Below are 54,279 nucleotides of genomic sequence, written 5' to 3' on the forward strand. Positions count from 1 at the left end.
CCCAGGGCGTCGAAGGTGACGGCCCAGGGGTAGAGGAAGACGATCTCGATGTCGAAGACGATGAAGAGCATCGCCGTCAGGTAGTACTTGATGGGGAAGCGCCCGCCGCCGGCCGGCGTGGGGGTCGGCTCGATACCGCACTCGTAGGCCTCGAGCTTGGCCCGGTTGTACCGCTTTGGACCGATAAGCGTGGCCATGACCACGGAGAAGATCGCAAAGCCTGCCCCGAGGGCTCCCAGTACGAGGATGGGCGCATACGCGTTCACCGCTCCTCGCTCCTCTCAGTCGGCGCTGACTGCTGGCGGATACATAGGGCCCACCTCCCGCTCCCTGCGAAGCCACCCCCGGTTGCACGAAGATCGCCCACATGTGAAGCAGGTCACAAGCCCAACTGCCCCGCATCCTATGCCTGCCGGTCTGTGATCTGCGACACGGGGTGCGCCAACAGCTTTGTGATCTCCACCACCTGACGAAGGATCATGAAGTCGGATGAGCGGTGATCTTCACACGCGAAGCGCCTGAGTGATCACCAGACGTGACATCTTGTCGCGTTACCCCAGGTGACAGCGCTGGCTCACTATCAAGAGGGTGCATGCCCAGGCAAATTGGCGCTGGACAGAACTGGCTGATAGTGGCCGCCATTCACACATCAGGGGGAGAGGTGTGGACGTAAGTGGACGCGGGCACGCGCTCATGAGGAGCATCCGACCGCGAAGGCGGCCCCTTTGTGACCTGCGTCACGCCGACCGTTATCGATCGGAAACCGGGCTTGGCCATCGGTATCAACGAGTGGTAGGCCGAGGGCAATTCGGGCGTATTACGGAAAGCCCATGATCACAGGCTTGATCGGCCCTGTCCGTATTGCCCGTTACGGCGTCAATAAAGGCCGCCGCGCCCGGGATTCAAACGTCCTCACGACAACTGTGGCGCACCACACGTTTCTTGAAGGAACCATGGAGGCCCTGATAGCGGTTGTACTCATGTCCCACACCGCTCACATACCCAGCCACCGGAAGCCCCGTCGCAGCGCGTCGAAAATCGCCCTGCGCGCCGGAGTTGCCGGTGGCGTACTCAGCACCCTGGCAGTGGCCGGTGCGTCCGGCCCGGCGTTCGCCGCCGAGCCGGTGACCGAGACCATCGAGATGCCGACCATCACGGCGGACCTCTCCGCTCAGGTCGCCCAGTCCGCGGACGCCACCCAGCAGGCCGCGAACTCCTATGCGCTGCAGGCCGAGCAGGACCAGGCCGTCGCAAAGGCCGCGAAGCAGGCCAAGTCGGACCAGGCACTCGCCGAGAAGAAGGCGGAGGCCAAGAAGAAGGCCGAGGCCGAGGCGAAGCGCAAGGCCGAGGAAGCGCGTGCGTCGCGCTCCGCCGAGCGCACGACCCTCTCCACCGCCTCCTCCGCGAAGTCCGACGTCGTGGCCCCCGCCAGCGGCAGCGTCGCGTCCGTCATCGCCTTCCTGAAGGCACAGGTCGGCGACGCGTACGTCATGGGCGGCACCGGCCCCAACTCCTGGGACTGCTCCGGCCTGACCCAGGCCGCGTTCGCGCAGGCCGGCATCAGCCTGCCGCGCGTGTCGCAGGACCAGTCGACGGCCGGCACCCCGGTCTCCCTCGACAGCCTGCAGGTCGGCGACCTCCTCTACTGGGGCGCCGCGGGCTCGGCGTACCACGTGGGTGTGTACATCGGTAACGGCCAGTACCTGGACGCCGCGAACCCCTCCAAGGGCGTCGTCATCCAGGACCTGTCCGGCTACCCGGCGAGCGGTGCGGTCCGCGTTCTCTGAGATTTCATGGCAAAGGGCCATCACCCCCTCTCGGGAGTGATGGCCCTTTGCCGTATAACCAGCAAATCACGTGGAGCTCGCGAATCAGCCCTTCGGTGACAATTCACCCATAGGGCCCCAACTGCCGCCCGGGATCTCCGTGTTGATGATCTCCGGTACGGAGGCGATCAGACCGGACATCGTCTCCAGCCCGGCCTTGAAGTGGTCGGAGCCCACGTGCGCGGCCCCCGCGTCCCCGTCCCGGAAGCCCTCCAGAAGGACGTACTGGTTCGGGTCCTCGACGCTGCGGGACCAGTCGAAGAAGAGGTTGCCCTCCTCGGCGCGCGTGGCACGGGTGAAATCGGCGGTGTGCTCCAGCCAGGAGTCGGCGTACTCGGGCCGGGCGGTGAACTTCACGGCGATGAAAATCATGCAGCCAGGGTGCTCCGTGCCGCCCCGCACGGCCAGTTCGGCGCGCGCGATTTTGGGAGCGCCGGAAAAGCCGTGCCTACGCGGCGCGGGCCGAGCGCCGCAGGAGCGCCGTGAGCGCCGGCTGCCTGCCGCGGAACGCGACGGCCGGCAGAGCCCACCGACGGCGCGCGTCCGGGCCGCTCACGCCTTCGGCGCCACCTTGCTCAGGCCGTTGATGATGCGGTCCATCGCGTCGCCGCCCGTCGGGTCGGTCAGGTTGGCGAGCATCTTCAGCGTGAACTTCATGAGCACCGGGTGCGACAGACCGCGCTGCGTCGCGATCTTCATGACCTTCGGGTTGCCGATGAGCTTCACGAAGGCGCGGCCGAGCGTGTAGTAGCCGCCGTAGGTGTCCTTGAGGACCTTCGGGTAGCGGTGGAGGGCGAGTTCGCGCTGGGCGTCGGTCGCGCGGGCGTGCGCCTGCACGATGACGTCGGCCGCGATCTGGCCGGACTCCATGGCGTACGCGATGCCCTCGCCGTTGAACGGGTTCACCATGCCGCCCGCGTCGCCGACCAGGAGCAGGCCCTTGGTGTAGTGCGGCTGGCGGTTGAAGGCCATGGGCAGGGCGGCGCCGCGGATCGGCATCGTCATGTTGTCCGGGGTGTAGCCCCAGTCCTCCGGCATCGAGGCGCACCAGGCCTTCAGGACCTCGCGCCAGTCGAGCTCCTTGAAGGCGGCGGAGGAGTCGAGGATGCCGAGGCCGACGTTCGACGTGCCGTCGCCCATGCCGAAGATCCAGCCGTAGCCGGGCAGCAGCCGGTCCTGGGCGCCACGGCGGTCCCACAGCTCCAGCCAGGACTCCAGGTAGTCGTCGTCGTGGCGGGGCGAGGTGAAGTACGTGCGGACCGCGACGCCCATCGGGCGGTCCTCGCGCCGGTGCAGGCCCATCGCGAGGGACAGCCGGGTCGAGTTGCCGTCCGCCGCGACGACGAGGGGCGCGTGGAAGGTGACTTCGCGCTTCTCCTCGCCGAGCTTGGCGTTGACGCCGGTGATGCGGCCCGTGCGGTCGTCGATGATCGGGGCGCCGACGTTGCAGCGCTCGTACAGGCGCGCGCCCGCCTTCTGCGCCTGCCGGGCGAGCTGCTCGTCGAAGTCGTCGCGCTTGCGGACGAGTCCGTAGTCCGGGTAGGAGGCGAGATCCGGCCAGTCCAGCTGGAGCCGGACGCCGCCGCCGATGATCCGCAGGCCCTTGTTCCGCAGCCAGCCCGCCTCTTCGGAGATGTCGATGCCCATCGACACGAGCTGCTTGGTGGCCCGCGGGGTGAGGCCGTCGCCGCACACCTTTTCCCTGGGGAACGCGGTCTTCTCGAGAAGGAGGACGTCGAGTCCTGCCTTGGCCAGGTAGTACGCGGTCGTCGAACCGGCTGGCCCGGCCCCGACGACGATCACATCTGCGCTGTGCTCGGAGAGGGGCTCGGTCACGGCGGGTTCTCCCGAAGACTCGAAATCTGCGTGCCGCGCGGCACCGGATATGGGCAGTCTATGCAGCGGTACTGATCACCCAGCCGAAGGGCCGCCCTGTGAACCGAGCTCTGCCTGATGTACAGCTGCGGGTCCCCACCGACGAGGACGCCTTCGCCTGGCACCGCGTCTTCGACGACCCGGAGGTCATGGAGTTCCACGGCGGGGCCGCTGCCGAGCTGTCCGTGTACGAGGAGCTGACCGCCCGGCAGCGCCGGCACGACGCGGAGCGCGGCTTCTGCCTGTGGACGATGACCGACCCGGACGGCGACGTCATCGGCTTCACGGGCGCGCAGCCCTGGCCGCACGCCTGGGGTCCGGCGGGCGAGATCGAGATCGGCTGGCGGCTCGGGCGCGCGCACTGGGGCCGCGGCTACGCGACGGCCGCCGCGCAGGCGACGCTGGAACGCGTACGGGCCGCGGGTGTACGGAGCGTGGTGGCGATGGTCGACTCGCGCAACGGGCGCTCGGTGGCGGTGACGCGGCGCCTCGGCATGGAACCCGCCGAATCGTTCACCGTCCCGGGTGACGCGCGCACAGGCCTCTGCTTCAGGCTCGCCTTGTAAGCCCTGTCGCTTCCGGTCGGGGGTCCGGCGGAGCTACCCTTCCGGTACCGCTGGGGGTGAAGTCTGTGCGCATTACACCCAAGACGCCCGAAGTGCGCGTACCGAAGTTCGTCGGCCTCATGGCCGTCGACGCGCGCGAGGCCGCGGCGGCGCGCGGCGTGCAGCTGGCCGCGCCCGACCGCCCCGACTTCCATCTCACCGTGGTCGACTACGTCGTACGCCAGTACCCGCTGCCCGACACCGAGGTGCCCCGCGGCGCCGTCGTCACCGTCTGGTTCGACCTGGCGGACGGCGAGGGCCACGGCGGCTCCGGGGTGAACGAGCCCCGTATGCCAGGACCGCGCGGCGGCGGGCTGCAGCGTGAACTGGACGAACCGGGCGAGACGTACTCGGTGGTCGGCATGTAGCGCCCGGCACGCAGCGCCCGGCCGCGTCAGTTCGTCAGGCGCCAGGACTCCAGACCGGTCCGGTACGTCTTCTTCAGGTCGGCCCACACGTCCTGCTGCCCCACGAGGAAGATCGTGTACTCGGTGCCGTCCTCGGCGATGTACGACTGGTCGATGCCGTGCATCGTCCGGCCGCCCTCGTCGCGGTACGTGTACTCCCAGATCGCGCCCTGCCGCCCCTGGAAGGTGTTCCGGCGCAGGTCGATCCGCTGGTAGTCCTGCTTCTTCTTGTCCTCCTTGGCGTGCTTCTCCATGTTGAGGATGTTGTCGTACGAGGTGTAACCCGCGTTCGGGATGACGCCGATGAGGTAGTGCTCGGCGCCGGTGCTGCCCGCGTAGGTGATCTGGCTGCCGTTCTCGACGCCCTCGCGCGACCACACGTCGGGGATCACGAAGGAGAAGCCCATGGGGTCGGCGACCTTGCGGTAGCCGGACGGAACGCCGGCGTCCGGGCTCGCGTCCGGCGCGGGGTCCGTGGCCCGGTCCGGCGTCGCGCTCGGGGTGGGGCTCGGCGCCGGGGTCGGCTGCTGCGACGTGGCGGGCTGCTCGGTGCTGACGGCGGGCCTGTCGTCGCGGCCCGCCTCGTCGTCCTTGCCGCCGTGGTCCTGGAGCAGCAGCACGCCGGCCGCCACACCGCCCCCGATGACGAACGCGCCCGCGATGGTGGCGACCCAGATCCCGGCGCGGCGCGGGGACTTGGCGGGCGCGGCGGCCGGCCGCACACCGAGCTGGAAGGTGTGCGGGTCGTGGACGGGGGCGGGGGCGGCGGGGCCGGGAGTGGGCCCGGGAGGAGGCGTGGGTGTGGGCGTGGGAGGGGCGGTGGCCGTCGGCAGGGCGGCCGCGACGGCGGGGCTCGGCGGGTCGGTGGGGGCGGGCGGCTCGTTGGGGGCGGGCGGCTCGGCGGGCGCTTCCGGCATGGCAGGCACCGGCGCCGGGACACCCGGCGCGGACCCGAACGCCCCCGGCGGCACCTGCGGTTCCGGCACGATCCCCGTCCGCGCCCCCGCCATCTGCATCAGATACGGCGCGAGGAACGCCGCCGCGAACACCCACAGCAGCCCGAACAGGAGCGCCTCCGCCATGCCGAGGCCCACGCCTGCGCTGCCCGTGCCGCTGCCGCCGAGGTCGGACGCGGCCCCGGTGGCCTGCACCCCGAGGCCGCCGAGCGCGCCGAGCAGCAGGAAGAGACAGAGGAAGATCCCGGCGGAAAGGAGCTGTTCACGACGGTCGGCCGACCTGCGCGCGGCCATCACGCCCACGGTCAGCGCGCAGACGGTGCCGAGGGCCAGCGCCCCCACGACCGTCCAGGAGTTGGTGACGTCGCCGAGCTCGGAGAGGCCGAACGACTGGTGCTGGTAGCCGCCCCCGTACGACGAACTGCCGCCCGCCTCGAAGGAGATGGGCGCGCCCCAGCCGAGGCCGAGCGCCATGGCGCCGAGGTTCGGCAGCACGAGCAGGGCGAGGAGCAGCGGCGACAGGTCGGCCTGGCCCAGGTCGGACACGTCGGAGACGTCACCCAGGTCGTCGATCTGGGCGATGCCGATGAAGGCGGCGAGCGAGCAGATCACGAGGACGACGGCGAGCGCGCGCAGCGCCGTTCCGGTGGCCCGCACCAGCGCCAGCGCCCCCGGCCGGGCGGCGAGCCATTGGGCCAGGTCGTCCCGGTGCAGCATTCCGGCGGCGACGGTGAGCGAGATGAGGAGCGCCCCGAGCGCGGCGAGCACCGGCGACGACGAGATCCGCACGCCCTGGATCGAGGGCTGCGCGAACAGGCCGAGTACGAGGACGCCGACGGTCACCAACAGGGCGACGCGCAGGGCGGCTTCGAGCCCGGGCGTGCCGGGGACGGGCGTGGGGTGAGCGTCGGGGACGGCCGCTCGGGCCCGAAGGCGCGAGCGCAGGACGCGTACGCCGATCCAGAGCGCCAGGATCCACAGGGCGGTGACGGTGAGAGGGACGAGGGAGAGCGCGGCGCCGCCGCTGAGCTCCGCCCCCATGTCACCGCCCCCGGAGCCGAACGGCGAGTCCCCGCCGCCGAAGGGCGAGGAGCCTGAGGAGGCCGACACCTCGAAGCCGCCGCCGAGCGACTGGAGCAGCAACGCGAGCGAGATCCGCATGCGGTCGCCGAACCCGACGACGACGTCACTGCCCTGCCCGTACGAGGGGATGGCGAGGGCGACAGCGGCGATCACCAGGAGTCCGACGGGCCACAGCGCGGCCTGCGCCGAGCCGGCCCAGTCGCCGCGGAAGGCCCGCCCGAAGTAGGCGCCGACGGGCGAGGGCCCGCCGGGGGCGAACGCGGGCGGCGGCGGGGCGGCGGGCGGCGCGAGCGGCGGAACAGGCGGCTGACCGGGCTGACCAAAGGGTGCGGCGGGAGGTGCCGACGGGCCCTGAACATCGGGCTCGCGCTCCGGCGTTCGTTCCCGCCCGCACGTCATGCAGAAGCGGGCCTCGTCGGGAGCCTGGGCTCCGCAGTGCGGGCAGAACGACGCCATGGGAAGTGCTCCGTCATCCGGGAAAGTCGTACCGTCACCAAGGGTGACCGGCAGTCACCACGTACTCAACGGACACATCTTTCCCGGTGACCGGTTCCCCGTGACGGGTAATCGGCACAACGGGCAGGCAGCGAAAGGGACTTGACGGCCCGCCGCTCGAAGGACCGGCTATTTGACGCCCCGGTGCAGCGCCACGACGCCACCGGTCAGGTTGCGCCACGCCACGTCCGACCAGCCGGCCTTCTGGAGGCGGGCCGCGAGCGCCGGCTGGTCGGGCCAGCTGCGGATCGACTCGGCGAGGTAGACGTACGCGTCCGGGTTCGAGGACACGGCGCGGGCCACCGGAGGCAGGGCGCGCATCAGGTACTCGGTGTACACGGTGCGGAACGGCGCCCACGTCGGCTGCGAGAACTCGCAGATCACGACGCGCCCGCCGGGCTTCGTCACCCGGTACAGCTCGCGCAGCGCCGTGTCCGTGTCCTGCACGTTCCTGAGGCCGAAGGAGATGGTCACGGCGTCGAACGTGTCGTCCTTGAACGGCAGCTTCGTCGCGTCGCCCGCGGTGAACGGCATCCACGGGTGCCGCTTCTTGCCGACCTGCAGCATCCCGATCGAGAAGTCGCAGGGCACGACGTACGCGCCGGCCTGCGCGAACGGCTGCGAGGACGTCGCCGTACCGGCCGCGAGGTCGAGGACCTTCTGCGCGGGCCGCGCGTCGACGGCCTTCGCGACCTCCTTGCGCCACAGCCGGGCCTGGCCGAGCGAGAGCACGTCGTTGGTGAGGTCGTACCGGTCCGCCACGTCGTCGAACATCGAAGCGACTTCGTGCGGCTGCTTGTCCAGGGATGCGCGGGTCACGCGTCCATTGTGGCAGTACGCCCCCGGGCAGGCGTCAGCGGCGCCGGTACACCAGGCGCCCTTCGACGACCGTGGCCACACAGGTGGCCGGGCCGAGCCGGACGAGCGAGGCGCGGTCCGGCACGTCGAACACGGCGAACCTGGCCGGTCCGCCCACGGTCAGCGGCGGCAGCAGGACGAGCGGCGCCGGCGAGAAGGACACCGGCCCCGGCTGGTTCGGCGGGCGCTGCCCGAGCGCGAGCCCGGCCCTGCGCACCGCGTCCACCACCGCGCGCGAGCGCAGCTCCCCGCCCACGGCGACCGTGCCGTGGGCGAACAACTGCTGGATGCCGCGCCGCGCACTGGCCCCGACCCGGGACGGATCGGCACGGAAGATCTCCCGCGCGCGCTCCCCGACGACCGGCCGCGTGCCGAACTCGTCGGCCTCGCGCGGGTCCGGGTGGTACGTGCCTTCGAGGATCTCGGGCCCGTAGGGGTTGAGCAGGCCGGGCGTGAGGATGCCGGGCCACCGCCGCACCCGCGCCTGCGGGCGGACGGCGGCGAGGTCCTCGTACGGGCCGAGGGCGGCGACGGACGCGCCGTCGACCAGGACCGCGGCCTCGGGCGAGGCCTCGGCCACGTGAATCGTCAGCAAAAGGACCTCAGTTGGTGGAGACGAGCTTCAGCTCGGGGTGCGCCGTGCCGCCCTCGATCGCGGTGGACGAGATGTGCGACTGGACGCGGTCGTCGACCGGGTCGTTCGCCGGGTCGTCGTGCACGACGAGGTGCTCGTACGTCGTGGCGCGCTGCGCGGGGACGCGGCCCGCCTTGCGGATGAGGTCGATGATCTCCAGGCGGTTCGAGCGGTGCTTGGCACCGGCCGAGGAGACGACGTTCTCCTCCAGCATGATCGAACCGAGGTCGTCGGCGCCGTAGTGCAGCGAGAGCTGGCCGACCTCCTTGCCGGTGGTCAGCCAGGAGCCCTGGATGTGGGCCACGTTGTCGAGGAAGATCCGCGCGATGGCGATCATGCGCAGATACTCGAAGAGCGTGGCCTGCGTACGGCCCTTCAGGTGGTTGTTCTCCGGCTGGTACGTGTACGGGATGAACGCGCGGAAGCCGCCCGTGCGGTCCTGTACGTCGCGGATCATGCTCAGGTGCTCGATGCGCTCGGCGTTGGTCTCGCCGGTGCCCATCAGCATCGTGGACGTCGACTCGACGCCGAGGCGGTGGGCCGCCTCCATGATCTCCAGCCAGCGCTCGCCGGACTCCTTCAGCGGGGCGATCGCCTTGCGGGGGCGGGCCGGGAGGAGCTCGGCGCCGGCGCCCGCGAAGGAGTCGAGGCCGGCCGCGTGGATCCGCTCGATGGCCTCCTCGACGGAGACCTTGGAGATGCGGGCCATGTGCTCGACCTCGGACGCGCCGAGGGAGTGGATGACCAGCTGCGGGTACGCCTGCTTGATGGCGGAGAAGTGCTTCTCGTAGTACTCGACGCCGTAGTCCGGGTGGTGGCCGCCCTGGAACATGATCTGGGTGCCGCCGAGTTCGACGGTCTCGGCGCAGCGGCGCAGGATGTCTTCGAGGTCGCGCGTCCAGCCCTTTGCGGTGTCCTTGGGCGCGGCGTAGAAGGCGCAGAACTTGCACGCCGTCACGCAGACGTTCGTGTAGTTGATGTTCCGCTCGATGATGTACGTCGCGATGTGCTCGGTGCCGGCGTAGCGGCAGCGCCTGATGGCGTCGGCGGCCGCGCCGAGCGCGTGCAGGGGAGCGTCGCGGTAGAGGTCGAGCGCCTCTTCGGGGGTGATGCGTCCACCCGCGGCGGCACGGTCGAGGACGGTCTGAAGGTCGGCCTTCTCGGTCACCGGGCGTCCCTTTCGTTTCGTTCGTAAGGGTTGTGGACGGACGATCTCAGCGTACGCCAGGGGCCTCCCGCCACCGACGTCAGGCGGCGTAGGCGCCCATCAGGACGCCGGCCAGCGCGCCCGCGAGCAGGAACGGCCCGAACGGGATCGCCGTCCTGCGGCCGGCCCGCCGGGCGATCACGAGACCCGCGCCGTACAGCGCGGCGAACAGGAACCCGGCGAACGTGCCGATGAACAGGAGCCCCCACCCGTACCAGCCGAGCACCGCCCCCAGGCCGACCGCCAGTTTCACGTCGCCGAACCCCATCCCCTGGGGGTGGATGAGGAAGAGCACGAGGTAGCCGCCGCCGAGCGCGACCGCGCCGAGCAGCGCCGTCGGCCAGTCGCCGCCCGGTTCGGGCAGCAGCGCGGCCAGGCCGAGCAGGACGGGGGCGGCCGCGGCGAGAGGCAGAGTGAGGACGTCGGGCAGGCGCTTCACGCGGGCGTCGACCACCGCGAGGAGCACCGCGGGCGGGACGAGGAGGAGCCAGGCGCCCAGTTCGGGGCGGACGCCGGTGGCGGCGGCGAGGACGGCGCAGACGGCGGCGGTGAGCAGGACGGGCATCAGGGTGCCCGGGCCGAGCGCCCTGCCGCACTCCCCGCACCGCCCGCGCCCCAGCCATCCGCGCACACCGCCCGGCAGCGGATGCCCGTCCGGGCAACTCGCCCGCCAGGTTTCGTCCGGCTCCACGGACAGCCGGTACGCGGCCCGCGGCACGAACAGCCCGGCCACGGCACCCCAGAACGCCCCGGCCACGACCAGCAACAGATCCACCATCCCCGCCCCTTCCCCGCACCTGTCGGCGTCGTCTACCGGCCGAGCACCGCCAGCGCGAACGCGAGCCGCCGGTCGAGCCAACCGGCCTGCGGCACATACGACTTGACGCCGTCGACGTACCCCTGCGTCAGTACGGTCTCCTCGCCGGCCCGCCACGTCACCGGCTTCGCCGTGCGCGTACCGGACTGGTCGCCGCCCTCGGCGCCCAGGCTGAGCACGGAGTCGACGACGCTGCCGACGAGCGCGCCCGCGCCGCGCACCGCGCCGTCCTTGCCGCGCGTCGCGATGTCCTTCGCGCTGCCCTTGGCCCAGTGGTAGCGGGCGACGGCGTCGGGCCGGTCCGGCTGCCGCAGCCAAAGCCCGTGCTGGACGGTGCGCTTCACGGCGGGGGTGCGGTGGACGTGGCCGAGTTCGGCGCCCGCCGCGTCGGTGACCAGATGCGCGTCGCCCGCCGCCGTCACCGTGCAGACGAGCCGCTGCGCGCCCCCGGCCTCGTACAGCTCGTGGGGTCCGCCGTCATCGCCGTCCCCCACGACGTACGCCGCCGGGGCGAAGTAGCGCACGCCCGCGACGGCCGTGGGGACGCGTACGGCGAGGCGGCCCTTCACCGGCTTGCGCGGGAACGAGGCGGCCCTCTCGACGTCGGTCACCACGAACCAGCTGACGTCCTCCCACGCCACCGGCTCGACCAGCGGCCCGGCCGCACCCCTGTTTCTGCCGAATCCCATGTCCCCGCTCCCCCTCGATGTGTCCCCCGCACCGTGACACACTCCCCGGATGCCACGCCCCTCCAAGCCGCCCAAGCCTCCCAAGCCGCGCAAGGCCCGTGGTGGCAACGCCCTGTTCGGCTGTCTGATCTTTCTCGTGATCGGCGGCGGCATCGTCCTCATGGCGGTCGGCGCCTTCCTGTGGGGCGAGACCGTGTGGCGTTGGGCGGACGACGCGTGGCCCGGCGGTGTGCACGCGTTCGCGGTCGTGCTGGGGGCCGTGTTCCCGGCCCTGGTGTGGGCGTTCGCGTTCTCCGGGTTCCGCGTCAACGGCGGGGCGGGCAAGGGGCGTTCGCCACTGCACCTCGCCGCGGCCGTCCTTGAGGGGATCGCGCTGGTGCTCCTGCTGAGCCTCGTCGTCGACACCTGGCCGCCGTCGGGCCGCGGCTCGTCTAGCCCGAGCTGGGTTTTCGACCACCACCCCTGGGTCTGCGGTACGGGCCTGGCCGCGACGGTCGCCGCGACGGCGGCCCTGGTCGTGGGGTACATCCGCGTCAGCCGGCGCGCCGCATCGTAGCGACGGGGTCGCCCGCGCGCGGGTTGTCCGTCTCGTAGGTGAGACGGTCGCCCGACTTCGACTTGATCAGGCGGACTTCGTGGCGGCCGGTGGTGCACTGCCCGCCGTTCGACTTCTTGGCGATGCCCGTGGCGACGATCCGGTCCTTCTCGACCCGCTCGAGGACGAGGACGTCCTCGCAGACTGCGCCGATCGGGTCGGTCTGGTGGAACGTGCCGAACTCCTCGCCGATCCGGCCCTGTTCGACGGTGACGCGGAACGTGCCCATCGGCAGCGTGCCGCCGAGGCCGGTGCCGGGTCCTTCCCAAGTGCCCACGAAGGAGGCGGGGACGGTGCCCTTCGGGGCCGAGGCGGAGGCCGTCGCCGCGGGTGGACGGCCGCCCGCGGTGTCGCTCCCGCCCTTCGAGGAGCCGGGCAGCAGGTCGAAGAGGAACACCGAGCCGAGGGTGACGGCGGCGAGCGCGCCCGCGACACCGAGCGCGACCGTGCAGCTGATCCTCCGCCCGCGACCGCCGGCGCCCGGCACGGACGTCGCGGCCACACTGACGGAGAGCTTTCCGGCACCCGGCACCTCGGTGCGCGGCGCGGGGACGGCGTCGGCGGGGGCAGAGTCGGCGGGCGCGTGCACGGGCGGGACGACCGGTCCGTACGCGGGATCGGGCGGTCCGAACACCCCGGCGGGCGCCCCCGCCACGTCCGACGGCCGGTCGACCGACGGCTCGCTGAATCCGACCGGCCCCGAACGCTCCGCGGCACCCGCCGGCGCCGCGCCCTCCAGGTCCAGAAGCGCCACCGCGCTACGCCCCACCTGCTCCACCAGCGCGCCCGGCAGCCACCCCGCCGCCACGAGCCGGGCCGCCCCCTGCGGGGCGAGAGCGCGCGCCACTTCTTCGGGCGTGGGCCGCGCGGCCGGGTCCTTCGCCAGGCACGCGGCGGCGACGTCGCGCAGTCCCCCGCGCGCCAGGCCGAGTTCGGGCTCCTCGTGCACCACCTTGTAGAGGAGCGCGGCTGACGAGTCGCCGGGGAACGGGGAGGTGCCGGTCACCGCGTAGACGAGGACCGCGCCGAGGGAGAAGACATCGGCGGCGCCCGTGACGCCCTTGCCGAGGATCTGCTCGGGCGCCATGTATCCGGGCGACCCGATCGAGACGCCGGTGGAGGTGAGGGAGGCGGTGCCGTCGGTGGCGCGGGCGATACCGAAGTCGATCAGGCGCGGGCCGTCCACGGTGAGCAGCACGTTCGACGGCTTCACGTCGCGGTGGACGAGCCCGAGGCCGTGCACCGCCGCCAGCGCCTCGGCGAGGCCCGCACCCAGGACCCGTACGGAGTGGTCGGGCAGGGCGCGCTCCTTCACGGCCTGCGCGAGGGAGGGGCCGGCCACGTAACCGGTCGCCACCCACGGCACGGACGCCTCCGGGTCGGCGTCGAGGACCGGCGCGGTCCAGGCGCCCCCGACCCGCCGCGCGGCGTCCACCTCGCGCCGGAAGCGCGCCCGGAACTCCTCGTCGAGCGCGAAGTGCGGATGGACGACCTTCACTGCGACGGTGCGGCCTCCGGCGCTGCGCCCCAGATAGACGCGGCCCATTCCGCCGGAACCGAGCCTTCCGAGCAGCCGGTAGGGCCCGATCGTGGTCGGTTCGCCGGCTTCCAGCGACTGCATGGCCTGGCCTCCCCCTGTGCCCACGCTCCGGTCGGGCCAGGGTAGTCCTCCCCTGTCACGCCTTCCCGTAGTCGCCGCCTCGCGGAACGCATCACTCCGATATCCGCGCGCCCCGTGTATTCAAAACGTTCACCGGTGAAATTCCTGACGTTCACCGTCGATCGTCACCGAACAGCCCGTTGTTTCCGGATAGCCGGAATTGCCCCGCCCGCGAGAGGGGCGGCACGCAGAAGGCGTACGCGAATTCCCGCGGGGGAATTCCCGTACGCCTTCCGGGGACGGCGGAGCTACCGCGTCACGGCTGCAGCAGATCGACCCGGACATCGGCCGCGAAGCCGGTCGTCGGGCCCACCCGGCGGGCGAACTCCGTGACGCCCTCCAACTGCCGCGCGCCGAAGCGGAAGTCGAGCGTCGTGAAATAGCGCTCGAGGACCTGCTCGTCGAAGACCTCCCAGCGGGAGGCCTGCTCGGCGACCTTGGTGACCTCTTCCAGGGACACGTCCCGGGAGGCGAGGAACGCCTCGTGCACCTTGCGCGTGATGAGCGGCTCGCGCTCCGCATAGTCCTTGCGGGCGGCCCACACCGCGAAGACGAACGGCAGTCCCGTCCACTCCTTCCACAGGGCGCCCAGGTCGTGGACCTGGAGCCCGAGGCGCGGCGCGTCGTGGAGGTTGGCGCGCAGGGCCGCGTCCCCGATGAGCACGGCCGCGTCCGCGTCCTGCATCATCAGGCCCAGGTCCGGCGGGCACGTGTAGTAGTCGGGCTGCACGCCGAAACGGTCGGCGAGCAGCAGCTGCGCGAGGCGCACGGACGTGCGCGAGGTGGAGCCGAGCGCGACCCGCCGCCCGTCGAGCTGGTCGAGAGGTACCTGCGAGACGATCACGCAGGACATCACCGGGCCGTCGCAGCCGACCGCGAGGTCGGGGAAGGCGACGAGCTGGTCGGCGGCCTTCAGGAACTCGACGAGGGTGATGGGCGCGATGTCGAGGTCGCCCTGGACGAGGCTCTCGCTGAGCTTCTCCGGGGTGTCCTTCGTGAGCTCGAGGTCGAGGAGCGTTCCCGTCCTGGCAAGTCCCCAGTACAGGGGCATGCAGTTGAGGAACTGGATGTGGCCGACTCGTGGCCGGTTGCGCTGCGGGGTCTCGGGAGAATTGTCCACATCGCGAGGCTAGACCCCATGCGGTACGGTGCAGGATTCAGGGTCCCCGAGTCGGCCCTGTCAACCCTTTGACGCCCCGTGTCAAACCTCCGGGTGACGTGATCTTTCCCTCTATTGCATTCCGGTGCCTGCGTGCTAGGCTCGCCCGCAAGTTGCAGTTTGGTTTCCCTTGCAGTACAGAGCCTGCGGAGCATGTGACCGCGGGCTCTCGTCGTATTCAGACTTTTGCAGTTGTTCGCAAGTGCATTTGCAGGTTCTGGAGCAGGGCGACCCTTTGGCCCAAGGAGGGCTTATGGCTACCGGAACCGTGAAGTGGTTCAACGCTGAAAAGGGCTTTGGCTTCATTGCCCAGGAAGGCGGCGGCCCGGACGTCTTCGTCCACTACTCCGCGATCAACGCAAACGGCTTCCGCTCCCTCGAGGAGAACCAGGCCGTGAGCTTCGACGTCACGCAGGGTCCGAAGGGCCCGCAGGCGGAGAACGTCACCCCCATGTAAGTGGGGCGTCCCCAGGTTTGCCCTTGGGACGTCGTGACTCCGGAACGGATGCAGTACCCAAGGAGCCCCGCTCCGCCAAGTGCCCCGGCACGAGGCGGAGACGGGGCTCCTGCCTTTTTGCTCACGCGTACTGCATGACCAGGACGCACGTCGTACCCGGCTCCAGGGCGCGGCAGGTGTGCGGGACGTCGCCGGGGTACGACATGTAGTCGCCCGGGCCGAGTTCGACCGGGTCGTCCTGGGGTCCCGCGAGGACCCGGCCGGTGCCCACCACGATGTGCTCGACGGCGCCCGGCATATGGGGCTCCGAGTCGCGGGGCGCGCCGGGTTCGACCTGAAGGAAGTAGAGGTCGCGCCGGGAGCCCGGCGGGTTCGGTGAGAGCAGCGTCGCCGCGTAGTCGGCCTGCTCCGACGGGACCGCGATCCCCTCGCCCGCCCTGATGATCTGGACGACGGGGCGGGGCGCGTCGAGCAGCAGACTCGGCGGCACATCGAGCGCGACGCTCAGCGCCCAGAGGGTCTCCAGACTCGGGTTCCCGCTCGCCGACTCCAGTTGCGAGAGCGTGGACTTGGCGATCCCCGCGCGCTTGGCCAGCTCGGACAGGGAGATCCCGGCCCGGCCGCGCTCCCGGCGCAGGGCCGCGGCGATCCGGTCGAGGGGGAGGCGGGGGGTCTGGCCGGCCATGCTGCTCCTACTCACCGTTCGTTCGCTGTGGCGGACCAACTCGTTCGCCTTGACGAACAGACGGCCCTGTGCCCATTCTACGAGTATGCGTTCGCCACACCGAACAGATGGCCCCCTTGAACGAACGGCCGAGGACCGGCCCGTGCTCTCGGACCCCGCCGCCGCTCCCGCCCACACCGACCGGGGGCTCCTGCGCGACATCGCGCTCGTCTGCCTCGCCGACGCCGTCGTGGGGGTCTCCTTCGGCGCGATCGCGGTCACCGGCGGGCTGCCCGTCTGGGTTCCCGTACTGATGTCGCTGATCGTCTTCGCCGGGTCGGCGCAGTTCAGCACCGTCGCCGTACTCGCGGCGGGTGGCGGTCCCGTGGCAGCCGCGGCGACCGGGCTGCTGCTCAACACCCGCACGGCGGCGTTCAGTCTGGCCGTCGCCGACGCGCTCGGCCGGTCCTGGCCCGCGCGTCTCGTCGGCGCACACCTCGTCACCGACGAGACGGCGGCGTTCGTCCTCGCCCAGCGGGATCCCCGGCGGCCCAGGGCGGCGTTCTGGATATCGGGCCTCGGGCTCTTCGCGGCCTGGAACCTCAGCGTGCTCGCCGGGGCGCTCGCGGGCTCCACGCTCGGGGACACGGCCAGGTTCGGTCTGGACGCGGCGTTCCCGGCGGTGCTCCTAGCCCTCGTGCTGCCCGCGCTGCGCGGCGGGGCCGGGGTGCGGCGGGCCGCGGCGGCCGGTGCGGTGATCGCGGTCGCCGCGACGCCGGTGCTGCCCGCGGGGATACCGGTCCTGCTGGCGCTGACGGGCCTGCTCGTGGCCCGCACGCCCCGCCGGAGAACCCCGTCCCGTACGACCGGCCGGGGATCCCCCTCCCGTACGACCGGCCCGGAAGCCCCTACCCGTACGACCTCCCCGGGAGCCTCCTCGTGAACGCCACGCTCGTCGCCGTCCTCGTCCTGGCCGCCGGGACCTATGCCTTCCGGCTCGCCGGGCCCCTGCTGCACGGGCGGGTCGAACTGCCCGCGCGGGTGCAGGAGTCGCTGACCGTCGGGGCGACCGTGCTGCTGGTGGCGCTGCTCGCGACGGGGGCGCTGACCGAGGGACACGGGTTCGCCGGGTGGGCCCGGCCCGCCGGGGTGCTGGCCGGCGGGCTGCTCGCGTGGCGGAAGGCGCCCTTCGCCGTCGTCGTGGTGGTGGCCGCCGCGACGACGGGCCTCCTGCGGCTCGCGGGCGTGTCGTAACGACCCCTGCATGTACGGGAATCCGCTCCCGATCGGGCGAGTAACGCCTCTGAATCGCTCCCGGACGGGCCGATTCGACAACGTACGGACGGATAGCGGACCCGACCGGTCGCGCGGGCCGGCCTCGTGGGAACCGCCGCTACTCTGATCGGCCCGCGTCACCGACCGGACCCGGCGCAGAGGACAGGCGTACCGATTTCTGCGCCCGCGCCGATGCCGGGGACCGCCCGCCCGGCACATGCCGGCCGCATCCGGCCGGAACGCAAGCCGACGCAGCACGACGGAGGCACCAGAACATGCCGGAGCTCCTGCACACCCGGGCCGCGGCACTCGTCGGCAGGGGTGGCGCCGCGGCCGCGCTCGAAGGGCTGCTGCGCGCGGAGCGCCTGGTGACGATCGCCGGGCCGGGCGGCGTCGGCAAGAGCGCGCTCGCCGCCGAAGTCGTACGGCGCATGCGCCGCGAACCCTGGTCCGCGAAGGGCACCGCCGACCTGGCCACGCTCGACATCCCCGGGCTCGTGCCGCACGCGCTCGCCCGCGCCCTGCGCCTCGACGGCGATCCCGCGGTGCTTCCGCTCCCGGCGCTGGCCGCCGCGATCGGGCGGCGCCCGGTGCTTCTCGTCGTCGACACCTGCGAGCGGCAGGCCTCGGAGTGCGCCGCCACGCTGCTGCACCTCGTACAGGCGTGCCCGGAGCTGCGCGTCCTCGCCACCAGCAGGGTCCCGCTGGACACTCCGGTCACGTTCCCGCTGCCCCTGCTCGCCCCCGACGTCGCGGCCCGCCTGCTCAGGACGGCCGCGCGGGCGCTCGGCGCGCCGCGGGACCCGGACCCCGAGCCGGCCCGCCGCATCTGCGCGGCGCTCGGCGGTCTGCCGCTCGCCCTGCGCATCGCTGCGGGCCAGCTGACGGGCCACGACGCCGACGATCTGCTGTCGCTGATCGGCCGCCCCGAGCGCCTGCTCGACCTGCCCGCCCCGATGCCCGGACTGCCGCACCGGCTGCGCACGCTGCGCGCCTCGCTGCGCTGGAGCCAGCGGCTCTGCCCGCCCGGCGAGCGGCTGCTGTGGGCGCGGGCCTCCGTCTTCACGGGACCCTTCACCCTGTCCGACACGGTGACGGTGTGCGCGGACGACCGGCTGCCGCCCGACGAACTCGCCCGCGCCTTCGAGGGGCTCGCGGCCCACTGCCTGATCACACCCGAACTGTCGGGCCCCGGCGCCTTCCGCATGACGGCGGCCACGCGCGCGTACGGCAAGCATCTGCTGGAACGGCTCGGCGAGGACGCCGAGTTCCGGCGGCGCTGCCTGGCGCACTGCCTGCACAACGCCCCCGCCTTGCCGTCCTAGCCCTTCTTCCTGGGCAGGGCCCAGGCCGCCAGCGCCGCCGTCACGCACAGGAGCCCGCCCGCGACGACCAGGCTCGTACGCATGCCCCCGAGGGAGAAGCCGTCGCTCGCGCCGCCCGCGATGAGGGAGCCGAAGAGGGCGACGGCGAGGGCGCCGCCGGTCTGGCGGAACGCGTTCAGGAGGCCGGAGGCGGTGCCCGCGCGGGCCGCCGGGACGCTGTCCATGAGCAGGGCGGTGAGCGCGGGGACCGCGAACGCGCCGCCCATGCCCGTCGGGACGAGCAGCAGAAGGATCAGCCAGACCGGGGTGTCCGCGGCCAGCGGCAGAAGGCAGAACATGCCGAGGGCGAGGACGGCCTGTCCGGTCACGATGACGGGACGGCGGCCGAAGCGTTCGGCCATCGGCGGGGAGATCAGGTTGGTCGACGTGATGATCGCCGCCAGCGGTACGAACATGAGGCCGGCCTCGGTGCCGGACATGCCGCGCAGCTGCTGGTAGTAGAGGCCGAGCAGGAAGATCGCGCCGTAGAAGGCCACGTTGACCGCGAAGCCGATGGCGAGGGACACACTCACGTCGCGCCGCCGCAGCAGGGGCAGCGGGACCATGGGCGCGCGGTGGCGCTTCTCGGCGGCGAGGAAGGCGAGCGCCCCGGCGACGGCCACGGCGAGTGCCGCGAGGACCGACGGAGCGGTCCAGCCGGCGTGGCCGCCCTCAATGACCGCGAAGGCGAGCCCGGCGAGCGCGAGGACCGCGGTGACCTGACCGGCCAGGTCGAGCGGGGCGGGACGGCGCGGGGAGCGCGGGACGCGGACGAGGAGGGCCAGGATCAGGGCGCCCACGGGCAGGTTCAGGAAGAAGACGGCGCGCCAGCCGGCGGCCTCGGTGAGTATGCCGCCGAGGACCGGGCCTACGGCCATGGCGACCGAACCGCCCACTGTCCACAGCGCGATGGCCCGAGCGCGGTGCCGCGCGTCGTCGTAGGCCTGGCGGATCAGCGCGAGCGAGGCCGGCATCACGACGGCAGCGGCGCCGCCCTGGACGACACGGGCCGCGACGAGCGTGCCGATGCCGGGCGCGAGGGCGCAGGCGAGCGAGGCCAGGGTGAACAGTCCGACGCCCCAGGCGTAGGCCCGCCGCGCACCGGCCCGGTCGGCGAGCGCACCGGCGGAGAGCATGAGCGCGGCGAACATCAGGGTGTACGCGTCGACGATCCACTGAAGTCCGGTGATGCCGCCGTGCAGCGACGTACGGATGGCGGGCAGGGCGATGTTCACGGCGGACACGTCGATGGAGATGACGGTGAAGCCGAGGAGCGCGGCGACGAGGGCGTAGCCGGACGCCTGTACGGGTGCCCGCGCACCGGTCGCCGGGCTGGGGGCACGGGTCGGGTTCCGCTGGTCGGGGCGGGTGGCGGCGGACGGCATGGTCGGGGCTCCTCGGGTGGAGAAACGGGTGGGCGACGTGGTCCGTCGTTCCTCCCCGGTAAGGCTTCGTGCGGGCGGCTCCGGCGACCGCGTCCGCGGCCCGGTGTCGTGCACCCCCTGGGTCCGCGGTGGCCGGGCCGCCCGCAACGGGACCAACTCTGCGCGGAGTTGCCCCGAGGTGGCAGGGCGCCGTTCACCGGGGCGCGCTGTTCCTGGTCCTGACACGGCCCCCCACAGACGTCGCCGAGCAGGGAGAATGGGGGTATGGCTGGTGGAGCGACGCAGGACGGCACGGAACTGGGCAGGTACCTCAAGGCGCGGCGCGCGCTCGTGAGCCCGGCGGACGCGGGGCTGCCCGCGGGCGCGGGGATCCGGCGGACGCCCGGCCTGCGCCGCGAGGAGCTGGCGACGCTCTCCGGCGTCAGCGTCGACTACTACACGCGGCTGGAGCGCGGCCGCGAGACGAACCCCTCCACGGCCGTGATCGACGCCATCAGCCGAGCCCTGCGGCTGTGCGGCGACGCGCACGAGCGCCTCCACGACCTGGCCGAGCTGGCTTCGGGCCGCCTCACCGAGCCCCATCCCACGACCGACCGCACGGTGCGCGACTCGGTCCTGCGGGTCCTGGAGGCGCTGAGCCCGCTGCCCGCGTACGTGGTGAGCCGGCACAACTACGTGCTGGCGGCGAACCCGGCGGGCCGCCGCCTCCTGCCCGGCCTGTGGGACTGGCCGGACGAGGAGCGCAACATCACGCGGTATCTGTTCCTGCACCCCGTGGGCCGCAAGCTCTACGTCCCCTGGGAGGAGACGGTCGCGCAGTCGGTGGCGCACCTGCGCGCGGTGGGCGGCAAGGACCCGAACTCGCCGGAGCTGGCCGCCCTCGTCGGTGAACTCGTCCTGAAGTCACCGGATTTCGCGAGGCTCTGGGACCGTTACGAGGTTCTGGAGCGCGGCGGCGGCACCAAGACGTTCGCGCACCCCAAGGTCGGCGCGATGACCCTCACGTTCGAGGTCATGCAGCTGGCGCGCACGGGCGGGCAGCGCCTCGTCACCTATCAGGCCGAGCCCGGCAGCCCGGACGAGGCGGCGATGCTGCGCCTGGACCCGGCGGCCCGCCCGGACCGCCGGGAGTCCTGAACTCCCTTACGCCTCAGTCCCGTTCGAGTGTCCCCGCGCGCCGGGCGCGCAGGGCGTTCCGTCTCGACCAATTCCTGACTGTTAAGTAACCTTACTCGGAAGTAAATTACCGACCGAGCAGGGAGCCGGACCATGGCCGACCGCTATCTGAACTTCACCGGTACGGCCCCGGGCCGCTTCCTGACCCGTCGCCTAGGCCTCCCCCAGCCCGCACAGCTGCACCGCTGGACGCCCGAACGGCCCTCGCTGGAGGGCCCGTTGCTCCATCTCACGGCCGGCGAATCCGTGCACACGGCGGAGCTCGCGGGGCTGCTTGCGCGCACCGGCCTCGAGGTGCGGTCGGCGGCCGAGCGCCCCGCCGCGATCGTCCTCGACGCCACGGCGGTCACGGACATTCCCACGCTCGCCGAGGTGCACGCGGCCCTGCACCCGGTCGCGCGCTCGGTCGCGTCCAGTGGCCGGATCGTGGTGCTCGGCGCCCCGCTCTCCCGCGACGACCACCACCAGGCCGCCGCCCAGCAGGCACTCGAAGGGTTCGTGCGCTCCCTCGGCAAGGAGACCGGCCGCGGCCGCACCGTCACCCTCGTACGTGTCGAAGGGCCCGTGGCAGCTGCCGGGTCGACGCTGCGTTTCCTCCTGTCGCCCAAGTCCGCGTACGTCAGCGGCCAGGTGATCGAGGTCGCTGCCGGCGACACCACCGCGCCTGCCGACCCGGCGCGCCCCCTGGCCGGCCGCACGGCCCTGATCACCGGCGCCGCGCGCGGCATCGGCGAGGCGGTGGCGGAGGTCCTCGCGCGGGACGGGGCCCGCCTGATCCTCCTGGACGTACCGTCCGCGCGGGCGGACCTCGATGCAGTGGCCGCCCGCCTCGACGCGACCGCGCTGCCCCTCGACATCACGTCCCCCGACGCGGCCGAGCGGATCACGGACGCCGTCCCCGCCCTGGACACCCTCGTCCACAACGCGGGCATCACCCGGGACCGCACCCTGGCCAAGATGCCCGCCGACCGCTGGGCCACGGTCCTCGACGTGAACCTGGCGAGCGTCCTGACCACCACGGACGCGCTGCTCAAGTCCGGCACGCTCAGCCGCGGCGGCCGCATCGTCGCCACCGCGTCCATCGCCGGTCTCGCGGGCAACGCGGGCCAGACGAACTACGCGGCGAGCAAGGCGGGCATCGCCGGACTGACCCGGGCCTTCGCCCCCAAGGCACTCGCCGAACACGGCGTCACGGTCAACGCGGTGGCACCCGGCTTCATCGAGACGAAGATGACGGCCGCGGTCCCGCTGTTCATCCGCGAGGCGGGCCGCCGCATGAACTCGCTCGGGCAGGGCGGGCTGCCGGTGGACGTGGCGGAGACGACGGCGTGGTTCGCGCACCCCGCCTCCGGCGCCGTCAACGGCCAGGTCGTCCGGGTCTGCGGCCAGAGCCTGCTCGGGGCGTGACGACCATGACGACCGTCACGCTCACCGCCGCCCCGTCCCTGCCGCCCCTCCTCGCCCGCGGCGCCCTCCTCTCCCCCCTCAAGCGCCCGCGCCCCGGCGCCGAGGCCCCCGCGACCCGCCTGGTCCTGCCCGCCGCACGCGCCGACCGCACCCGCCTGGCCGCGTACCGCCAGGTGTGCGGCTTCGACGGGGACTCCGCCGCGCTCCCGGTCACGTACCCGCATGTGCTCGGCTTCCCCCTGGCGATGCGGATCATGGCGGGACGGCGCTTCCCGCTCCCCCTGCTCGGCCTCGTCCACACCTCCATCACCATCACCCAGGGGCACGACCTGCCGGTCGACAGGGCGTACGAACTCTCCGTACACGTCAAGGAGTTGGCGCCCCACCGGCGCGGCACCGAGGCCACCGTCGTCACCGAGCTGCGGGCGGGCGACACGCGCGCGTGGACCTCGACCAGCACCTACCTGGCGCGCCACCGCACCGACGCACCCCCCAGGGACGACGCGGCGGGCGAGGAGCGTCCCGAGCCGCTGCCCGCAGTGGCCGAGTGGAAACTGCCCGGCGACCTGGGCCGCCGCTACGGCGCCGCGTCCGGCGACCGCAACCCCATCCATCTGCACCCGCTCACGGCCCGCCTCTTCGGCTTCCCGCGTGCCATCGCGCACGGCATGTGGACCGTCGCCCGCTGCCTCGCCGAACACGGCGCGGAGGGCGAGGTGCAGGTGCGCGCCGCGTTCAAGGCACCCGTACTCCTGCCGGCGAGCGTGACGTACGCGTCCCGGGGGCCCGCCTTCGAGCTCCGCTCGGCGACGCGCACCCATGTCACGGGCGAGGTGCTACGCGCCGGGGGCGGGTGACCAGCGCCGGCCCTCCGTCAGGTTCCCGAGGCCCGACCAGGCGAAGTTCATCAGCGTGGCCGCGGCCTCCTTGGCCGTGACCGACGGGTCCGTGTTGGCCCAGCCGGCCAGCGACTCCGCGGCCCCGACCAGCGCCTGCGCGAGCCCGGCGACCTCGCGGTCGGGCAGCGCGGGATCGCCGTGCGCCTCCCTGGCCGCCGCCGCGAGCAGCCCGGTCACGAACGCGACGATCTCCTCCCGCACGGCCGTGACCTCGACGACGAACGGCTCGCCTCCCGTCCGCGCGTGGCTGTGCAGGACGGCCCAGCCGTCGGGGTTCTGGGCCGTGTGCGTGAAGAACGCCCGGAGCCCGTCCCACAGCTGCCGATCGGCGTCCCCGCCGCCGGAGACACCCGCGCGTACCGCCGCGATCAGGGCCGCCGACTCGCGCTGGATGCACGCCGAGAAGAGCTCTTCCTTGGAGTTCAGATACAGGTAGACCAGCGGTTTCGACACCCCGGCGAACTCCGCGATCTCGTCCATCGACGCGGCCCGGTACCCACGCTCCCCGAACACCCGCACCGCCGCGTCGAGCATCTGACGCTCCCGCACGGCCCGCGGCATCCGCTTCGCCCTCACTTCGCCCACCCCGGCCCCCGCCTCTCTCCACACCGCGTCCGCCCGCAAGCGTAGCCACCACAACGCACACACCCCGCACCACGACCGGAGGGAACCGGCGGGTGCGGGGTGCGGACGGGTACGAGCCTGGGGACTCAGGCGGCGGCACCCACCGCCTGAGGCTCGTCCTCGTGCTGGCTCTCGACCACGAGCTCCTCGACGGGAGACGCGGTGGCGTTGTCGTACTTCACGCGGTCCAGGATGTTCTCGCGGGCGGCCACGATGACCGGCACGAGCGCCTGTCCGGCCACGTTCGTGGCGGTGCGCATCATGTCCAGGATCGGGTCGATGGCGAGGAGCAGGCCCACGCCCTCCATCGGGAGGCCGAGCGTCGACAGGGTCAGCGTCAGCATGACCGTGGCGCCGGTCAGTCCGGCGGTCGCGGCGGAGCCGATCACCGAGACGAACGCGATGAGCAGGTACTCCTTGATGCCGAGCTGTACGTCGAAGATCTGCGCGACGAAGATCGCGGAGATCGCCGGGTAGATCGCGGCGCAGCCGTCCATCTTGGTCGTCGCGCCGAACGGCACGGCGAAGGAGGCGTAGTTGCGCGGGACGCCGAGGCGCTCGGCGGACTGCTGGGTGACGGGCATCGTGCCGACGGAGGAGCGGGACACGAAGGCCAGCTGGATCGCGGGCCAGGCGCCCTTGAAGAACTGGAGCGGGTTCAGCTTGGCGACGGTCGCGAGGAGCAGCGGGTAGACGCCGAAGAGGACCAGGGCGCAGCCGACGTAGATGTCGATCGTGAACGTCGCGTAGTTGCCGAGGAGGTCCCAGCCGTACTGGACGATGGCGCGGCCGATGAGGCCGGCGGAGCCGATCGGGGCGAGCAGGATGACCCACCACAGGGCCTTCTGCAGCAGCTCGAGCACCGACTCGGACAGGGAGAGGATCGGCTGGGCCTTCGGGCCGATCTTCAGGATGGCGACACCGGCGACGACCGCCATGAAGACGATCTGCAGGACGTTGAGCTCGGTGAACGGCGTGACGACGTCGGTCGGGACGATGCCGGTCAGGAAGTCCAGCCAGGAGCCGGCGTGGTCGGGCTTGGAGCCGTCGGCCGGGGTGAGGTTCGAGCCGTTGCCCGGGTTGGTGATCAGGCCGATCGCGAGGCCGATGACGACCGCGATCAGCGAGGTGATCATGAACCACAGGAGGGTGCGGCTGGCGAGCCGCGCGGCGTTGTTGACCTTCCGCAGATTGGTGATCGACACCAGGATCGCGAAGAAGACCAGCGGGGCCACGGCCAGCTTCAGGAGCTGGATGAAGATGCCGCCGACCTTGTCGAGGGTCGTGGCGAGCCAGGACACGTCGTAGGTGCGGGCGACATAGCCGAGCACGAGGCCGACGACGAGGCCGAGCAGGACCTGGGCCCAGAAGGGGATGGGTATCCGGAAGCGGGGCTTCTGCTTCTCGGACGCGGACGCGGTGTTCGCGGACACGGACACACTCCAGTGATGACGCGCGGGTGGGGTCGGACGTAAGGAAGCGGCCACCGCGGGAGGGAGAACCAGGGGCGCCGCTGCATCGGGGGGAGTCGCTTCAGAGGCGACAGGCCGCGGACATGCAACGGCAGAGGTCGACATGCAGGCGCGCCACGAGCGGAACGCTCATGGGCATGTGGCCTGCGGATGTCTTCATGGCAATCACGTTAACACTCATGCTTTGAGAACATCAAAGGGGTTCTTTGGGGAAGAAATGACCCGCTCCATGACCCATGGACCTGGAAAACGCAGGTGGCCCCGACATCGAGCGATGTCGGGGCCACCTGCGTTGTGACGAAGCTTACGAGTCCCTTACATGGGACTTCGGGGACGAGGCGCGTTACGAGGCGCTCTGCGCGCGGGCCGTGTCGTCCGCGACGTCTTCCTGCGTGCGGTTGCGCTCGTAGTTGGCCTTCGTGCGGTCGACGCGCTCGACGATCTTGACGGAGGCCCGGTCGCGCTCCTTGCGCAGCACGACGTAGCTGATCGGCGCGGAGATGACGAGACCGAGCAGGGCGATCCACAGGAAGTACGAGCCGCCGGCGCCGCGGGGCACGATGCCTGTCGAGGCGAGACCCCAGACGACAAGGAAGCAGCCCGCGAAGATCCCGAAGCGCATCAGCGTGTAGCGGAGCATGTCAATCCACTCTTCCGTTCCGAATCGGTCCTACGCACCACCAAGTGAAGCATGCGACCCCGGAAGGGCATTGAGCGGTACCGCGAGTAATGGTTAGAGTGGCCCAATGACCCTTACGTTTCAGCTGGACCCGCCGATCGATCCGGCGCTGCGGGACGACGTCCTCGCGCTCTGGGCCGACGTGTCCAACGCGGGCGGAGCGGTCGGCTTCGTCCCGCCCGTCACCACCGAGGACATCCGCCCCGAGCTGGTCAGGCATCTCGCCGCGATGACCGAGGGCCGCACCCGGCTCCTGGTCGGACGCGACGAAGAGGGCACCGTCGCGGCGACGGCCTTCTTCACGTACAACCAGCACCGCCTGCAGAAGCACTTCATCTGGCTGTACACGGTGATGATCCACCCGCGGTACCAGGGCAAGGGGTACGGGCGCGAGCTGATGGCCGCCGCGGCCGATGCCGCCCGCGCCTTCGACGGCATCGAGGCGATCCGCCTCACCTGCCGCGGCGGCACCGGCGCCGACCGCTTCTACGCGGCGTGCGGCTACAAGGAGGTCGGCCGCGTCCCCGGCGCGATCCGGGTGGCCCCCGGCGACGACCGCGACGACATCACGATGCTGCTGCCGGTGACCTGACATGAGCGAAGAGGGGCCCCGGCCACCGGCCGGAACCCCTCTTCGCCCTTGCGCCTGCCGTCAGAGACGTCGTCGGATCAGAGACGACGTCAGACGCGCATCGCCTGCGGCGTCTCGCGCCGCGCCGGGTCCGGGCCGTCGTACTCGCGGATGATCTCGTACCGGGTGTTCCGCTCGACGGGCCGGAAGCCGGCGTCGCGGATCAGGTCGAGCAGGTCCTCGCGGGTCAGCTTGTTCGGCGTCCCGTAGTTGTCCGCGTCGTGCGTGATCTTGTACTCGACGACCGAGCCGTCCATGTCGTCGGCGCCGTGCTGGAGCGCGAGCTGGGTGGTCTGCACGCCGTGCATGACCCAGAAGCACTTCACGTGCGGCACGTTGTCGAACAGGAGCCGGGAGACCGCGAAGGTCTTGAGCGCCTCGGCGCCGGTCGCCATGGTCGTACGCGCCTGGAGGCGGTTGCGGACCTTGCCGTCCTTCATGTCGACGAAGTCGTGCTGGTAGCGCAGCGGGATGAAGACCTGGAAACCGCCGGTCTCGTCCTGGAGTTCGCGCAGGCGCAGCACGTGGTCGACGCGGTGACGGGGCTCCTCGATGTGCCCGTACAGCATCGTGGACGGGGTCTTGAGACCCTTCTCGTGCGCGAGGCGGTGAATCCTCGACCAGTCCTCCCAGTGGGTGGCGTGGTCGACGATGTGCTGGCGGATCTCCCAATCGAAGATCTCCGCGCCGCCGCCGGTCAGCGACTCGAGACCGGCGTCGATCAGCTCGTCGAGGATCTCGGAGGCGGAGAGCCCGGAGATCGTCTCGAAGTGGTGGATCTCCGTCGCCGTGAACGCCTTCAGCGCGACGTTCGGCAGCGCCTCCTTGAGGGCCTTCAGGGAGCGCGGGTAGTAACGCCAGGGCAGCGTCGGGTGCAGGCCGTTGACGATGTGCAGCTCGGTGAGGTTCTCGTTCTCCATCGCCTTGGCGAGGCGGACGGCCTCCTCGATGCGCATCGTGTACGCGTCCTTCTCGCCCGGCTTGCGCTGGAACGAGCAGTACGCGCACGAGGCGGTGCACACGTTCGTCATGTTGAGGTGGCGGTTGACGTTGAAGTGGACGACGTCGCCGTTCTTGCGCGTGCGCACCTCGTGGGCGAGCCCGCCCAGCCAGGCCAGGTCGTCCGACTCGTACAGCGCGATGCCGTCCTCACGGGACAGCCGCTCGCCGTCCCGCACCTTCTGCTCCAGCTCGCGCTTGAGCCCTACGTCCATTGCCATTGCTCCTCACCAAAGACTGCGGCCAACCGTACTCCCCCACCCTTCGGGCGGGAGGGGCCCCCATCAGGCACTACGTGCCCGCCTCTACTCCTCCTCCGGCAGCTCCCCCACCCGGTTCTCCCACTTGGTGGACAGCACGATCGTGGTGCGCGTGCGCGAGACGCCCTTCGTGCCGCTGAGCCGGCGGATGGTGCGCTCCAGGCCGTCCACGTCGCCGACCCGCACCTTGAGCATGTACGAGTCGTCGCCCGCGATGAACCAGCAGTCCTCGATCTCGTGCAGGTCCTTGAGCCGGCGCGCCACGTCCTCGTGGTCGGCGGCGTCGGAGAGCGAGATGCCGATCAGGGCGGTGACGCCGAGGCCGAGCGAGGGCGAGTCGACGGTCGCGCGGTAGCCGGTGATGACGCCGGCCGCTTCGAGACGGTTGATGCGGTCGGTGACGCTGGGCCCGGACAGGCCTACGAGGCGTCCCAGCTCGGCATACGAGGCGCGGCCGTTCTCGCGCAGAGCCTGAATGAGCTGCCTGTCCACGGCGTCCATAGGTCCATGCCTTTCATTATTCTGTGTTGACGCGAGTTTACGTGTAGAATCTAAGGCGTGCAGGGCATTGGCCCTGTGAATCTTTCAGCCGAAACCCGGTTCCACCTTCGGCTGCCCTTCCAAGCGATCTTCGACTACCGATCAAAGACGATCATTCAGGAGTGTTGCCACCGTGTACACGATCGAGATGGCCTACGCCCGTATGCGCGAGCTGCAGGACCAGGCCAACCGCTCGCGTGCCCACCAGTCCGCCGTCGAGGCGCGTGCCGCTGAGAAGCGGGCCGCGCGCGCCAAGAAGCGCTAACGGTCCGGAGAGCCGCCCCCGAGCTCTCCCTGCCACCGGCGGTAGAGCCGATGCGGCACCCCCGCCGCGTCGAGCGCCCGCCCGGCGACGAAGTCCACCAGATCCTGGATGTGCGTCGCCCCCGCGTAGAACGCCGGAGAGGCGGGCAGCACCACGGCGCCCGCCTCGTCCAGCGCCACCAGATGCTTCAGCGTCTGTCCGTTCAGCGGTGTCTCGCGCACCGCGACGACCAGCCTGCGCCCTTCCTTGAGCGTCACGCTCGCCGCGCGCTGGAGCAGATCCTTCGACAGACCGAGCGCCACGCCCGCCACGCACGCCGTGGACGCGGGCACGATGATCATGCCCTTCGCCGGATACGACCCGGACGACGGTCCCGCCGCCAGATCCCCGGCGGACCAGTACCTGACCCGGTCGAGCCGGTCGCCCACCGCGAACGTGTCCGACTTCCCGTCCGCCCCGCGCGCCAGCCACTCACCCAGGTCCTCGTGCCAGTGCGCGTCCCGGAACGCGATGCCCGTCTCATCGAGCAGCGTCAGCCGCGAGGCCCGCGAGACGACCAGGTCCACGCTCTCCCCCGCATCGAGCAGCGCGCGCAGAACCGCGGCGGCATACGGGGTCCCCGATGCGCCGGACACCCCCACGATCCAAGGCCGGCGCCCAATTTCTCCTGCGGTCATGCCGTCGAGCCTATCCGGCACCCGGCCGCGGTCAGACAGTCAGGCCGCGCACGAGGAGGTCGAGCAGCGCGCACACGAACAGGGCGATCCCGATAAAGCCGTTGACCTGGAAGAAGGCCCGGTTGAGCCGGGACAGGTCGCGCGGCCGCACGATCGTGTGCTCGTAGAGGAAGGCGCCCGCGACGATGACGAGGCCGAGCCAGAAGAACGCACCCGCGTCCGTGGACAGCGCGTACCAGACGAACAGCGCCGTGGTGAGCGTGTGGCAGCCGCGCGCTCCCCAGATCGCCGCCGGGATTCCGAAGCGGGCCGGCACCGACATCACGCCGACCTCGCGGTCCGTCTCCACGTCCTGGCAGGCGTAGATGAGGTCGAAGCCGCCGATCCAGATGCCGACCGCGAGCCCGAGGATCACCGCGTCCCACGACCACTCGCCGGTGATCGCCAGCCAGGCGCCGACCGGCCCCATCGCCTGGGCGAGACCCAGGATGGCCTGCGGGAAGTTCGTGAACCGCTTGCCGTACGGATAGACGACCATCGGGATCACCGCGATGGGCGCGAGCGCCAGGCACAGCGGGTTGAGCAGGGCGGCCGCGCCGAGGAAGACGACGAGCGCGATGAGCGCGCCGGTCCAGGCGGACTTCACGGACATCGCGCCCGTGACGAGTTCGCGGTGCGCGGTCCTCGGGTTACGGGCGTCGATCTCGCGGTCGATGATCCGGTTCACGGCCATCGCGAACGTGCGCAGGCCGACCATCGCGATGGTCACGAGCAGCAGCCGCCACCAGTGGATGTTCCCGTCCATCCGGAACATCGCGGTGAGCGCCGCGATGTACGCGAAGGGCAGCGCGAACACCGAGTGCTCGATCATGACGAGCCGCAGGAACGCCTTGGTGCGGCCCGGCTGCGGGATCGCGGCGGAAGCGCTGGTCACAGGCCGTACTCCTTCCAGCGGCGGTCGACCGTCGCCGCCGTCTGCGGGTCGGACAGCACCATCTCGGGCCAGCCGCCGTCCCGCGTGTAGCCCTCCTCGGGCCACTTCTTCGTCGCGTCGATGCCCGCCTTGCCGCCCCAGAACTGCTGGTACGACGCGTGGTCGAGGTGGTCGACGGGGCCCTCGGCGACCGTCAGGTCACGGGCGTAGTCCGTGTTCCCGAGCGCCCGCCACGCGACCTCGTGCAGATCGTGCACGTCGCAGTCCGAGTCGACGACCACGATCAGCTTGGTCAGCGACATCATGTGGGCGCCCCACACGGCGTGCATCACCTTCTGCGCGTGTTTCGGGTACTTCTTGTCGATCGAGACGATCGCGCAGTTGTGGAAGCCGCCCGACTCGGGCAGGTGGTAGTCCACGATGTCCGGCACGATGATCTTGAGGAGCGGCAGGAAGAAGCGCTCCGTGGCCCGGCCGAGGGGACCGTCCTCCGTCGGCGGGCGCCCCACCACGATGGACTGCAGCAGCGGACGCTTGCGCATCGTCACGCAGTCGATCGTCAGCGCGGGGAAGGGTTCCTGCGGCGTGTAGAAACCGGTGTGGTCGCCGAACGGGCCCTCGGGGAGCATCTCCCCGGGCTCCAGCCAGCCCTCGAGGACGACCTCGGCGTTCGCCGGCACCTGGAGCGGCACCGTCTTGCAGTCGACCATCTCGATCCGCTTGCCCTGGATGAACCCGGCGAAGAGGTACTCGTCGATGTCCCCGGGCAGCGGCGCCGTCGACGCGTACGTCACGGCGGGCGGGCAGCCGAAGGCGATCGCGACCGGCAGCTTCTCGCCCTTCCTGGCGGCCACCTGGTAGTGGTTGCGGCTGTCCTTGTGGATCTGCCAGTGCATACCGATGGTGCGCCGGTCGTGGCGCTGGAGCCGGTAGAGCCCGAGGTTGCGGATGCCGCTCTCGGGGTCCTTGGTGTGCGTGAGGCCGAGGTTGAAGAAGGAGCCGCCGTCCTGCGGCCAGGTGAACAGGGCCGGGAGCTGGTCCAGGTCCACGTCGTCGCCGCGCAGGACGACCTCCTGCACCGGCGCGTCCTTCACCTTCTTCGGCGGCACGTGCACCATCGAGCCGAGCTTGCCGAACGCCTCGCGCACGCCCACGAAGCCGTGCGGCAGCTCGGGGCGCAGCAGGCCGCCGATCTTGTCGCTGATCTCCTCGTAGGACTTCAGGCCGAGCGCCTTGAGCAGGCGCCGGTCGGTCCCGTACACATTCATCGCGAGCGGCATCGAGGAGCCGCGCACGTTCTCGAAGAGGAGAGCGGGGCCGCCGGACTTCTGCACCCGGTCGACGATCTCACCGACCTCCAGATAGGGGTCGACCTCGGCCTTGATGCGCTTGAGGTCACCCTCGCGCTCCAGCGCCCGCAGGAGGGAGCGAAGATCGTCGTAAGCCATGCGTCCCAGTATCGAGCACCGGCTACCCTGACCCGGTCACCGGGGGCCTGCGTCGTCCCCACGCCGCTCCTTGGGGGATCGCGACACCATGCTCCGCTACTTGCCGTTCCTGCTGGTCCTGGCGTTGTGGATCTACGCCTTCATCGACTGCCTGAACACCCCGGAGGAGGAGGTCAGGGGCCTGCCGAAGGTCGTGTGGGTCATCATCATCCTGCTCTTCGGCGAGGTGCTCGTCGGCCCGATCGCCTGGCTCGTCGCGGGCAGGCACCGGCACGCGCCCGCGAACGGCTCGACACCGTCCGAGTGGCACCGCAGCCACCGCACCACGTTCGTCGCGCCCGATGACAACCCCGAGTTCCTGCACTCCCTGCGCGAGGAGGCTGCGTCTGCCGACGAGGTGAAGGACGAGTCGCTCCTCAAGGACTGGGAGGCCGATCTGCGCCGCCGCGAGGAGGAGCTCAAGAAGCGCGAGGGCGAGCAGGGCGGGGAGCAGGCATGAGCGCCTTCGACCCCGAACTGGCGCGGACCTGGCTGGCCACGGCCGTCGAGGAGGCGCGGGCGGGGCTCGCCGAGGGCGGCATCCCGATCGGCGCGGCCCTCTACTCGGCGGACGGGAAGGTCCTCGGGCGCGGGCACAACCGCCGTGTGCAGGACGCGGATCCGTCCGTGCACGGCGAGACCGACGCCTTCCGCAACGCGGGCCGGCAGCGCTCGTACAAGGGCACGACGATGGTGACGACGCTCTCGCCGTGCTGGTACTGCTCCGGTCTGGTGCGGCAGTTCGGCATCTCGCGGGTCGTCGTCGGTGAGGCTCGGACGTTCCACGGAGGCCACGACTGGCTGGCCGAGCACGGCGTGGAGATCGTGATGCTCGACGACCCCGAGTGCGTCGCGATGATGGAGGAGTTCATCGCGGCCCGTCCCGAGCTGTGGAACGAGGACATCGGCGAGTAGCGCGGATCCGGCCGGTCGGGCCTCGTTGCCCGCGTGCCGCGCCGCGTCCACAGTGGGGTCATGACGGAACCCCGTGCGCCACTGCCCCGTATCCCCACGATCGATCTGCGGCCCTGGCTCCTGGGCGGTCCGGACGCGCGCGCCGGGATCGCCCGTGCCGTCGACGAGGCGCTGCGCACGGCGGGATTCCTGCTGGTCACCGGGCACGGCGTGGACCCGCTTCTGCGCTCCCGGATCCGGGAGGCGGCGCGCGTCTTCTTCCGGCTGCCGCCCGCGGTGAAGGAGCCGTACGCCGTGAAGGTGGGCGGGCGCGGCTGGCTGGGCCCCGGCGCCGAGGCGAACGGCTACGCGGAGGGCACCGAGACCCCGCCCGACCTCAAGGAGTCCCTGTCGTACGCTTCCGAACTGCCCACCGGGGACGCGGAGATCGACGCGGAGTGGTTCCTGCCCAACACCTGGCCCGCCGAGACGCCCGAGCTGCGCGCGCTCGTCGAGACGTATCTCGGGCGGATGCGGGAGCTGTCCGACCTGCTGCTCGAACTCCTCGCGGTCGCGCTCGGCGAGGAGGAGGACTTCTTCACCCGGCACACCACGCACCCCACTTGGGGCTTCAACATCAACTGGTACCCGGGTACGGACGTCGTGGGCGAGCCCGAGGAGGGCCAGTTCCGCATCGGCCCGCACACCGACTTCGGGACCGTCACGGTTCTCGACCGGCAGGCCGGCAAGGGCGGGCTCCAGGTCTACACCGACGAGGGCGGCTGGGAGGACGCGCCGTTCGACCCGGACGCGTTCACCATCAACATCGGTGACCTGATGGCGCGTTGGACCGGCGACCGCTGGCGCTCCGGCCGCCACCGCGTCCTGCCGCCCCCGGCCGACCTGCCCACCGAGGAGCTGATGTCGCTCGTCTACTTCTACGAGTGCGACCCGCGCACGACCGTCGAGTCCGTGCCCGCGCCGAAGGGCCGGGTCGCGCACGAGCCGGTCGACTCGCACACGTATCTGCGGGCGAAGCTGGACACGATCACTGTGGAGCCTTGATCACTGCGGCGTCCGATCACCGCATGTCCGATCACTGTGGAGCCTTGAGATAGCCGTCCCGGAGCTCCTGCCATCGGGACGGGGTCCAGGCCGCCCAGGCCCGCTCGTCCGTCGGGCGCCCGTCGAGCGCGGCGGCCAGGTGCTCGAAGTGGTCGTGCCAGGCGGCCAGGTAGTCCAGGCGCTCCGAGTCGTCTCCGTCGATCTCGCCGGTGAACCGCAGGGTCGTCGCGTCGGGGGCCGTCGGCTCCAGGTGGAAGCGCAGGCGGCCGTGCGGGCCTTCGAGCGTGTACTCGGCGACGCGCTCGCCGTCCCACGCGGTGACCCGGCCCTGGTGGGCGCGCCCGCTGTTGAGCCACCGCAGCGTGACCGCGCCGCCGAGCCGTGGTTCGAGCACATCGGCGGCGGCCAGCCACCCCGGCAGACCCTCCGGGGTGGCCACCGCCGCCCAGACCTCCTCCACGGGATGCGGAAGAGGGATCGTGAAGTGCAGGGTGTGGGTGTGACCCTCGGTCCGGCTCGTGCCGGGCGCGACGGGTGTGGCAGGTGCCGCGGGCTCGGTGGGGTGGCTGGATTCGGTCATACCTCAAGGCTGGCGCGCCCGCGCGCTTCGCGCACCCGTACGGACCGGGATCCGCTGCCCCCGTGCCTAGGGCCGCTGCCCCGGCTTGTCGACGACGGCCCGGTCCACGACCGCCGTATTGCTCGTGACCTGGCCCTTCTTCACCCCGCCCGACCAGGCTTCGGTGGCGACGGTGCGCTCGCCCAGGAACTCATGGGTCTTCACGTCGAAGATCCACTCGTCGCGGCTGGGGTTGTCGGGGTCCTTGCGGGCCACGGCGATCCCCGGCCGGCCCGCGGCGTCCTTCACCCCCTTCACCACGGTCACGCCGGGGATCCTGGCGGCGGCCCGGTAGAGCGCGGCACCCACCTCCGGCGGCACGAGCGCATCCCTGATCAGGTCGCCGACCAGCACGAACATGGCCTGATCGGCCTGCTGGCCGCTGTGCTCGGGCGCCGTTCTGCGCAGCCAGCGCAGCATCGCGTCGGGATCGGTGGGCAGGGTGGACAGGTGCCGGTAGCCGGCGGACGTCTCGTAGCCGGGCTTGCCCGGGACCGGCCCGGTTTCGGTCGCCCACTGGCCTCGGCCCTTCTCGCGTACGAGTCCCTTGCGGGTGCCGTCCACGGACTGCCAGGTCTCCAGCCGGTGCAGTGGCGGGATCTTCGTCTTCATGCCCTCGCCGCTCTGCGAGTACGACACGAGGCTGTCGACGTAGACGAACTGGTCGTCGCGGATGCCGGCGGGCGTATCGGAGTGCTCGGCGGCGAGCGCGACGTCCTCCAGGAGCGCCACGGCCTCCTTGGTCGGTGGCGGGGCGCCCGCGCCGTCCGACGGCAGCGCGACGAAGGTGACGGCCGCCGCGGTCGCCACGGCCACGGCGGCGACCGGCCGCAGCCGATTCCGGCGACGCGGTGCCTGCGCGGGTGCTTCGGTCTCCCGGATCTCGGTCATCAGATGCTCCTTGAGGAGTCGGTGCCGGCCCGGCGGAAGGTCCTTCTCAGGAAGCGTGTTCATCGATTTCCCTCCTGTATGGGCCCGGCCACGGGAGCGTGGCCGCCTTTCATCTGTCCGTCGAGGTGCGGAAGTTCCATGGCGCGGGCGAGTTTCCTGCGGGCTCTGGACAGCCGGGAGCGGACCGTTCCGACGGGGACGCCGAGCGCCCTGGCGGCGGACGGGTAGTCGAGTCCCGACCAGACGCACAGGGCGAGCACCTCGCGTTCGGGGCGCCGCAGTGTGGCCAGCGCGGTGTGGACGAGGGCTATGCGGGCCTGGTCGTCGATGCGGCCCACGACGTCGTCGGCGAAGTCGGCCTCGGGCTCCGCGCGCGGGAGGCGGGAGACTGCGGCGGCGTGTCTGCGGGTGGCGCGGCGCAGGTTGCGCGTGACGTTCGTGGCGACGCCGAGCAGCCAGGGCCGCAGCGAGCCGCCCTCGGGCTCGACCCTGTCGCGCAGCCGCCACGCTTCGAGGAAGGTCAGCGAGACGACTTCCTCGGCGGTCGACCAGTCGCCGGTCAGGCTGTAGGCGTGGTTGTAGACGGATCGGGCGTAGGCGTCGAAGAGCTCACCGAACGCGTCGGCGTCACCGTCCCTCACCCGGGTTCTGCGTGCTTGATGTGCCCCCTGATTCCTCTTCACGCCACCCATCTGTCCGTACGACGAAGGCCGGTTCCCGTGACTCACGTCACATGGGAACCGGCCTTCGTGGGCTGTCGTGGTGTCAGACGCCGGCGTAGGAGTGCTTGCCGGTGACGAAGATATTTACGCCGTAGTAGTTGAACAGCCAGCAGGCGAAGGCGATGAGGGCCAGGTAGGCGGCCTTGCGGCCCTTCCATCCGGCGGTCGCGCGGGCGTGCAGGTAGCAGGCGTACGCGACCCAGGTGATGAACGACCAGGTCTCCTTGGGGTCCCAGCCCCAGTAGCGGCCCCACGCGTCGCCGGCCCAGATCGCGCCCGCGATGATCGTGAACGTCCACAGCGGGAAGACGGCCGCGTTCACGCGGTAGGAGAACTTGTCGAGCGAGGCCGCGGCGGGCAGGCGCTCCATGACGGAGGTCGCGAACTTCCCGGGCTTGCCGCCGTTCGCCAGCTTGTTCTCGTACGAGTCGCGGAACAGGTAGAGCAGCGTGCTGACCGCGCCGACGTAGAACACCGCGCCGCAGAAGATCGCCGTGGAGACGTGGATGTACAGCCAGTACGAGTGAAGGGCGGGAACCAACTGGTCGCTGGCGGTGTACAAGACAGTGACAGCGAGGCCGAGATCGAGGAGGACCGTGGTGACCAGCGGGAGGCCGAGCCAGCCGATGTTCTTCTTCGCCACGAGCAGGCCGAGGTACACAGCGACAGCGACGGTGGAGAAGGTGATGTTGAACTCGTACATGTTGCCCCACGGCGCGCGCTGCACGGAGAGCGCGCGGGTGAGCACACCGCTCGCCTCGACGAGGAACGCGAGCACGGTGAGGGACACCGCGATACGGCCGTAGAGGTCGCCCTGCTCGTCGCCGCCGGAGGCGCCGGGGCCGTCCGGCACGTCACGCGTACCGGAGACGGCGCGAGTCACGACTCTGGGCCGCTCCAGGACGGCGGTGCCGCCGTTCTTCTCCTTGACCTGCACCTTCACGGAGCCGGCCGCGGCCTGCGCGGTGGCCTTCTGCGTCAGCGCGGCAGCGGTGCGGCCGACCTTGCTGCGGCTGCCGAAAAGCCACTCGGCCATGTGCGCGAAGAAGGCCAGGAGGTACACGGCCATCGACGAGTAGATCAGCACATTGCTGATGTGCGCGAGATTCTCGTTGGTTGCGGCGGCGAGATTCACTTCTCAGCCCCTTCGGCAGGAACAGCAGGTTGGGGATCGGCGGCGCTGGGCGCCTGTTCGTAGAGGTGTGCGGCCAGGTCGCCGAGTTCTTCGGCCACCTTCGAGGACTCACTGCGGCCGAGACCGCCCATCTCGACGACGGTGACTCCGTCGGCTCCGGGGGTCGCCCGGACCCAGACACGGCGGCGCTGGATGAACAGGGAGCCGGCGAGGCCCGCGATGGCGGCGAGCGCTCCGGCGAGGGCCCAGCCGTCGCCGGGCTGGTGGGTGATCTGGAAGCTCGCCCACTGCTTGATGTCCTTGTCGAACGTGATCGACCCGGCACCGTTCGGAAGCTTCATGGTCTCGCCGGGCCGCAGCCGCGTCTTGAGCAGCTCCCCCTTCGAGTCCGTGAACTTCTTCATCTTGGAGGTGTCCAGTTGGTACACGTTCTGCGGGATACCGGAGTCGACACCCAGGCTTCCGTGGTACGCGGACAGCGCGAGGACGGGGTAGTCGAGCGCGGGGAACTGGGAGAACATGTTGCCCTTCCCGGACCCCGCGAAGGTCGGCACGAAGAAGGCGTTGAAGCCGAGCTGTTCCCGCTTGCCGTTCTTGTCGCGGTAACCGTCCATGACCTTGATGGCACCGGTGGAGGTGACGTTCGAGTCGATGGGCAGCAGCGGCACGGCCTGCCGGGAGACGATCTTGCCGCGGCCGTCCCGGACGGTGACGGTGGGCGCGTAGCCGTGGCCGTTGAGATAGACCTTGGTGCCGTCTATGTCGAGGGGCGTGTTGACCTCGATCGCGGACTTCTGGTCCTTGCCGGTCGCGCCGACGCTGTAGGTGACGTTCGCGCGGTAGACGCGCGGGCTCCCCTTGTTCGGCCCGTTGCGCTCGTACGTCCCGTCGAACTTGTCGAGCTGAAAGCTGAACGGCGTCAGGTCGGTGTCGGAGTTGAAGAGGTTGCCCGACTTGAAGTCGTCGTACATCGGCAGGGCGTTGGAGAAGCCTCCGTCGCCCTCGACCATCAGCTTGCCGCCCTCGGACTTGAAGAGCTGGCCCCAGGCGAAGGCGATCAGCATCACGATCAGCGCGATGTGGAAGATCAGGTTGCCGGCCTCGCGCAGATAGCCCTTCTCGGAGGCGACGGAGTCACCGGAGATGTGGGCGCGGAAGCGGCGCTTGCGGAGGATTTCGAGGGCCGCCGCGCGGACCTGCTCGGGCTCGGCGTCGGTGCGCCAGGTCGCGGACGCGGGCAGGTGCGTGAAGCGCTTGGGGGCGCCCGGGGCGCGGCCGCGCAGCTGCCCGACGAACTGCCAGGTGCGCGGGACGATGCAGCCGATGAGGGAGATGAACAGCAGGATGTAGATCGCGGAGAACCACACCGAGCTGTAGACGTGGAACAGGCCCAGCTTGTCGTAGACCGGCGAGACCGTGGTGTGCGCGTCCTTGAACGTCTGCACCTTCATCTCGTCGACCCCGGACTGCGGGATCAGCGAGCCGGGGATCGCCCCGAGCGAGAGCATGAAGAGCAGGATCAGCGCGACGCGCATCGAGGTGAGCTGCCGCCAGAACCAGCGGGCCCAGCCGATGGCCCCCAGGCGGGGCAGGTTCGGGCCGCGGTCCTCCTGCGGTGCGGTGGACAGGTGCGAGCCGGCCGCGCCGAGCTCGTCGCCGCCCACCTCGCCGGTCTTGCCGGATTCAGTCGTGCTCATGAATCAGATTCCCACCGTGAAGCCGTTGGACCAGGACTGCATCTGCTGGACGAGGGTGTCCCAGGCTCCTGTGAGCAGCAGCACTCCGGTAAAGATCATCATGATGCCGCCGATGCGCATCACCCAGGCGTAGTGCTTCTTGACCCAGCCGAAGGCGCCGAGCGCCTTGCGGAAGGCGACCGCGGCGAGCACGAAGGGGACACCGAGCCCGGCGCAGTACGCAACGGTCAGTATGGCCCCGCGCCCCGCGCTCGCCTCGTTGAACGACAGGGCGGTCACGGAGGCGAGCGTCGGACCGATGCAGGGGGTCCAGCCGATGCCGAACAGGGCGCCGAGCACCGGGGCGCCGATCAGCCCGGTCACCGGCCGCTTGTGGAAGCGGAATTCGCGCTGCGTGAGCCAGGGCATCATGCCCATGAAGAAGATCCCCATGAGGACCATCAGGACACCGAGGATCTTGGTGAGGGTGTCCTGGTACTCCTGGAGCGTCTCGCCGAAGTAGCCGAAGAGGGCCCCGCCGGAGACGAAGACGGCAGTGAAGCCGAGGACGAAGAGTCCGGCGCCGAGCGCCATCCGGCCGCGCCGCGCGTCGGCCAGGTCGGTGCCGCTGACCCCTGTCACGTAGGACAGATAGCCGGGCACGAGAGGCAGGACGCAGGGCGAGAAGAACGAGAGGAGACCGCCGAGCACGGCGATCGGCAGAGCGAGCAGGAGCGCACCGCTCTCGACGGTGTTGCTCACTCCGCCTTCAGCGGCGAGAGCGGTGAGCGTGGCGTGCACCGTCGCTCACTTCTCCGCGATCACGGGGTCGACCATCTTGCGCAGCTTGTCCTCGCTGAGCGCGCGCAGCGAGCGGGCGGCGATCTTGCCGTCGCGGTCGATGACGAGCGTGGACGGGATGGACTGCGGGTTGAGGGTGCCCTTCTCGAACCGCAGCATCAGCTTGCCCGAGGGGTCGTAGAAGCTCGGGTACGGGATGTTGTGGTCCTTCTCGAACTGGAGGGCCGGTTCGGTCTGCGGATCACGGGTGTTGATCCCGATGAACTGGACGTCCTTGCCCTTGGTCTCGTTCGCGACCTTGGCGAAGTAGTTGGCCTCGGCGCGGCACGGCGGGCACCAGGAGCCCCACACGTTCAGCACGATGACCTTGCCCTTGTAGTCGGCGAGGTCGAGGGGCTTGCCCTCCAGGTCCTTGCCGTCCAGCTTCGGGGCGTCGTGCCGGTCGCCCTTGTCGACGGTGGAGATGCCGCCGGAGTTCGTCACGAAGTTGGTGTTGTTGCCGCCACCCGACGTTCCGCCGGAGCTGCATGCGGAGAGCGTCAGCGCAGCGACCGCGGCTCCCGCGGCGAGGAGGGCGGTACGGCGCTTGGATGCAGCGAGGGGGGAAACGCGGCAGTCGGCACTCATGTGAAAAGTTTCGCATGTCTGTTTAGGGGATCTTCCGCACCCCCCTTGCGTACGGAAAACCCCATTTCAGGAGGGGTCATTCAGGGTGCGGCGCGAGGCTCACGCCGCGGCTTTCAGATAGCTCTTCCAGCCGCCGTCGGGGCGCGCTCCGACGTCGAGCGAGCGCAGCTTGTCGAGGACCTTCGGGTCCTGGACGTCCAGCCAGTCGACGAACTGCCGGAAGGAGACGAGGCGTACATCCTTCTGGCCGGCCATGTGCTTGAGCGCCTCTTCGACGGAGTCCATATAGATCCCGCCGTTCCACTCCTCGAAGTGGTTGCCTATGAAGAACGGCGCCCGGTTCGTCTCGTATGCCCGCTTGAAGCCGGCTATGTAGGCCTCGGCCGACTGCTTGCGCCAGCGCGGGTAGTTGTAGGCGGGCGCCCTGGTCGTGTTCACCGACTGGTTGGCCAGCATGTTGTAGTCCATCGAGAGGACCTCGAAGCTGTGCCCGGGGAACGGCACGGCCTGCAGCGGCAGATCCCACACCCCGCCGCGCTTGGAGGGCCAGCGCTGCCGGCCGCCCGGCGACGAGGCGTCGTAGCGCCAGCCGAGCTCGCGGGCCGTGGGCAGCAGATTGTCCTGGCCGAGCAGACAGGGCGTGCGGCCGCCGACGAGTTCCTTCTCATAGTCGAAGGGCAGCGAGGGCAGGTCGTGCCAGCCCGTGTTCGTGCGCCACTCCTTGACGAACGACTTGGCCTGGTCGATCTCGCTGCGCCACTGCGCCGGGGTCCAGTTGGCGACGGTGCCGGTGCCCGCGCAGAAGTGGCCGTTGAAGTGCGTGCCGATCTCATGGCCTTCCAGCCAGGCCCGGCGGACGTACTTCAGCGTCTCCTTGATGTGGTCATCGGTGAGATAGCCGATGTCGGAGGCGCCGACCCCGTTGTTCGGCGGGCGGTAGAGCCGCTTCTTCGACTCCGGCAGCAGATAGAGGCCGGAGAGGAAGAACGTCATGTGCGCGCCGTGGTTCTCGGCCAGTTCGAGGAAGCGCGGGAAGAGGCCGTTGCCGACCTCGCCCGCGCCGTCCCAGGAGAAGATCACGAACTGCGGTGGCGTCTCGCCGGGTTCGAGGGGGACGGGCTTGCCCGGCTGGTTCGGCTGCTTGCCGGTGTACGACGTCGAGCCGTCGCCGATCGACCGGACCGCGGGCTTGTCGGGCTTACCGGCGCCGCCCTCACCCTTGCCACCCGGCGGCACGGAGACCCCGCCACCCTGCCCGTTGCCGGTACCGCACCCGGCGAGCGCGGCGGCCGCCGCCCCCGCTCCGAGCCCGATCAGTCCCCTTCGTGTGATGTCCGGCATTCCCTGGTCCCCATTCGTCGCGCCCCGTTCCCGTACGAGACGGGCACCCCCTTAGAGGGCGCGACGAACACTGCGGTTCCGGCGCGGAGAACAAAGTTGGGCAATGCCGACGGCTTTACGTCGAATGTTCCGAGTGCCGAATGTGCTCGGGACCGAAGGCGCTCAGGACCGAAGGCGCTACGCGCCGAACGCCTTGTCCTTCCCCTTCACGGGCTTGGCACCCGCGAGGAGATGGGCGGGCACGAGATCGCGCGCGGGCTCCGTGTAGCCGACGGACACGATCTTGTCCCCGCGATAGGTGAACGTCGTGAGCGAGGCGAGCGTGCACTGCCGCTTGCGCGGGTCGTGCCACAGCCGCCGCTTCTCCACGAAGCTGCGCACGATCCAGATCGGCAGCTGATGGCTGACGCACACCGCCTCGTGACCGCGCGCCGCGTCCTTCGCCGCGTCGAGGGCTCCCATCATCCGCACGACCTGCTCGACGTACGGCTCGCCCCACGACGGCTTGAACGGGTTGACGAGGTGCTTCCAGTTCTCCGGCTTGCGCAGCGCGCCGTCGCCGACGCCGAACGTCTTGCCCTGGAAGACGTTGCCCGCCTCGATGAGCCGGTCGTCGGTCGCCAGGTCGAGCCCGTGCGCCTTCGCGATCGGCGTCGCCGTCTCCTGCGCCCGGTCCAGCGGGGAGGCCACGACATGGGTCACATCACGCGAGGACAGGTGCTCGGCGACCCGGTCGGCCATCTGCCGGCCGAGCTCGGAGAGGTGGTAGTCGGGCAGGCGCCCGTACAGGATCCCCTCCGGGTTGTGCACCTCTCCGTGCCGCATCACGTGGACGACGGTGATGTCCTGGTCGGACTTGCCGGCAGTGGTCATGCTTGCGTGGCCTCCGCAGCCGCGCGCGCGGCACCGGGGAGCGCGGCGGCGATGCGCTCGACCGCCCGCTCGTCATGGGCAGTGGAGACGAACCAGGACTCGAAGGCCGACGGCGGCAGATAGACGCCCTGCTCCAGCATCGAGTGGAAGAACGCGGTGAAGCGGAAGGACTCTTGGCGCTTCGCGTCCTCGTAGTTGCGCACCTCGTTCTCCGTGAAGAACACCGAGAACATGTTGGAGGCGCTCTGCACGCGGTGCGCGACGCCCTCCTTGGTGAGCGCGGCGCCCACCAGGGTGCGCAGCTGCTCGGAGACCGCGTCGATCTTCGCGTACGCGGCGTCGTCGAGCAGCCGCAGCTGCGCGACGCCGGCCGCCGTCGCGACCGGGTTCCCGGACAGCGTGCCCGCCTGGTAGACGGGTCCGGCCGGGGCGAGGTACCCCATGACGTCCGCGCGGCCACCGAACGCGGCGGCCGGGAAGCCACCGCCCATGACCTTGCCGAACGTCATCAGGTCGGGCGCCACCCCGTCGACGCCGTACCAACCAGCCTTCGACGTGCGGAAGCCGGTCATGACCTCGTCGGAGATGTACAGCGCGCCGTTCTCCCGGCACAGGTCCGCGAGTCCCTGGTTGAAGCCTTCGACCGGCGGGACGACGCCCATGTTGCCCGGCGACGCCTCGGTGATGACACAGGCGACCTGGCCCTCGTTCGCGGCGAACGCGGCCCGCACGGCGTCGAGGTCGTTGTACGGGACGACGATGGTGTCGCCCGCCTGGGCACCGGTCACACCCGGGGTGTCCGGCAGCCCGAGGGTCGCCACACCCGATCCCGCCGCGGCGAGCAGCGCGTCCACGTGCCCGTGGTAACAGCCGGCGAACTTGATCACCTTGGCGCGCCCGGTGAACCCGCGGGCGAGCCGGATCGCGGACATGGTCGCCTCGGTGCCGCTGGACACCAGCCGCACCTGCTCGACCGGCGCGATCCGCGCGACGATCTCCTCGGCCAGGGCCACCTCGCCCTCACCCGGTGTACCGAAGGACGTACCGCGTGCGACGGCTTCCTGGACGGCCGCGATGACCTCGGGACGGGAATGGCCGAGGATCATCGGCCCCCAGGAGCAGACGAGGTCGACGTACTCGCGACCGTCGGCATCCGTGAGGTACGGACCGGTACCGGACACCATGAACCGGGGCGTACCGCCCACGGCACGGAACGCGCGTACGGGCGAGTTCACGCCGCCCGGCGTCACGAGGGCCGCGCGGTCGAAGAGACCCTGCGAGACCGGTGCTTCATAGGGGTACGGTGCGGTCGCGCCCGACGGCGGCGCCGCGGACCCCGGGATGTTGTTCGCCTCTGCCATGCCTCTCAGCGTACGGGCAGGCTCTCCGGAGCCCGGCTCATCCCCTGCTTCTCTGGCCACGGCGGGAACGGACTACCTAAACTCCCAGGGGACGGGCCGCTCGCGGACAGTTCACGCTGCACGCCGGCACGGGGTTCGCTCCCCGGCCCGCGCGGGTGGTTCACCGCACGTTTCGGCGAGTGACCGTGGGGGAGGTCACTGACACGATGATCGGGTTGCGCGGTGGTGGCCGCGCGGCCTAGAAAAGGGGCCAGGCGCCCTGGAAAAGCAGTCGGGTGGAGATATGCATCGCGGTGGCGGACTGGGCGAGGGGACCGACGACCTGGGCCCCCGGCGTGCCCGGCGGGGAAAGCACCGGCGCGACGCGGAGGCGGCAGCGGCAGCGGCAGCGGCGGAGGAATCGGACGCCGGGCAGGCACTGAGCGGGACCGGGAGCAGGAATGGTGGCCGGGTGGGGGTGACGTACAAATACTTCGGCGCGCCCGACGGCGCCACGGCGGCCCGTGTCCCCATCTCGATGCGCCCCGAGGAGCTCGGCGGTGACGAGCTCGGCATGGGCGGCATGTTCACCAAGATCAAGCCGGAGACGATGGCCGCGATGGTCCTCACCGGCATAGAGGGCATACCGCTGCACAAGGTCCCCCCGCTGGAACTGGTCGTCCTGCACCCCGACTACGCGGTCGTGAAGCTGCCCATGACGGTCGTCGACCCGCTGCGCGGCGTCGGCGAGGAGGCCGTGGGCGCCGCGGCATTCATCTGGTCGACGGTCCCGGACCGCGGCGGCCCGCGCGACGCGTTCTACGTGTACCAACTCCTGCACGAATGGCAGGATTTCAGCCACCGGCTGCACGACGCGGGACACCAGGCCTACTGCCTCGTCTGGCCCTGACCCTCACTCCTCGCCGGGCAGCACACCCCGCACCGTGAACCCGATCGCCGCTCCCCCGCCCGCACGCGCCTTCGCGAACGGCGCGCCCCCATGGGCCGCGGCCACCTCCTGGACGATGGACAGGCCGAGGCCGGAGCCCGGCAGGCTGCGGGCGGCCGGCGCGCGGTAGAAGCGGTCGAAGACCCGGTCCAGATCCGAGTCCGCGATGCCGGGACCCCGGTCGAGCACCTCGACGCGCACGCCGTCCGGGAGGCCTCCCGTGACCACGATCTCGATCAGCTCCGTGCCGTCGCGGTCGAACTTGGCGGCGTTCTCCACCAGGTTCGACACCGCGCGCTGGAGCGAGGCCGGTCGGCCCCGGACCACCGTGTCGCCCCGCGAACGCACCGTGACCGTGCGGCCCGTACGGCGGCGCGCGAGGACCGCCGTGTCCTCCGCGGTCTCGGCGAGCGCCACCTCGACGACCGGCTCGTCGTCCTCCTTGCCCGCGGCGAGCTCCACCAACTCGTTGACCAGATCGGTCAGTTCACGCGACTCCTGCGCCAGGTCGGCGATCAGCTCCTCGCGGGCGGCGGGCGGCAGGTCCTCGATACGGCGCAGCAGCGAGATGTTCGTACGCAGTGAGGTGAGCGGCGTGCGCAGTTCATGACCGGCGTCCTGCACCAGTCGGCGCTGGTCCTCCATCGAGCGCGCAAGCCGCCCCAGCATCCGGTCGAAGGAGCGCCCCAGGCTGCCCACCTCGTCGCCGCCGTTGACCGGCACCCGCACATCGAGGTGCCCCGTGCCCGCCACGTCCTCCGCCGCCTCGGCCAGCCTCACCAGACGCCCCGTGATCCGGCGCGCCAGCCACCAGCCGACAAGTCCCGCCGCCACGATCACGGAGCCCGCCAACAGGCCCGTGCGCTGCTGGAGTTCACGCAGCAGGTCCTCCGTGTCGCTGAACTCCTGCGCGACCTGCACGGCGCCGCGCCCGCCGCCCAGGGACACGGCCTTCATCCGGTACTCGTCCCCGCCGATCTCCACATCGCGCCGCGAGCCGCCCTGCTCCGCCCCGTCGGCCTCCTCCGTCACACCGGCGTGCGCCTCGTCGGAGGTGCGCCGGTCCGCCGCGTTCACCGGCAGCTGCGGGCTGCCGCGGTCGACGACCCGGCCGCCGGGCCCGAGCACCTGGACGTCCGTACGGGCCGGCCGGATCAGGTCGTCGCGCGGCCCGTCGTGGTCGGGGTCCCCCGACGCGAAGTCGTACGGGGTGAGCTTGGCCTCCTTCACCTGCTGCCGCAGATCGGTGACGACCTCGTCGAACACGGCCTGCTGGTCCACGCGGACGAGCCGCGCCGCGGCGTCGTAGGAGAGGAAGCCGACCAGGACGGTGACGGCCGCCGCGACGGCCGCGAACGACACGGCGAACGTCGTCCGCAGAGACCGGGCGCGCGGTCGCCCGTGCAGGAACGCGCGCAGGCGGGGGCGCGGCATCCTCAGTCCTCCCGCAGCACGTAGCCGACGCCGCGCACGGTGTGGATGAGGGAGGTGGCGCCTGGTTCGTCGACCTTGCGGCGCAGATAGCCGACGTAGACGGCGAGGTTCTTCGACCCGGGACCGAAGTCGTAGCCCCAGATGCGGTCGTAGATCGTGGCGTGGTCGAGGACTATGCCCGCGTTGCGCACGAGCAGCTCCAGGAGGTCGAACTCGGTACGGGTCAGCTCCAGTTCGCGCTCCCCGCGCCAGGCCCGCCGCGCCTGCGGGTCCATTCTGAGGTCGGCCGCCGCGACCTGGCCGTCGGGCTCGGGCGACGCATCGCGTCCGTCGCTCCCGTCGTCGGAGGAGGCGCCGTTGCTGCGGCGCAGCAGGGCACGGAGCCGGGCGAAGACCTCATCCACGTCGAACGGCTTCACGACGTAGTCGTCGGCGCCCGCGTCCAGGCCCGCGATCCGGTCCGGCGTCTCGACGAGCGCCGTCAGCATCAGGATCGGCGTGCGGTCCCCCTCGGCGCGCAGCACCCGGCACACCTGAAGACCGTCGATGCCCGGCATCATCACGTCCAGGACGAGGATGTCGGGCGCGCTGCGGTGCGCCTGCGCGATCGCCTCCACCCCGTCGGCGACGGCCGTGACCTCGTAACCCTCCAGAGTCAGGGCCCGCTCCAGGGCATGGCGGATGGCACGGTCGTCCTCGGCGAGCAGCACGGTCGGGGACGCGGCGTGGGGCGTGGCGGGCGCAGCGGTAGGGGACACGCGTTCCAGTGTGCCCCCCGCGCCCGGCGGCATACCCCCTGCCCAGGGGCCCGCCGGACGCCTTCTTACCCGCCTCTCACCCAGGCGCGAACGGTGGCTTACCTGGCTGGACCAGGCTCCCGCCGTATGTTGCGGGCACAGCGCCCGCCGGGAGGGTTGTCCATGAAGATCGTGTTCCTGCTGCACAACGCGTACGCGATCGGCGGGACCGTGCGAACCACGCTCAACCTCGCCGCGGCGCTCGCCGGGCGCGGCGGCCACGAGGTGGAGATCGTGTCGATGTCCCGGCATCGCGAGGTGCCGCGCTTCACGGTCGACCCCGCCGTCTCACTGGTCCCACTCGTCGACACGCGTATCGGCGGCGTCGACACGCGGTACGCGGCGTACGAGGAGCCTGCGCGGGACTTTCCCGCCGCCGAGAAGCGGCACAAGCAGTACACCCGTCTGCACGATCTGCGCGTGCGCGGGTACCTGGAGCGCTGCGACGCTGACGTCGTGATCGGTACGCGCCCCGGCATCAACGTGTATCTGGCGATGTACGGCCCGCGCACCGCACTGCGGATCGGGCAGGAGCACCTGCGCCACGACGCGCACAGCAAGAAGCTCCGGGCGGTGCTCGCCCGCCACTACCGCTCCCTCGACGCCGTCGTCACCATGACCGCGGCGGACGCCGAGGTGTACCGGGCGCGCATGGCCCTGCCGGGCGTACGGGTCCTGTCGGTCCCCAACATCGTGCCGGAGGCGCCCTGCCCGCCGTCCGACGGCGCCGCCAAGGTCATCGCGAGCGCCGGGCGTCTCGCGCCGGGCAAGCGCTTCGACCTGCTCCTGGAGGCGTTCGCGGCCGTCGCCGCGCAGGAACCCGAGTGGCAGCTGCGGATCTACGGCGGCGGGCCCGAGGAAGCGAAGCTGCGCGATCTCGTCGCCGGGCTCGGACTGACCGGGCGCGCCCACCTGATGGGGGCGCGCTCGCCCATCGAGCCGGAGTTCGCGAGGGCCTCGATCGTGGTGTCCGCGTCAGATGCGGAGTCCTTCGGGATGACGCTCGTCGAGGCGATGCGGTGCGGGGTTCCGGTGGTCAGCACCGACGCGCCGCTCGGCCCCGCCGAGATCATCACCGACGGCGTCGACGGCCGGCTCGTGCCGGTCGGGGACGCGCGGGCCCTCGCCGAGGCGGTCGTCGGCCTCATCCACGACGCGCCACGCCGGCACGCCATGGCCCGCGCCGCGTTCGCGTCCGCCCGCCGCTACGACCCCGATCCGATCGTCGCCCGGTACGAGCTCCTGTTCGCCGAACTCCGTGAGACGCGGCGCCTGCGGTCGTGGCAGCGGCTGCGCTCACGCGCGGCCGGCTGGGCCCGCCGCAAGGCCCGTTCGACCCACGGCCCGGCGCGGACCGCGTCCGCGCGCGGCGCCCGCTCGGACCCACGCCCCACGTGACGCACGAGCGGGAAGGCACATGACGACCAACGACACCCAACTCGGCACCCCAGAACCGGCCCGCCCGCAAGGCCCCAAGGCCCCCGGAGCCAAACGGGACCGGGCCACCGAGGGCCGGGGCAGGCGGGCCGACCAAAACCGGCGGCGGCCCGCCCCCCGGCCCGACCCCCAGCCGGGTACGGCAACCACGACCGCCCGACCGGAGGCGAGTCGACCCGAGCCCGGAGCCACGGCCCGGAGACGGGCCGAACACCCCTCCACACCAAGCCTCACCACGCCCCGACCACACCCGACCCCACCACCCAGCCCCCATCCGAACACCGACCCAGCAGCCACCACGGCCCAACCCGAGACGGATCGACCCGAGCCCGGAGCCACGGCCCCGAGACGAGCCGAACACCCCTCCACACCAAGCCTCACCACGCCCCGACCACACCCGACCCCACCACCCGACACCCATCCGAACACCGACCCAGCAGCCACCACTGCCCAACCCGAGACCGACACGGCAGCCACCACTGCCCAGCCCGGGAGCGACGCGCCAGCCACCGCCCCCGGCCGCCACACCGAGCCCAGCCCCGGCCCCCGAGCCCCCACAGCGGCCCCCGGTGCCACCGCCCCCACCGGCGCCACCGCCATCCCCCGCTCCCCTTCCTCCCCCGCCACCACATCTGACGCCCCCGAGCGTCTCCCCCGCGCCACCCCCTGGCTGGCCCTCGTCGCTCTCGTCTACGCCCTCGTCCAGTTCGTGCTCGTCGTGCCGGCGTTCGCGCACGCGCTCGGTTGGGACGAGGCCGTGTATGTGTCGCAGTACGACCCGCGCGTCCCCGCCGCCTTCTTCAGCGCGCCGCGCTCCCGTGGCATCAGCTTCCTGACCGCGCCGTTCATCGCGGTCACCCCGTCCGTGCCCGTCCTGCGCATCGCGCTCACGCTGCTCTCCTCGGCCGCCCTGTACGCCGCGTTCCGCGTATGGCGTCCCGTCGTCGGGGCCCGTACCACCGCCCTCGCCGCGCTGCTGTTCGCGGGGCTGTGGATCACCCAGATCTCCGGGCCGCAGGCCATGCCCAACCTCTGGGTCGCGTTCGGCTCGGTCGCCGCCACCGGCTGGTTCCTGCGCGCGGTGATCCGGCGCGAACCCCGCGCGAACCTGTGGCTCGCGGGCTGCGTCGCCGTGACCGCCCTGTTCCGCGCTCCGGACGCCGTCTGGCTCGCCCTGCCCCTGATCGCCACGGCCCTGTTCCGCGGCCGCCGCACCCTGCCCTACCTGGTCGGCGGACTCGCGACCGGCCTCGCCCAGTGGGTCGCGGAGGCGTACATCCGTTTCGGGTCCGTACAGGAACGGCTGCACGTGTCGAGCGCCACCGAGGGCGACATGGGCCTGCACCTCAACTTCGACAACGCCTGGTCCAGCCTCAACGGCCCCCTGTTGTGCCGCCCGTGCACGGCGACCCTGGACTCCCCCGGCCTCACCCTGTGGTGGCTGGCCCTGCCCGTCCTCGCCGCCGCCGCACTCGCCTGCGCGGTGCGCGAGCGCCGGCTCCTGGCGACCGCGCTCCCCGTGGCCGTCGCCGCCGCGCTCGCCGTGCCGTATCTACTCATGATCGACTACTCGGCCCCGCGCTTCCTGCTCCCGGCCTACGCGCTCCTCGCCCTGCCGGTCGCGAGCCTGGTCACGTGTCTGACCTCGCGACGCGCCCTCATCCTCGTAGGACTGATCGTCGCGGCGCAGTTCGTCTCGCAGGCCACAGTCCTGACCGAGGTCACCGCAGCAACCGCCACCACGAACCAGCGCTACCGCGCCGCCGCCGACAGCCTGCGCACCCTCGGCCTGCGCCCGCCCTGCCTGGTCTCGGGCCCGCGCGCCCTCCCCATCGCCTACGACGCGGGCTGCGCCTCCGCCCAGATCGACGGCAACAACGTCTCGACGACCGTCGCGGGCATCCTCGGCCGCGCCGCGAAGGTGCCGACCGCCGTCCTCACGGAAAAGGGACAGCGCCCACCGCACTATGCGCGCGACTGGACGCCGTACCCCCTGCACCACACCCGCGGCTGGACGGCCTGGCTCGCGCCGGCCGTCCCGCAGGGCCCTTGACCACTTCTCGCTACGTCCGCAGCGCGGCAAGCTGCCGCTCGAAGGGGATGACGTCGTCGCCCCACTCCACCGGCGCCGGGCGGGCCGCCGCGAGGCCGGTCATGAGCCGCGCGAGCTCACCGCCCGCCCGTTCGACGCGCTGCTCAAGCCCCTCCGCTCCCCAGTCCTGCGACGCCGCGTACACGGCGGTCGGCACGACCACGGCCCGCAGATGCGCGAACAGCGGGCGCATCGCGTGCTCCAGGACGAGCGAGTGCCGCGGCGTCCCGCCGGTCGCCCCGACGAGCACCGGCTTCCCGGTGAGCACGTCCTTGTCGAGCACGTCGAAGAACGACTTGAACAGACCGCTGTACGAGGCCGAGAACACCGGCGACACGGCGATCAGGCCGTCCGCCCCGGCCACCGCGTCGAGCGCCTCCTTGAGGGCGGGCCCGGGGAACCCGGTGACCAGGTTGTGCGCGATCTCGACGGCCAGGTCACGCAGTTCGACGACGGTCACATCGACATCGGCGCCCGCGACCTGCGAGGTCACCGCCTGCGTGAGCCGGTCCGCGAGGATCCTGCTCGACGACGGGGCGCTCAGCCCCGCCGACACGACGACGAGCTTCATACGGACGGCACCTCCTTCTCGTTCTCCCGCTGAGCCTTCAGCTCCGCCTCCGCGACGCGCGACGCGTGCGTCGGCGCGTCCGGCACGTTCGCCGGGCGGCTGTTCGCGAACTCCTTGCGCAGCACCGGGACGACCTCCTCGCCGAGGATGTCGAGCTGCTCCAGGACGGTCTTGAGGGGCAGACCGGCGTGGTCCATCAGGAACAGCTGGCGCTGGTAATCACCGACGTGCTCCCGGAAGCCGAGCGTCCGCTCGATCACCTGCTGCGGGGATCCCACGGTCAGCGGGGTCTGCGAGGTGAAGTCCTCGAGGGAGGGGCCGTGTCCGTAGACGGGCGCGTTGTCGAAGTACGGGCGGAACTCCCGCACCGCGTCCTGCGAGTTCTTACGCATGAACACCTGGCCGCCGAGCCCGACGATCGCCTGCTCGGGGGCGCCGTGCCCGTGGTGGGCGAAGCGCCGGCGGTAGAGGTTCACCATCTGCTTGGTGTGCTCCATCGGCCAGAAGATGTTGTTGTGGAAGAACCCGTCGCCGTAGAACGCGGCCTGCTCGGCGATCTCGGGCGAGCGGATCGAGCCGTGCCACACGAAGGGCGCGACCCCGTCCAGCGGGCGCGGCGTCGAGGTGAAGGACTGCAGCGGCGTACGGAACTTGCCGTCCCATGTCACGACGTCCTCGTCCCACAGGCGGCGCAGCAGGGCGTAGTTCTCGAAGGCGAGGTTGATGCCCTCGCGGATGTCCTTGCCGAACCAGGGGTAGACCGGGCCGGTGTTGCCGCGGCCCATCATCACGTCGACGCGGCCCTCTGCGACGTGCTGGAGCATCGCGAAGTCCTCGGCGATCTTCACCGGGTCGTTCGTCGTGATCAGCGTCGTCGACGTGGACAGGATCAGCTTCTCGGTGCGCGCGGCGAGGTAACCGAGCATCGTGGTCGGCGACGACGGCACGAAGGGCGGGTTGTGGTGCTCGCCGGTCGCGAAGACGTCGAGCCCGACCTCCTCCGCCTTCAGCGCGATGGCGAGCATCGCCTTGATGCGCTCGTGCTCACTCGGCGTACGGCCCGTCGTCGGATCGGCTGTGACGTCACCGACGCTGAAGATCCCGAACTGCATGACTGCTCACCCTTCGAGGTTGTTGATGATTCAACTATACGCTCCAACGGTGATGGTGCCGCCCCTATTCCCGGGCCTCGACCCACGGGCTTCCCCGGCCTCGGCCCACGGGCTTCCCCGGCCTCAGCCCATGGGCCTTCCTCGGGCCCTCAGTGCGCGGACGGAGCCCACCGCGGATCCCGGCCCGTCGCCGCGAGCAGCCGCTCGAACGCCGACGCGTCCGCGGGCTCCGGCACCGCTTCCCCGAACACCCCCATCGACCGCGCCGTCGGCGCCAGCTCGGCGACGGTCCCGGCCAGCCGCTCCACGACGGCGAGCGACTCCCCCTCGGGCACGTACTCCTGCCCGGTCGCCCGCGCCAGGTCCCAGATGTGCACGGTCAGATCGAGCAGCACCATCGAGCCGACCGTGGCCGCCGGCATGTTCATCGCCCCGGTCTTCCCCTCCTCGGCACCCGGCGCCGACCAGGCCGCCACCAGCTTCCGGGCCTCTTCACCGAACCGCTCACGCCAGTCGGGCCCCTCGGCCACCCGGTCCGCGGCGGACTGCGTGAAGTCGGAGTCCTGCTTCGCGGCCAGCCGCTGGAACTGCTCCATCACCTGGAAGACGTGGTTGACCAGGTCCTTCACGTCGTACTCCGCGCACGGCGTCGCCGCTTCGAGACGGTCGTCGGGCAGGGCGCGGACGACCGGGACGGCCCGCTCCGCGGCCACGCCCAGAAGATCACCGATGCCGCGCGGGTTCTCCTGGCTGTCGTTGTTCTCGTGAGTCTCGTTGTTCTCGTGGATGTCCTTCATGCCGCCAAGCTACGAGCCAGAACCCGGCCCGTCCTGGAGAACGGCGACATACGATCCGGCTCGTCACCGATGAGCCGATGACGCACAGCACCGAACACAGGACGGCCGCGGAAATGATGACGGACATAGGCCTCGTGCCCTGGACGGACGACGACTTCGATCTCCTGCTCAAGAACAACGCGCCCGAGATGACGGCCCACCTCGGCGGCCCCGAGACCCTCGACCACCTCATGGACCGCCACCGTCGCTACCTCGCCCTGTCCACGCTCGACGGGCACGGCCGGATGTTCCGCATCACCGCGGGACCCGACGCCCCCGCGGCCGGCTCCATCGGCTACTGGGCGACACCGTGGCAGGGCGAACGGGTCTGGGAGACCGGCTGGGGCGTCCTGCCCGGCTACCAGGGCCGCGGCATCGCCGCCGCGGCCGCCCGCCTCGTCGCCGCCCACGCGGCCGCCGACCGGGCGCGCCTGCGCCATCTGCACGCGTTCCCGCCCGTCGACCACCCCGCGTCGAACGGCGTCTGCCGCAGCGCGGGCTTCACTCTGCGCGGCCCCTGCGACCTCGAGTACCCGAAGGGCCGCGCGATCCGCTGCCACGACTGGCACCTCGACCTGCGGACCCTCAGCCGAGCTTCTTCGTGAAGTGGAACGCCGTGATGTCCATACGCTCCCGCAGATAGAAGCGGTGCGCGTCCGTCCGGCGCGTCCCCGAGTCCAACTGGAGTGTGCGGCAGCCCAGTTCGCGCGCCCGATCCTCCAGATACGCGAGCAGCGCCCGGCCCACGCCGCCCGACCTGGCCCGCTCGGCGGTCACCAGATCGTCGACGTACAGCTTGCGCAGCGCGCTCGTGTTGGCGGCCACGCGCCACCCCGCGACGCCCGCGCACGACCCGTCGTCGGTGTACGCGGCCGTGAACCGCAGCCCCTGCGGATACCCCTCTGCGTACACCTCGGAGAACAGGGCGCCGGTCAGGTGCGGGCGCAGCTCCTGGAGCACGGGCAGGACCTCGGCGCCTAGGCGCGGATCGCCGGGCTCCATGTCT

The 54,279-nt window shown here is 71.2% G+C and carries 57 protein-coding genes (2 of these 57 cut by a window edge); 20 read left to right on the forward strand and 37 right to left on the reverse strand.

Annotated features, from left to right (window positions below; all coding sequences use genetic code 11):
• On the reverse strand, nt 1-266 hold the 5' portion of the coding sequence (locus OG698_RS21655; RefSeq protein ID WP_007383963.1) for an NADH-quinone oxidoreductase subunit A. Its footprint begins 94 nt before the window's first position; the window shows 266 of its 360 coding nt (coding positions 1-266); its start codon is at nt 264-266; its stop codon lies off the left edge, out of view.
• Between the two features lie 714 nt (nt 267-980).
• Here OG698_RS21655 and OG698_RS21660 point away from each other — a divergent pair.
• Nucleotides 981-1,787 carry a C40 family peptidase gene (locus tag OG698_RS21660; protein WP_399971024.1) on the forward strand — a complete coding sequence of 269 codons (807 nt, stop codon included), beginning with the start codon at nt 981-983 and terminating at the stop codon, nt 1,785-1,787.
• An 84-nt stretch (nt 1,788-1,871) separates the two neighbouring features.
• On the opposite strand, the gene OG698_RS21665 is transcribed toward OG698_RS21660, so the two are convergent.
• Nucleotides 1,872-2,198 carry a putative quinol monooxygenase gene (locus OG698_RS21665; RefSeq protein WP_327578238.1) on the reverse strand — a complete coding sequence of 109 codons (327 nt, stop codon included), beginning with the start codon at nt 2,196-2,198 and terminating at the stop codon, nt 1,872-1,874.
• 180 nt (nt 2,199-2,378) lie between these two features.
• Nucleotides 2,379-3,662, reverse strand: coding sequence for a geranylgeranyl reductase family protein (locus tag OG698_RS21670; RefSeq protein ID WP_399971023.1), 1,284 nt, complete (start codon nt 3,660-3,662; stop codon nt 2,379-2,381).
• Nucleotides 3,663-3,760: 98 nt separating this feature from the next.
• On the opposite strand from OG698_RS21670, the gene OG698_RS21675 reads away from it, so the two are divergent.
• Both OG698_RS21675 and OG698_RS21680 read left to right on the forward strand, forming a co-directional pair.
• Complete coding sequence (locus tag OG698_RS21675; protein ID WP_406104807.1) at nt 3,761-4,267, forward strand: GNAT family N-acetyltransferase; 507 nt, start codon at nt 3,761-3,763, stop codon at nt 4,265-4,267.
• 65 nt (nt 4,268-4,332) lie between these two features.
• The gene (locus OG698_RS21680) at nt 4,333-4,674 is read left to right on the forward strand and encodes a PASTA domain-containing protein (RefSeq protein ID WP_406104809.1); all 342 of its coding nucleotides are present in this window, start codon (nt 4,333-4,335) and stop codon (nt 4,672-4,674) included.
• 26 nt (nt 4,675-4,700) lie between these two features.
• Here OG698_RS21680 and OG698_RS21685 read toward each other — a convergent pair whose 3' ends face one another.
• The 6 genes from OG698_RS21685 to OG698_RS21710 all read right to left on the reverse strand — a co-directional run bounded on the left by OG698_RS21685 (nt 4,701) and on the right by OG698_RS21710 (nt 11,452).
• Complete coding sequence (locus OG698_RS21685) at nt 4,701-7,208, reverse strand: zinc-ribbon domain-containing protein (protein ID WP_406104810.1); 2,508 nt, start codon at nt 7,206-7,208, stop codon at nt 4,701-4,703.
• 168 nt (nt 7,209-7,376) lie between these two features.
• Complete coding sequence (locus OG698_RS21690; protein ID WP_266673174.1) at nt 7,377-8,066, reverse strand: demethylmenaquinone methyltransferase; 690 nt, start codon at nt 8,064-8,066, stop codon at nt 7,377-7,379.
• Nucleotides 8,067-8,100: 34 nt separating this feature from the next.
• Complete coding sequence (locus OG698_RS21695; RefSeq protein ID WP_406104812.1) at nt 8,101-8,700, reverse strand: hypothetical protein; 600 nt, start codon at nt 8,698-8,700, stop codon at nt 8,101-8,103.
• A 7-nt stretch (nt 8,701-8,707) separates the two neighbouring features.
• Nucleotides 8,708-9,907, reverse strand: a complete 1,200-nt coding sequence (mqnC, locus tag OG698_RS21700; RefSeq protein WP_406104814.1) for a cyclic dehypoxanthinyl futalosine synthase — start codon at nt 9,905-9,907, stop codon at nt 8,708-8,710.
• Between the two features lie 79 nt (nt 9,908-9,986).
• Complete coding sequence (locus OG698_RS21705) at nt 9,987-10,724, reverse strand: prepilin peptidase (RefSeq protein WP_406104816.1); 738 nt, start codon at nt 10,722-10,724, stop codon at nt 9,987-9,989.
• A gap of 32 nt (nt 10,725-10,756) precedes the next feature.
• Nucleotides 10,757-11,452: a hypothetical protein gene (locus OG698_RS21710; RefSeq protein ID WP_406104818.1), complete on the reverse strand. Its 696-nt coding sequence runs from the start codon at nt 11,450-11,452 to the stop codon at nt 10,757-10,759.
• Between the two features lie 49 nt (nt 11,453-11,501).
• On the opposite strand from OG698_RS21710, the gene OG698_RS21715 reads away from it, so the two are divergent.
• Nucleotides 11,502-12,008: a hypothetical protein gene (locus OG698_RS21715; protein ID WP_406104819.1), complete on the forward strand. Its 507-nt coding sequence runs from the start codon at nt 11,502-11,504 to the stop codon at nt 12,006-12,008.
• Here the strand turns inward: OG698_RS21715 and OG698_RS21720 are convergent.
• Together OG698_RS21720 and OG698_RS21725 are read right to left on the reverse strand one after the other, a co-directional pair.
• Entirely contained in the window at nt 11,986-13,668 is a 1,683-nt protein-coding gene (locus OG698_RS21720; RefSeq protein ID WP_406104821.1) for a protein kinase domain-containing protein, read from the reverse strand. The genes OG698_RS21715 and OG698_RS21720 overlap by 23 nt on opposite strands.
• A gap of 295 nt (nt 13,669-13,963) precedes the next feature.
• Nucleotides 13,964-14,827 carry a menaquinone biosynthetic enzyme MqnA/MqnD family protein gene (locus OG698_RS21725; protein WP_100598013.1) on the reverse strand — a complete coding sequence of 288 codons (864 nt, stop codon included), beginning with the start codon at nt 14,825-14,827 and terminating at the stop codon, nt 13,964-13,966.
• A gap of 292 nt (nt 14,828-15,119) precedes the next feature.
• On the opposite strand from OG698_RS21725, the gene OG698_RS21730 reads away from it, so the two are divergent.
• Nucleotides 15,120-15,323, forward strand: coding sequence for a cold-shock protein (locus OG698_RS21730; protein ID WP_006138897.1), 204 nt, complete (start codon nt 15,120-15,122; stop codon nt 15,321-15,323).
• Nucleotides 15,324-15,444: 121 nt separating this feature from the next.
• Here OG698_RS21730 and OG698_RS21735 read toward each other — a convergent pair whose 3' ends face one another.
• Nucleotides 15,445-16,008: a helix-turn-helix domain-containing protein gene (locus OG698_RS21735; RefSeq protein ID WP_406104824.1), complete on the reverse strand. Its 564-nt coding sequence runs from the start codon at nt 16,006-16,008 to the stop codon at nt 15,445-15,447.
• Between the two features lie 85 nt (nt 16,009-16,093).
• On the opposite strand from OG698_RS21735, the gene OG698_RS21740 reads away from it, so the two are divergent.
• From OG698_RS21740 to OG698_RS21750, 3 genes are all read left to right on the forward strand, one after another.
• The gene (locus OG698_RS21740; protein ID WP_406104826.1) at nt 16,094-16,930 is read left to right on the forward strand and encodes an AzlC family ABC transporter permease; all 837 of its coding nucleotides are present in this window, start codon (nt 16,094-16,096) and stop codon (nt 16,928-16,930) included.
• The gene (locus OG698_RS21745) at nt 16,927-17,241 is read left to right on the forward strand and encodes an AzlD domain-containing protein (RefSeq protein ID WP_399971011.1); all 315 of its coding nucleotides are present in this window, start codon (nt 16,927-16,929) and stop codon (nt 17,239-17,241) included. The genes OG698_RS21740 and OG698_RS21745 overlap by 4 nt, the downstream gene beginning before the upstream one ends.
• A gap of 296 nt (nt 17,242-17,537) precedes the next feature.
• Entirely contained in the window at nt 17,538-18,587 is a 1,050-nt protein-coding gene (locus tag OG698_RS21750; RefSeq protein WP_406104828.1) for an ATP-binding protein, read from the forward strand.
• On the opposite strand, the gene OG698_RS21755 is transcribed toward OG698_RS21750, so the two are convergent.
• Nucleotides 18,584-20,011, reverse strand: a complete 1,428-nt coding sequence (locus OG698_RS21755) for an MFS transporter (RefSeq protein WP_406104830.1) — start codon at nt 20,009-20,011, stop codon at nt 18,584-18,586. The two genes, OG698_RS21750 and OG698_RS21755, sit on opposite strands and share 4 nt — an antisense overlap.
• Nucleotides 20,012-20,275: 264 nt before the next feature.
• Here OG698_RS21755 and OG698_RS21760 point away from each other — a divergent pair, with 264 nt between their 5' ends.
• The 3 genes from OG698_RS21760 (at nt 20,276) to OG698_RS21770 (ending at nt 23,451) form a co-directional block, all read left to right on the forward strand.
• The gene (locus OG698_RS21760; protein WP_406104832.1) at nt 20,276-21,148 is read left to right on the forward strand and encodes a helix-turn-helix domain-containing protein; all 873 of its coding nucleotides are present in this window, start codon (nt 20,276-20,278) and stop codon (nt 21,146-21,148) included.
• A gap of 132 nt (nt 21,149-21,280) precedes the next feature.
• The gene (locus tag OG698_RS21765; RefSeq protein ID WP_406104834.1) at nt 21,281-22,594 is read left to right on the forward strand and encodes a 3-oxoacyl-ACP reductase; all 1,314 of its coding nucleotides are present in this window, start codon (nt 21,281-21,283) and stop codon (nt 22,592-22,594) included.
• Nucleotides 22,595-22,599: 5 nt separating this feature from the next.
• A complete protein-coding gene (locus tag OG698_RS21770; protein WP_406111208.1) occupies nt 22,600-23,451 on the forward strand; it encodes a MaoC family dehydratase in 852 nt (283 codons plus the stop codon).
• Here the strand turns inward: OG698_RS21770 and OG698_RS21775 are convergent.
• From OG698_RS21775 to OG698_RS21785, 3 genes are all read right to left on the reverse strand, one after another.
• Complete coding sequence (locus OG698_RS21775; RefSeq protein WP_406104836.1) at nt 23,431-24,078, reverse strand: TetR/AcrR family transcriptional regulator; 648 nt, start codon at nt 24,076-24,078, stop codon at nt 23,431-23,433. The two genes, OG698_RS21770 and OG698_RS21775, sit on opposite strands and share 21 nt — an antisense overlap.
• Nucleotides 24,079-24,203: 125 nt before the next feature.
• The gene (locus OG698_RS21780) at nt 24,204-25,550 is read right to left on the reverse strand and encodes a dicarboxylate/amino acid:cation symporter (protein ID WP_326774602.1); all 1,347 of its coding nucleotides are present in this window, start codon (nt 25,548-25,550) and stop codon (nt 24,204-24,206) included.
• A 382-nt stretch (nt 25,551-25,932) separates the two neighbouring features.
• Nucleotides 25,933-26,229: a DUF4229 domain-containing protein gene (locus OG698_RS21785; protein ID WP_329571391.1), complete on the reverse strand. Its 297-nt coding sequence runs from the start codon at nt 26,227-26,229 to the stop codon at nt 25,933-25,935.
• Between the two features lie 106 nt (nt 26,230-26,335).
• Here OG698_RS21785 and OG698_RS21790 point away from each other — a divergent pair, with 106 nt between their 5' ends.
• A complete protein-coding gene (locus OG698_RS21790; RefSeq protein WP_406104838.1) occupies nt 26,336-26,860 on the forward strand; it encodes a GNAT family N-acetyltransferase in 525 nt (174 codons plus the stop codon).
• A gap of 89 nt (nt 26,861-26,949) precedes the next feature.
• Here OG698_RS21790 and mqnE read toward each other — a convergent pair whose 3' ends face one another.
• Together mqnE and OG698_RS21800 are read right to left on the reverse strand one after the other, a co-directional pair.
• Nucleotides 26,950-28,113, reverse strand: coding sequence for an aminofutalosine synthase MqnE (mqnE, locus tag OG698_RS21795; RefSeq protein ID WP_326778576.1), 1,164 nt, complete (start codon nt 28,111-28,113; stop codon nt 26,950-26,952).
• A 90-nt stretch (nt 28,114-28,203) separates the two neighbouring features.
• Nucleotides 28,204-28,659, reverse strand: a complete 456-nt coding sequence (locus OG698_RS21800) for an Lrp/AsnC family transcriptional regulator (protein ID WP_329571395.1) — start codon at nt 28,657-28,659, stop codon at nt 28,204-28,206.
• 172 nt (nt 28,660-28,831) lie between these two features.
• On the opposite strand from OG698_RS21800, the gene OG698_RS21805 reads away from it, so the two are divergent.
• A complete protein-coding gene (locus OG698_RS21805) occupies nt 28,832-28,963 on the forward strand; it encodes a hypothetical protein (protein WP_267893758.1) in 132 nt (43 codons plus the stop codon).
• Here the strand turns inward: OG698_RS21805 and OG698_RS21810 are convergent.
• From OG698_RS21810 to OG698_RS21820, 3 genes are read right to left on the reverse strand one after another with little or no spacing between them, the layout of a single operon-like run.
• Nucleotides 28,960-29,640 carry a UbiX family flavin prenyltransferase gene (locus OG698_RS21810; protein WP_406104840.1) on the reverse strand — a complete coding sequence of 227 codons (681 nt, stop codon included), beginning with the start codon at nt 29,638-29,640 and terminating at the stop codon, nt 28,960-28,962. The two genes, OG698_RS21805 and OG698_RS21810, sit on opposite strands and share 4 nt — an antisense overlap.
• A 31-nt stretch (nt 29,641-29,671) precedes the next feature.
• Nucleotides 29,672-30,574: a menaquinone biosynthesis prenyltransferase MqnP gene (gene mqnP / locus OG698_RS21815; RefSeq protein ID WP_406104842.1), complete on the reverse strand. Its 903-nt coding sequence runs from the start codon at nt 30,572-30,574 to the stop codon at nt 29,672-29,674.
• Complete coding sequence (locus tag OG698_RS21820; RefSeq protein WP_399971002.1) at nt 30,571-32,022, reverse strand: menaquinone biosynthesis decarboxylase; 1,452 nt, start codon at nt 32,020-32,022, stop codon at nt 30,571-30,573. The genes mqnP and OG698_RS21820 overlap by 4 nt, the downstream gene beginning before the upstream one ends.
• A gap of 88 nt (nt 32,023-32,110) precedes the next feature.
• On the opposite strand from OG698_RS21820, the gene OG698_RS21825 reads away from it, so the two are divergent.
• Genes OG698_RS21825 through OG698_RS21835 form a run of 3 tightly spaced genes read left to right on the forward strand, consistent with a single transcriptional unit; the run spans nt 32,111 to nt 34,020 of the window.
• Complete coding sequence (locus tag OG698_RS21825; RefSeq protein ID WP_406104844.1) at nt 32,111-32,521, forward strand: PLD nuclease N-terminal domain-containing protein; 411 nt, start codon at nt 32,111-32,113, stop codon at nt 32,519-32,521.
• A complete protein-coding gene (locus tag OG698_RS21830; protein WP_100597995.1) occupies nt 32,518-32,976 on the forward strand; it encodes a nucleoside deaminase in 459 nt (152 codons plus the stop codon). The genes OG698_RS21825 and OG698_RS21830 overlap by 4 nt, the downstream gene beginning before the upstream one ends.
• Nucleotides 32,977-33,036: 60 nt before the next feature.
• Entirely contained in the window at nt 33,037-34,020 is a 984-nt protein-coding gene (locus OG698_RS21835; RefSeq protein ID WP_406104846.1) for an isopenicillin N synthase family dioxygenase, read from the forward strand.
• 31 nt (nt 34,021-34,051) lie between these two features.
• On the opposite strand, the gene OG698_RS21840 is transcribed toward OG698_RS21835, so the two are convergent.
• The 10 genes from OG698_RS21840 to hemL form a co-directional block, all read right to left on the reverse strand.
• Nucleotides 34,052-34,600 (reverse strand): SRPBCC family protein, encoded by a 549-nt coding sequence (locus OG698_RS21840; RefSeq protein WP_406104848.1) that lies wholly within the window; start codon nt 34,598-34,600, stop codon nt 34,052-34,054.
• Nucleotides 34,601-34,666: 66 nt separating this feature from the next.
• Nucleotides 34,667-35,593 carry a CU044_5270 family protein gene (locus OG698_RS21845; RefSeq protein ID WP_406104850.1) on the reverse strand — a complete coding sequence of 309 codons (927 nt, stop codon included), beginning with the start codon at nt 35,591-35,593 and terminating at the stop codon, nt 34,667-34,669.
• Nucleotides 35,590-36,222: an RNA polymerase sigma factor gene (locus tag OG698_RS21850; RefSeq protein ID WP_406104851.1), complete on the reverse strand. Its 633-nt coding sequence runs from the start codon at nt 36,220-36,222 to the stop codon at nt 35,590-35,592. Before OG698_RS21850 ends, OG698_RS21845 begins: the two co-directional genes overlap by 4 nt.
• 73 nt (nt 36,223-36,295) lie before the next feature.
• Nucleotides 36,296-37,387, reverse strand: a complete 1,092-nt coding sequence (ccsB, locus tag OG698_RS21855; protein ID WP_406104853.1) for a c-type cytochrome biogenesis protein CcsB — start codon at nt 37,385-37,387, stop codon at nt 36,296-36,298.
• Nucleotides 37,384-39,084, reverse strand: a complete 1,701-nt coding sequence (locus tag OG698_RS21860) for a cytochrome c biogenesis protein ResB (RefSeq protein ID WP_406104854.1) — start codon at nt 39,082-39,084, stop codon at nt 37,384-37,386. The genes ccsB and OG698_RS21860 overlap by 4 nt, the downstream gene beginning before the upstream one ends.
• Before the next feature lie 3 nt (nt 39,085-39,087).
• A complete protein-coding gene (locus OG698_RS21865; protein WP_329571419.1) occupies nt 39,088-39,864 on the reverse strand; it encodes a cytochrome c biogenesis protein CcdA in 777 nt (258 codons plus the stop codon).
• A 6-nt stretch (nt 39,865-39,870) separates the two neighbouring features.
• Nucleotides 39,871-40,491 (reverse strand): TlpA disulfide reductase family protein, encoded by a 621-nt coding sequence (locus tag OG698_RS21870; RefSeq protein ID WP_329571421.1) that lies wholly within the window; start codon nt 40,489-40,491, stop codon nt 39,871-39,873.
• 99 nt (nt 40,492-40,590) lie between these two features.
• Nucleotides 40,591-41,832: a hypothetical protein gene (locus tag OG698_RS21875; RefSeq protein ID WP_406104857.1), complete on the reverse strand. Its 1,242-nt coding sequence runs from the start codon at nt 41,830-41,832 to the stop codon at nt 40,591-40,593.
• 177 nt (nt 41,833-42,009) lie between these two features.
• Nucleotides 42,010-42,705 carry a histidine phosphatase family protein gene (locus tag OG698_RS21880; RefSeq protein WP_100597987.1) on the reverse strand — a complete coding sequence of 232 codons (696 nt, stop codon included), beginning with the start codon at nt 42,703-42,705 and terminating at the stop codon, nt 42,010-42,012.
• Nucleotides 42,702-44,066: a glutamate-1-semialdehyde 2,1-aminomutase gene (hemL, locus tag OG698_RS21885; protein ID WP_406104858.1), complete on the reverse strand. Its 1,365-nt coding sequence runs from the start codon at nt 44,064-44,066 to the stop codon at nt 42,702-42,704. The genes OG698_RS21880 and hemL overlap by 4 nt, the downstream gene beginning before the upstream one ends.
• A 283-nt stretch (nt 44,067-44,349) precedes the next feature.
• On the opposite strand from hemL, the gene OG698_RS21890 reads away from it, so the two are divergent.
• On the forward strand, nt 44,350-44,955 hold the full coding sequence (locus tag OG698_RS21890) for a hypothetical protein (protein ID WP_406104859.1): 606 nt from the start codon (nt 44,350-44,352) through the stop codon (nt 44,953-44,955).
• Nucleotides 44,956-44,958: 3 nt separating this feature from the next.
• Here OG698_RS21890 and OG698_RS21895 read toward each other — a convergent pair whose 3' ends face one another.
• On the reverse strand, nt 44,959-46,428 hold the full coding sequence (locus OG698_RS21895; RefSeq protein WP_406104860.1) for an ATP-binding protein: 1,470 nt from the start codon (nt 46,426-46,428) through the stop codon (nt 44,959-44,961).
• Nucleotides 46,429-46,430: 2 nt separating this feature from the next.
• The gene (locus tag OG698_RS21900) at nt 46,431-47,138 is read right to left on the reverse strand and encodes a response regulator transcription factor (RefSeq protein WP_406111211.1); all 708 of its coding nucleotides are present in this window, start codon (nt 47,136-47,138) and stop codon (nt 46,431-46,433) included.
• Between the two features lie 210 nt (nt 47,139-47,348).
• Between OG698_RS21900 and OG698_RS21905 the strand changes: the two genes are divergently transcribed.
• Both OG698_RS21905 and OG698_RS21910 read left to right on the forward strand, forming a co-directional pair.
• Nucleotides 47,349-48,623, forward strand: coding sequence for a glycosyltransferase family 4 protein (locus tag OG698_RS21905; RefSeq protein ID WP_406104862.1), 1,275 nt, complete (start codon nt 47,349-47,351; stop codon nt 48,621-48,623).
• Between the two features lie 19 nt (nt 48,624-48,642).
• Nucleotides 48,643-50,715 (forward strand): hypothetical protein, encoded by a 2,073-nt coding sequence (locus OG698_RS21910; protein WP_406104863.1) that lies wholly within the window; start codon nt 48,643-48,645, stop codon nt 50,713-50,715.
• Nucleotides 50,716-50,725: 10 nt separating this feature from the next.
• On the opposite strand, the gene OG698_RS21915 is transcribed toward OG698_RS21910, so the two are convergent.
• From OG698_RS21915 to OG698_RS21925, 3 genes are all read right to left on the reverse strand, one after another.
• Nucleotides 50,726-51,325, reverse strand: a complete 600-nt coding sequence (locus OG698_RS21915) for an FMN reductase (RefSeq protein WP_406104865.1) — start codon at nt 51,323-51,325, stop codon at nt 50,726-50,728.
• Nucleotides 51,322-52,437 (reverse strand): LLM class flavin-dependent oxidoreductase, encoded by a 1,116-nt coding sequence (locus tag OG698_RS21920; RefSeq protein ID WP_406104866.1) that lies wholly within the window; start codon nt 52,435-52,437, stop codon nt 51,322-51,324. The genes OG698_RS21915 and OG698_RS21920 overlap by 4 nt, the downstream gene beginning before the upstream one ends.
• Nucleotides 52,438-52,586: 149 nt before the next feature.
• Nucleotides 52,587-53,234: a TIGR03086 family metal-binding protein gene (locus OG698_RS21925; protein ID WP_406104868.1), complete on the reverse strand. Its 648-nt coding sequence runs from the start codon at nt 53,232-53,234 to the stop codon at nt 52,587-52,589.
• 77 nt (nt 53,235-53,311) lie between these two features.
• Here OG698_RS21925 and OG698_RS21930 point away from each other — a divergent pair, with 77 nt between their 5' ends.
• Nucleotides 53,312-53,878 (forward strand): GNAT family N-acetyltransferase, encoded by a 567-nt coding sequence (locus OG698_RS21930; protein WP_406104870.1) that lies wholly within the window; start codon nt 53,312-53,314, stop codon nt 53,876-53,878.
• Here the strand turns inward: OG698_RS21930 and OG698_RS21935 are convergent.
• On the reverse strand, nt 53,859-54,279 hold the 3' portion of the coding sequence (locus OG698_RS21935; RefSeq protein ID WP_406104872.1) for a GNAT family N-acetyltransferase. The gene runs 11 nt beyond the window's last position; only the last 421 of its 432 coding nucleotides appear in the window; its start codon lies beyond the right edge, outside the window — the gene reads right to left on this strand; it ends in the stop codon at nt 53,859-53,861. The genes OG698_RS21930 and OG698_RS21935 overlap by 20 nt on opposite strands.

The sequence above is a fragment of the Streptomyces sp. NBC_01003 genome, from assembly GCF_045162695.1.
Classification (GTDB): Bacteria; Actinomycetota; Actinomycetes; order Streptomycetales; family Streptomycetaceae; genus Streptomyces.

Coding starts and splice junctions, on each gene's coding strand:
- OG698_RS21660 (WP_399971024.1), top strand. CDS start 981: ATGTCCCACACCGCTCACATACCCAGCCACCGGAAGCCCCGTCGCAGC.
- OG698_RS21665 (WP_327578238.1), bottom strand. CDS start 2,198: ATGATTTTCATCGCCGTGAAGTTCACCGCCCGGCCCGAGTACGCCGAC.
- OG698_RS21685 (WP_406104810.1), bottom strand. CDS start 7,208: ATGGCGTCGTTCTGCCCGCACTGCGGAGCCCAGGCTCCCGACGAGGCC.
- OG698_RS21705 (WP_406104816.1), bottom strand. CDS start 10,724: ATGGTGGATCTGTTGCTGGTCGTGGCCGGGGCGTTCTGGGGTGCCGTG.
- OG698_RS21710 (WP_406104818.1), bottom strand. CDS start 11,452: ATGGGATTCGGCAGAAACAGGGGTGCGGCCGGGCCGCTGGTCGAGCCG.
- OG698_RS21715 (WP_406104819.1), top strand. CDS start 11,502: ATGCCACGCCCCTCCAAGCCGCCCAAGCCTCCCAAGCCGCGCAAGGCC.
- OG698_RS21720 (WP_406104821.1), bottom strand. CDS start 13,668: ATGCAGTCGCTGGAAGCCGGCGAACCGACCACGATCGGGCCCTACCGG.
- OG698_RS21730 (WP_006138897.1), top strand. CDS start 15,120: ATGGCTACCGGAACCGTGAAGTGGTTCAACGCTGAAAAGGGCTTTGGC.
- OG698_RS21735 (WP_406104824.1), bottom strand. CDS start 16,008: ATGGCCGGCCAGACCCCCCGCCTCCCCCTCGACCGGATCGCCGCGGCC.
- OG698_RS21740 (WP_406104826.1), top strand. CDS start 16,094: ATGCGTTCGCCACACCGAACAGATGGCCCCCTTGAACGAACGGCCGAG.
- OG698_RS21750 (WP_406104828.1), top strand. CDS start 17,538: ATGCCGGAGCTCCTGCACACCCGGGCCGCGGCACTCGTCGGCAGGGGT.
- OG698_RS21755 (WP_406104830.1), bottom strand. CDS start 20,011: ATGCCGTCCGCCGCCACCCGCCCCGACCAGCGGAACCCGACCCGTGCC.
- OG698_RS21760 (WP_406104832.1), top strand. CDS start 20,276: ATGGCTGGTGGAGCGACGCAGGACGGCACGGAACTGGGCAGGTACCTC.
- OG698_RS21765 (WP_406104834.1), top strand. CDS start 21,281: ATGGCCGACCGCTATCTGAACTTCACCGGTACGGCCCCGGGCCGCTTC.
- OG698_RS21770 (WP_406111208.1), top strand. CDS start 22,600: ATGACGACCGTCACGCTCACCGCCGCCCCGTCCCTGCCGCCCCTCCTC.
- OG698_RS21785 (WP_329571391.1), bottom strand. CDS start 26,229: ATGCTCCGCTACACGCTGATGCGCTTCGGGATCTTCGCGGGCTGCTTC.
- OG698_RS21790 (WP_406104838.1), top strand. CDS start 26,336: ATGACCCTTACGTTTCAGCTGGACCCGCCGATCGATCCGGCGCTGCGG.
- mqnE (WP_326778576.1), bottom strand. CDS start 28,113: ATGGACGTAGGGCTCAAGCGCGAGCTGGAGCAGAAGGTGCGGGACGGC.
- OG698_RS21800 (WP_329571395.1), bottom strand. CDS start 28,659: ATGGACGCCGTGGACAGGCAGCTCATTCAGGCTCTGCGCGAGAACGGC.
- OG698_RS21810 (WP_406104840.1), bottom strand. CDS start 29,640: ATGACCGCAGGAGAAATTGGGCGCCGGCCTTGGATCGTGGGGGTGTCC.
- OG698_RS21820 (WP_399971002.1), bottom strand. CDS start 32,022: ATGGCTTACGACGATCTTCGCTCCCTCCTGCGGGCGCTGGAGCGCGAG.
- OG698_RS21825 (WP_406104844.1), top strand. CDS start 32,111: ATGCTCCGCTACTTGCCGTTCCTGCTGGTCCTGGCGTTGTGGATCTAC.
- OG698_RS21830 (WP_100597995.1), top strand. CDS start 32,518: ATGAGCGCCTTCGACCCCGAACTGGCGCGGACCTGGCTGGCCACGGCC.
- OG698_RS21835 (WP_406104846.1), top strand. CDS start 33,037: ATGACGGAACCCCGTGCGCCACTGCCCCGTATCCCCACGATCGATCTG.
- OG698_RS21840 (WP_406104848.1), bottom strand. CDS start 34,600: ATGACCGAATCCAGCCACCCCACCGAGCCCGCGGCACCTGCCACACCC.
- OG698_RS21845 (WP_406104850.1), bottom strand. CDS start 35,593: ATGAACACGCTTCCTGAGAAGGACCTTCCGCCGGGCCGGCACCGACTC.
- OG698_RS21850 (WP_406104851.1), bottom strand. CDS start 36,222: ATGGGTGGCGTGAAGAGGAATCAGGGGGCACATCAAGCACGCAGAACC.
- OG698_RS21860 (WP_406104854.1), bottom strand. CDS start 39,084: ATGAGCACGACTGAATCCGGCAAGACCGGCGAGGTGGGCGGCGACGAG.
- OG698_RS21870 (WP_329571421.1), bottom strand. CDS start 40,491: ATGAGTGCCGACTGCCGCGTTTCCCCCCTCGCTGCATCCAAGCGCCGT.
- OG698_RS21875 (WP_406104857.1), bottom strand. CDS start 41,832: ATGCCGGACATCACACGAAGGGGACTGATCGGGCTCGGAGCGGGGGCG.
- OG698_RS21880 (WP_100597987.1), bottom strand. CDS start 42,705: ATGACCACTGCCGGCAAGTCCGACCAGGACATCACCGTCGTCCACGTG.
- hemL (WP_406104858.1), bottom strand. CDS start 44,066: ATGGCAGAGGCGAACAACATCCCGGGGTCCGCGGCGCCGCCGTCGGGC.
- OG698_RS21890 (WP_406104859.1), top strand. CDS start 44,350: ATGCATCGCGGTGGCGGACTGGGCGAGGGGACCGACGACCTGGGCCCC.
- OG698_RS21895 (WP_406104860.1), bottom strand. CDS start 46,428: ATGCCGCGCCCCCGCCTGCGCGCGTTCCTGCACGGGCGACCGCGCGCC.
- OG698_RS21905 (WP_406104862.1), top strand. CDS start 47,349: ATGAAGATCGTGTTCCTGCTGCACAACGCGTACGCGATCGGCGGGACC.
- OG698_RS21910 (WP_406104863.1), top strand. CDS start 48,643: ATGACGACCAACGACACCCAACTCGGCACCCCAGAACCGGCCCGCCCG.
- OG698_RS21915 (WP_406104865.1), bottom strand. CDS start 51,325: ATGAAGCTCGTCGTCGTGTCGGCGGGGCTGAGCGCCCCGTCGTCGAGC.
- OG698_RS21920 (WP_406104866.1), bottom strand. CDS start 52,437: ATGCAGTTCGGGATCTTCAGCGTCGGTGACGTCACAGCCGATCCGACG.
- OG698_RS21925 (WP_406104868.1), bottom strand. CDS start 53,234: ATGAAGGACATCCACGAGAACAACGAGACTCACGAGAACAACGACAGC.
- OG698_RS21930 (WP_406104870.1), top strand. CDS start 53,312: ATGACGCACAGCACCGAACACAGGACGGCCGCGGAAATGATGACGGAC.